The 57,492-nt window shown below is 54.0% G+C and carries 52 protein-coding genes and 1 riboswitch (1 of these 53 only partly in view); of the genes, 23 read left to right on the top strand and 29 right to left on the bottom strand.

Features of this window, described 5'->3' with window-relative positions; all coding sequences use genetic code 11:
* Window positions 1–215, bottom strand: partial view of an octaprenyl diphosphate synthase gene (ispB, locus tag Q4491_RS16815; protein ID WP_192015409.1) — the start only. It extends 757 nt beyond the left edge of the window; the window shows 215 of its 972 coding nt (coding positions 1–215); the start codon lies at window positions 213–215; the stop codon falls past the left edge of the window.
* A 277-nt stretch (window positions 216–492) separates the two neighbouring features.
* Between ispB and rplU the strand changes: the two genes are divergently transcribed.
* The 6 genes from rplU to folA all read left to right on the top strand — a co-directional run bounded on the left by rplU (window position 493) and on the right by folA (window position 4,318).
* Complete coding sequence (gene rplU, locus Q4491_RS16810) at window positions 493–804, top strand: 50S ribosomal protein L21 (RefSeq protein ID WP_027251813.1); 312 nt, start codon at window positions 493–495, stop codon at window positions 802–804.
* An 18-nt stretch (window positions 805–822) separates the two neighbouring features.
* Window positions 823–1,083: a 50S ribosomal protein L27 gene (rpmA, locus tag Q4491_RS16805; protein ID WP_027251812.1), complete on the top strand. Its 261-nt coding sequence runs from the start codon at window positions 823–825 to the stop codon at window positions 1,081–1,083.
* A 190-nt stretch (window positions 1,084–1,273) separates the two neighbouring features.
* Window positions 1,274–2,458, top strand: coding sequence for an Obg family GTPase CgtA (gene cgtA / locus Q4491_RS16800; protein ID WP_192015410.1), 1,185 nt, complete (start codon window positions 1,274–1,276; stop codon window positions 2,456–2,458).
* Between the two features lie 113 nt (window positions 2,459–2,571).
* Window positions 2,572–3,351 carry a threonine/serine exporter family protein gene (locus Q4491_RS16795; RefSeq protein WP_303459151.1) on the top strand — a complete coding sequence of 260 codons (780 nt, stop codon included), beginning with the start codon at window positions 2,572–2,574 and terminating at the stop codon, window positions 3,349–3,351.
* Window positions 3,348–3,821 (top strand): threonine/serine exporter family protein, encoded by a 474-nt coding sequence (locus Q4491_RS16790; protein WP_225445129.1) that lies wholly within the window; start codon window positions 3,348–3,350, stop codon window positions 3,819–3,821. The genes Q4491_RS16795 and Q4491_RS16790 overlap by 4 nt, the downstream gene beginning before the upstream one ends.
* A 14-nt stretch (window positions 3,822–3,835) precedes the next feature.
* On the top strand, window positions 3,836–4,318 hold the full coding sequence (folA, locus tag Q4491_RS16785; protein ID WP_192015412.1) for a type 3 dihydrofolate reductase: 483 nt from the start codon (window positions 3,836–3,838) through the stop codon (window positions 4,316–4,318).
* Between the two features lie 76 nt (window positions 4,319–4,394).
* On the opposite strand, the gene Q4491_RS16780 is transcribed toward folA, so the two are convergent.
* Window positions 4,395–5,012 carry a LysE family transporter gene (locus Q4491_RS16780; protein WP_237793734.1) on the bottom strand — a complete coding sequence of 206 codons (618 nt, stop codon included), beginning with the start codon at window positions 5,010–5,012 and terminating at the stop codon, window positions 4,395–4,397.
* Between the two features lie 123 nt (window positions 5,013–5,135).
* Here Q4491_RS16780 and Q4491_RS16775 point away from each other — a divergent pair, with 123 nt between their 5' ends.
* Window positions 5,136–6,032, top strand: coding sequence for a LysR family transcriptional regulator (locus tag Q4491_RS16775; protein ID WP_303459145.1), 897 nt, complete (start codon window positions 5,136–5,138; stop codon window positions 6,030–6,032).
* 46 nt (window positions 6,033–6,078) lie between these two features.
* Here the strand turns inward: Q4491_RS16775 and Q4491_RS16770 are convergent, their stop codons facing one another.
* From Q4491_RS16770 to lptD, 6 genes are all read right to left on the bottom strand, one after another.
* Complete coding sequence (locus tag Q4491_RS16770; protein ID WP_218383571.1) at window positions 6,079–6,888, bottom strand: symmetrical bis(5'-nucleosyl)-tetraphosphatase; 810 nt, start codon at window positions 6,886–6,888, stop codon at window positions 6,079–6,081.
* Window positions 6,889–6,900: 12 nt separating this feature from the next.
* Entirely contained in the window at window positions 6,901–7,284 is a 384-nt protein-coding gene (gene apaG / locus Q4491_RS16765) for a Co2+/Mg2+ efflux protein ApaG (RefSeq protein ID WP_303459140.1), read from the bottom strand.
* Between the two features lie 74 nt (window positions 7,285–7,358).
* Window positions 7,359–8,171 carry a 16S rRNA (adenine(1518)-N(6)/adenine(1519)-N(6))-dimethyltransferase RsmA gene (gene rsmA / locus Q4491_RS16760; protein WP_218383568.1) on the bottom strand — a complete coding sequence of 271 codons (813 nt, stop codon included), beginning with the start codon at window positions 8,169–8,171 and terminating at the stop codon, window positions 7,359–7,361.
* Window positions 8,168–9,160: a 4-hydroxythreonine-4-phosphate dehydrogenase PdxA gene (gene pdxA, locus Q4491_RS16755; RefSeq protein ID WP_192015417.1), complete on the bottom strand. Its 993-nt coding sequence runs from the start codon at window positions 9,158–9,160 to the stop codon at window positions 8,168–8,170. The genes rsmA and pdxA overlap by 4 nt, the downstream gene beginning before the upstream one ends.
* Window positions 9,147–10,451 (bottom strand): peptidylprolyl isomerase SurA, encoded by a 1,305-nt coding sequence (gene surA / locus Q4491_RS16750; RefSeq protein WP_192015418.1) that lies wholly within the window; start codon window positions 10,449–10,451, stop codon window positions 9,147–9,149. Before surA ends, pdxA begins: the two co-directional genes overlap by 14 nt.
* Window positions 10,452–10,509: 58 nt before the next feature.
* The gene (gene lptD, locus Q4491_RS16745) at window positions 10,510–12,849 is read right to left on the bottom strand and encodes an LPS assembly protein LptD (RefSeq protein ID WP_192015419.1); all 2,340 of its coding nucleotides are present in this window, start codon (window positions 12,847–12,849) and stop codon (window positions 10,510–10,512) included.
* A 295-nt stretch (window positions 12,850–13,144) separates the two neighbouring features.
* Between lptD and djlA the strand changes: the two genes are divergently transcribed.
* The gene (djlA, locus tag Q4491_RS16740) at window positions 13,145–13,999 is read left to right on the top strand and encodes a co-chaperone DjlA (protein ID WP_192015420.1); all 855 of its coding nucleotides are present in this window, start codon (window positions 13,145–13,147) and stop codon (window positions 13,997–13,999) included.
* A 12-nt stretch (window positions 14,000–14,011) separates the two neighbouring features.
* On the opposite strand, the gene Q4491_RS16735 is transcribed toward djlA, so the two are convergent.
* The 3 genes from Q4491_RS16735 to rapA form a co-directional block, all read right to left on the bottom strand.
* Complete coding sequence (locus Q4491_RS16735; RefSeq protein ID WP_303459191.1) at window positions 14,012–14,965, bottom strand: D-2-hydroxyacid dehydrogenase; 954 nt, start codon at window positions 14,963–14,965, stop codon at window positions 14,012–14,014.
* 123 nt (window positions 14,966–15,088) lie between these two features.
* Entirely contained in the window at window positions 15,089–15,781 is a 693-nt protein-coding gene (gene rluA, locus Q4491_RS16730; protein ID WP_192015421.1) for a bifunctional tRNA pseudouridine(32) synthase/23S rRNA pseudouridine(746) synthase RluA, read from the bottom strand.
* 89 nt (window positions 15,782–15,870) lie between these two features.
* Window positions 15,871–18,786: an RNA polymerase-associated protein RapA gene (gene rapA, locus Q4491_RS16725; protein ID WP_218383560.1), complete on the bottom strand. Its 2,916-nt coding sequence runs from the start codon at window positions 18,784–18,786 to the stop codon at window positions 15,871–15,873.
* Between the two features lie 287 nt (window positions 18,787–19,073).
* Between rapA and Q4491_RS16720 the strand changes: the two genes are divergently transcribed.
* On the top strand, window positions 19,074–20,450 hold the full coding sequence (locus tag Q4491_RS16720; RefSeq protein ID WP_192015423.1) for a PhoH family protein: 1,377 nt from the start codon (window positions 19,074–19,076) through the stop codon (window positions 20,448–20,450).
* Window positions 20,451–20,487: 37 nt separating this feature from the next.
* On the opposite strand, the gene thiQ is transcribed toward Q4491_RS16720, so the two are convergent.
* From thiQ to leuA, 8 genes are all read right to left on the bottom strand, one after another.
* Complete coding sequence (gene thiQ / locus Q4491_RS16715) at window positions 20,488–21,213, bottom strand: thiamine ABC transporter ATP-binding protein (RefSeq protein WP_303459129.1); 726 nt, start codon at window positions 21,211–21,213, stop codon at window positions 20,488–20,490.
* Between the two features lie 3 nt (window positions 21,214–21,216).
* On the bottom strand, window positions 21,217–22,809 hold the full coding sequence (thiP, locus tag Q4491_RS16710; RefSeq protein ID WP_303459188.1) for a thiamine/thiamine pyrophosphate ABC transporter permease ThiP: 1,593 nt from the start codon (window positions 22,807–22,809) through the stop codon (window positions 21,217–21,219).
* 48 nt (window positions 22,810–22,857) lie between these two features.
* Window positions 22,858–23,832, bottom strand: coding sequence for a thiamine ABC transporter substrate binding subunit (gene thiB / locus Q4491_RS16705; protein WP_303459185.1), 975 nt, complete (start codon window positions 23,830–23,832; stop codon window positions 22,858–22,860).
* A gap of 128 nt (window positions 23,833–23,960) precedes the next feature.
* A riboswitch (TPP riboswitch) is annotated at window positions 23,961–24,063 on the bottom strand.
* An 89-nt stretch (window positions 24,064–24,152) separates the two neighbouring features.
* The gene (locus Q4491_RS16700; RefSeq protein WP_303459181.1) at window positions 24,153–24,914 is read right to left on the bottom strand and encodes a DUF547 domain-containing protein; all 762 of its coding nucleotides are present in this window, start codon (window positions 24,912–24,914) and stop codon (window positions 24,153–24,155) included.
* A gap of 169 nt (window positions 24,915–25,083) precedes the next feature.
* Window positions 25,084–25,686: a 3-isopropylmalate dehydratase small subunit gene (leuD, locus tag Q4491_RS16695; protein WP_192015426.1), complete on the bottom strand. Its 603-nt coding sequence runs from the start codon at window positions 25,684–25,686 to the stop codon at window positions 25,084–25,086.
* Window positions 25,687–25,703: 17 nt separating this feature from the next.
* The gene (gene leuC / locus Q4491_RS16690) at window positions 25,704–27,143 is read right to left on the bottom strand and encodes a 3-isopropylmalate dehydratase large subunit (protein WP_237793741.1); all 1,440 of its coding nucleotides are present in this window, start codon (window positions 27,141–27,143) and stop codon (window positions 25,704–25,706) included.
* Between the two features lie 26 nt (window positions 27,144–27,169).
* Window positions 27,170–28,261 (bottom strand): 3-isopropylmalate dehydrogenase, encoded by a 1,092-nt coding sequence (gene leuB / locus Q4491_RS16685; protein ID WP_027251791.1) that lies wholly within the window; start codon window positions 28,259–28,261, stop codon window positions 27,170–27,172.
* Between the two features lie 2 nt (window positions 28,262–28,263).
* Window positions 28,264–29,814, bottom strand: coding sequence for a 2-isopropylmalate synthase (gene leuA / locus Q4491_RS16680; RefSeq protein WP_218383556.1), 1,551 nt, complete (start codon window positions 29,812–29,814; stop codon window positions 28,264–28,266).
* Between the two features lie 451 nt (window positions 29,815–30,265).
* Between leuA and Q4491_RS16675 the strand changes: the two genes are divergently transcribed.
* The 4 genes from Q4491_RS16675 (at window position 30,266) to Q4491_RS16660 (ending at window position 35,233) form a co-directional block, all read left to right on the top strand.
* Window positions 30,266–30,781 (top strand): phosphatase PAP2 family protein, encoded by a 516-nt coding sequence (locus Q4491_RS16675; protein ID WP_192015429.1) that lies wholly within the window; start codon window positions 30,266–30,268, stop codon window positions 30,779–30,781.
* Entirely contained in the window at window positions 30,778–31,890 is a 1,113-nt protein-coding gene (locus Q4491_RS16670) for an MJ1255/VC2487 family glycosyltransferase (RefSeq protein ID WP_218383554.1), read from the top strand. The genes Q4491_RS16675 and Q4491_RS16670 overlap by 4 nt, the downstream gene beginning before the upstream one ends.
* Window positions 31,891–32,225: 335 nt before the next feature.
* Window positions 32,226–33,167, top strand: coding sequence for a transcriptional regulator LeuO (gene leuO / locus Q4491_RS16665; protein ID WP_303459117.1), 942 nt, complete (start codon window positions 32,226–32,228; stop codon window positions 33,165–33,167).
* A gap of 245 nt (window positions 33,168–33,412) precedes the next feature.
* A complete protein-coding gene (locus Q4491_RS16660) occupies window positions 33,413–35,233 on the top strand; it encodes a long-chain fatty acid--CoA ligase (RefSeq protein ID WP_303459114.1) in 1,821 nt (606 codons plus the stop codon).
* A 356-nt stretch (window positions 35,234–35,589) separates the two neighbouring features.
* Here Q4491_RS16660 and Q4491_RS16655 read toward each other — a convergent pair whose 3' ends face one another.
* On the bottom strand, window positions 35,590–35,820 hold the full coding sequence (locus Q4491_RS16655; protein WP_218383550.1) for a hypothetical protein: 231 nt from the start codon (window positions 35,818–35,820) through the stop codon (window positions 35,590–35,592).
* A 15-nt stretch (window positions 35,821–35,835) separates the two neighbouring features.
* Here Q4491_RS16655 and Q4491_RS16650 point away from each other — a divergent pair, with 15 nt between their 5' ends.
* Window positions 35,836–37,554 carry an acetolactate synthase 3 large subunit gene (locus Q4491_RS16650; RefSeq protein WP_192015433.1) on the top strand — a complete coding sequence of 573 codons (1,719 nt, stop codon included), beginning with the start codon at window positions 35,836–35,838 and terminating at the stop codon, window positions 37,552–37,554.
* Window positions 37,554–38,048: an acetolactate synthase small subunit gene (gene ilvN, locus Q4491_RS16645; RefSeq protein WP_027251784.1), complete on the top strand. Its 495-nt coding sequence runs from the start codon at window positions 37,554–37,556 to the stop codon at window positions 38,046–38,048. The genes Q4491_RS16650 and ilvN overlap by 1 nt, the downstream gene beginning before the upstream one ends.
* A 435-nt stretch (window positions 38,049–38,483) precedes the next feature.
* Here ilvN and pykF read toward each other — a convergent pair whose 3' ends face one another.
* On the bottom strand, window positions 38,484–39,896 hold the full coding sequence (gene pykF / locus Q4491_RS16640) for a pyruvate kinase PykF (protein ID WP_303459104.1): 1,413 nt from the start codon (window positions 39,894–39,896) through the stop codon (window positions 38,484–38,486).
* A 520-nt stretch (window positions 39,897–40,416) separates the two neighbouring features.
* On the opposite strand from pykF, the gene Q4491_RS16635 reads away from it, so the two are divergent.
* Window positions 40,417–40,698: a hypothetical protein gene (locus Q4491_RS16635; protein WP_303459102.1), complete on the top strand. Its 282-nt coding sequence runs from the start codon at window positions 40,417–40,419 to the stop codon at window positions 40,696–40,698.
* A gap of 65 nt (window positions 40,699–40,763) precedes the next feature.
* On the opposite strand, the gene Q4491_RS16630 is transcribed toward Q4491_RS16635, so the two are convergent.
* Entirely contained in the window at window positions 40,764–43,112 is a 2,349-nt protein-coding gene (locus Q4491_RS16630) for a winged helix-turn-helix domain-containing protein (protein ID WP_303459100.1), read from the bottom strand.
* 221 nt (window positions 43,113–43,333) lie between these two features.
* Here Q4491_RS16630 and Q4491_RS16625 point away from each other — a divergent pair, with 221 nt between their 5' ends.
* The 3 genes from Q4491_RS16625 to Q4491_RS16615 are packed head-to-tail and all read left to right on the top strand — an operon-like array spanning window position 43,334 to window position 45,562.
* Window positions 43,334–44,020 carry a cytochrome c biogenesis protein CcdA gene (locus tag Q4491_RS16625; RefSeq protein ID WP_303459098.1) on the top strand — a complete coding sequence of 229 codons (687 nt, stop codon included), beginning with the start codon at window positions 43,334–43,336 and terminating at the stop codon, window positions 44,018–44,020.
* An 11-nt stretch (window positions 44,021–44,031) separates the two neighbouring features.
* Window positions 44,032–44,535, top strand: coding sequence for a TlpA disulfide reductase family protein (locus Q4491_RS16620; RefSeq protein WP_218383541.1), 504 nt, complete (start codon window positions 44,032–44,034; stop codon window positions 44,533–44,535).
* Window positions 44,536–44,569: 34 nt separating this feature from the next.
* On the top strand, window positions 44,570–45,562 hold the full coding sequence (locus Q4491_RS16615) for a peroxiredoxin (protein WP_303459092.1): 993 nt from the start codon (window positions 44,570–44,572) through the stop codon (window positions 45,560–45,562).
* 18 nt (window positions 45,563–45,580) lie between these two features.
* On the opposite strand, the gene Q4491_RS16610 is transcribed toward Q4491_RS16615, so the two are convergent.
* Entirely contained in the window at window positions 45,581–47,029 is a 1,449-nt protein-coding gene (locus Q4491_RS16610) for a PLP-dependent aminotransferase family protein (protein ID WP_303459089.1), read from the bottom strand.
* A 100-nt stretch (window positions 47,030–47,129) separates the two neighbouring features.
* Between Q4491_RS16610 and Q4491_RS16605 the strand changes: the two genes are divergently transcribed.
* A complete protein-coding gene (locus Q4491_RS16605) occupies window positions 47,130–47,786 on the top strand; it encodes a pyridoxamine 5'-phosphate oxidase family protein (RefSeq protein ID WP_303459086.1) in 657 nt (218 codons plus the stop codon).
* Between the two features lie 35 nt (window positions 47,787–47,821).
* On the opposite strand, the gene Q4491_RS16600 is transcribed toward Q4491_RS16605, so the two are convergent.
* From Q4491_RS16600 to Q4491_RS16590, 3 genes are all read right to left on the bottom strand, one after another.
* Window positions 47,822–49,891, bottom strand: coding sequence for a BCCT family transporter (locus Q4491_RS16600; protein WP_303459084.1), 2,070 nt, complete (start codon window positions 49,889–49,891; stop codon window positions 47,822–47,824).
* A gap of 112 nt (window positions 49,892–50,003) precedes the next feature.
* Entirely contained in the window at window positions 50,004–50,765 is a 762-nt protein-coding gene (locus Q4491_RS16595; RefSeq protein ID WP_303459081.1) for an SDR family oxidoreductase, read from the bottom strand.
* Window positions 50,766–50,918: 153 nt separating this feature from the next.
* On the bottom strand, window positions 50,919–51,545 hold the full coding sequence (locus Q4491_RS16590; protein WP_303459078.1) for a Crp/Fnr family transcriptional regulator: 627 nt from the start codon (window positions 51,543–51,545) through the stop codon (window positions 50,919–50,921).
* Window positions 51,546–51,724: 179 nt separating this feature from the next.
* Here Q4491_RS16590 and Q4491_RS16585 point away from each other — a divergent pair, with 179 nt between their 5' ends.
* The 3 genes from Q4491_RS16585 (at window position 51,725) to Q4491_RS16575 (ending at window position 54,845) form a co-directional block, all read left to right on the top strand.
* A complete protein-coding gene (locus Q4491_RS16585) occupies window positions 51,725–51,979 on the top strand; it encodes a hypothetical protein (RefSeq protein WP_303459075.1) in 255 nt (84 codons plus the stop codon).
* A 471-nt stretch (window positions 51,980–52,450) separates the two neighbouring features.
* The gene (locus Q4491_RS16580; protein WP_303459073.1) at window positions 52,451–53,479 is read left to right on the top strand and encodes a porin; all 1,029 of its coding nucleotides are present in this window, start codon (window positions 52,451–52,453) and stop codon (window positions 53,477–53,479) included.
* A gap of 220 nt (window positions 53,480–53,699) precedes the next feature.
* Window positions 53,700–54,845: an MFS transporter gene (locus tag Q4491_RS16575; protein ID WP_303459070.1), complete on the top strand. Its 1,146-nt coding sequence runs from the start codon at window positions 53,700–53,702 to the stop codon at window positions 54,843–54,845.
* A gap of 34 nt (window positions 54,846–54,879) precedes the next feature.
* Here Q4491_RS16575 and Q4491_RS16570 read toward each other — a convergent pair whose 3' ends face one another.
* From Q4491_RS16570 to Q4491_RS16560, 3 genes are read right to left on the bottom strand one after another with little or no spacing between them, the layout of a single operon-like run.
* Window positions 54,880–55,629 carry a DUF4105 domain-containing protein gene (locus tag Q4491_RS16570; RefSeq protein WP_303459067.1) on the bottom strand — a complete coding sequence of 250 codons (750 nt, stop codon included), beginning with the start codon at window positions 55,627–55,629 and terminating at the stop codon, window positions 54,880–54,882.
* A complete protein-coding gene (locus Q4491_RS16565; protein WP_303459064.1) occupies window positions 55,629–56,921 on the bottom strand; it encodes an MFS transporter in 1,293 nt (430 codons plus the stop codon). The genes Q4491_RS16570 and Q4491_RS16565 overlap by 1 nt, the downstream gene beginning before the upstream one ends.
* 2 nt (window positions 56,922–56,923) lie before the next feature.
* On the bottom strand, window positions 56,924–57,352 hold the full coding sequence (locus Q4491_RS16560) for a hypothetical protein (RefSeq protein WP_303459062.1): 429 nt from the start codon (window positions 57,350–57,352) through the stop codon (window positions 56,924–56,926).
* Between the last annotated feature and the right edge of the window lie 140 nt (window positions 57,353–57,492).

Here is a 57,492-nt window from a genome sequence, read left to right as displayed (position 1 = left end):
AATGCCGCAGCGGTGATGTGTTTTTCACCCTGGTAACCAAGAGCCCGGGCGGCCAGAATTGCCAGAATGGGGCGCAAACGCTTGCCACCGCTGCTGACAATGTAAAATCCCAGTTGGTTGATCAGGGCGACGTCTGAAGTGAGTTGGGCCTGAATCTTTGCGTCAACCGCCGCCATGTCGTCAGCGGTGAGTGCTTGGATAGCTTTGAAATCCATGATACATCCAGCAAAATTGTTAGCCGTATCGGCGCAATCAAAATAAGAATTATGCACGCATACTACACTAAAATCTTCCCGGCTTCCTAACCTACATTGCAGCTATTTAGGCGACTTTTTCTGTTGAGCAGCTTTTCACCAATTTTCTTTAGCCAACGGCTTGCCATGTTCGGCGTTTTCCAGTAATATTCGCGCCCTATTGATGACAAGATTAAGCGCATACCCATTGCCCAATTTTGCCGTGGCAAATGGCCTATGCGGATAAGCGGAGTAAGACATGTACGCTGTTTTCCAAAGTGGTGGTAAGCAACACCGAGTAAGCGAAGGCCAAACCTTACGCTTGGAAAAACTGGACGTTGAAACTGGTGCGAACGTTGAATTTGACAAAGTTCTGCTGGTTGCTAACGGTGAAGAAGTAACAGTTGGTGCACCATTCGTTGCGGGTGGTAAAGTGACTGCTGAAGTTGTTACGCACGGTCGCGGCGATAAAGTAAAAATCGTTAAGTTCCGTCGTCGTAAGCATTCTCGTAAGCAAATGGGCCACCGTCAGTGGTTCACTGAAGTCAAAATTACTGGCATCAGCGCTTAATAATAGGAGAGTTTAGAGATGGCACACAAAAAAGCTGGCGGTTCTACTCGTAACGGCCGTGACTCAGAAAGTAAACGCCTAGGTGTTAAGCGTTTCGGTGGCGAATCTGTACTGGCAGGTAACATCATCGTTCGTCAACGTGGCACTAAGTTCCACGCTGGTAACAACGTAGGTTTGGGTAAAGACCACACTCTGTTCGCTCTGACTGATGGCAAAGTGAAATTCGAAGTGAAAGGTCCTAAAAACCGTAAATTCGTTTCTATCGAATCTGCTGAATAAATTCAGTTTCGTTAAGAACGTGAAAGCCCTGCCTATTGGCGGGGCTTTTTGTTATGGCACAGGACAATATCAGTTTGAGTGCCTGCGGGTGTAAAGCCCTGAGAATTATTCCGATTGGTATTACAATAAAGACAGTCAGGTGGTGACTATCCCTGGCTGGCGAAGTGAACGCCAGAGTGCGGAGAATAAGATGAAATTTGTAGATGAAGCGGTAATCCGGGTGGATGCAGGTGATGGCGGCAACGGTACTGTCAGCTTCCGCCGTGAAAAATATGTCCCCAAAGGTGGGCCTGATGGCGGTGACGGCGGTGACGGCGGTGATGTATACCTGCTGGCCGATGAAAACCTCAACACGCTGATCGATTACCGTTTCGAACGTTTTCATGCAGCTGAGCGCGGCGAAAACGGCCGCGGCGGTAACTGTACCGGTAAGCGAGGCGATGACCAGGTACTGTCTGTCCCTGTGGGTACGCGTGCCGTGGACGAAGAAACCGGTGAAGTGATCGCCGATCTGACCCAGCACGGTATGAAGATCATGGTAGCCAAAGGTGGTTTCCACGGTTTGGGTAACACCCGGTTCAAGTCCTCGGTCAACCGTGCGCCACGTCAGAAGACTATGGGCACCAAAGGTGAGATTCGTCACCTGCGTCTGGAGCTGCTGCTGCTGGCGGATGTCGGCATGCTGGGTTTGCCGAATGCCGGTAAATCGACCTTTATCCGCGCTGTATCGGCCGCTAAGCCAAAAGTGGCGGATTATCCGTTTACTACCTTAGTGCCTAGCTTGGGTGTGGTACGGGTCGATAGCGAGCGCAGTTTCGTGGTCGCTGATATTCCCGGTCTGATCGAAGGTGCTGCCGACGGTGCCGGCCTGGGTATTCGCTTCCTGAAACACCTGGAGCGTTGCCGTGTGCTGCTGCACATGATCGATCTGCTGCCGGCAGACGGCTCGGATCCGGTGGAAAACGCCTTCACTATCCTTAATGAGCTGGAGCAGTACAGCGAGAAGCTGGTGAACAAGCCGCGTTGGATCATCTTTAACAAAGTTGATCTGCTGCAGGAAGAGGAAGCTCAGGCGAAGATCCAGGAAGTGCTGGAAGCACTGGCATGGGATGAGAAGTACTTCTGTATTTCTGCGCTGAACCGTACCGGTATCAAGCCATTGACCTATGAGCTGATGGATTTGATTGACTCCATTCCTCAGGCTCTGATTGAAGAAGACGAAACTGAAGAAACCAAAGTCGATTTCAAGTGGGACGATTACCACGAGCAGCAGCTGAAGAAAAGTGCTGCGAAAAGTGATGACGATGACGACGATGACGACTGGGATGATTGGAACGAAGACGATTACGACGTCGAAATCATTTACAAGCCGTAACTGGCCGTTTGATGTGAAAAACCGCTCTTTGGAGCGGTTTTTTTGTGCCTCATCAAATTGGTCTTTCTCATAGCGGAGATAATGATCAACAGAAAAGCTCTGAGGGAGTCAAGATGCAGCCGGTTACAGTTAAAACGGAACGGGAGATTGCCCGGATAGTCGCTCAGGTTGGTCAGCGGCTGTTACAGCATGGCGCGGAATCTGCGGTGGTGGTGGATGTCAGCCAGCGTGTCGGCCTGGCACTGGGGGTGGATGAGGTCAACATTGCATTGACCGCCAATGCCATTGTGGTCACTGTGCATGTGGAAGATCATTGTCTGACGACCACGCGCCGCTGCCGGGATCATGGGATCAATATGGCGATTGTTACCCGGATCCATCATCTGTGCATCATGGCGGAAAAGGGGCTGCTGGATCCTGCGGCTATGACGAAGCGTCTGTTAGCCCTTCAGCCCCAGCGCTATCCGCCGCTGCTGATGATCCTGATGATCGGCCTGTCGTGTGCCGCATTCTGTCTTCTGGCCGGCGGCGATCTGACGGTGGCCCTGATTACCTTGTTCGCCGCATCTGCCGCCATGGCGCTGCGTCTGATGATGGCGCATCATCATTTCAATCCGCTGCTGACTTTTGCTGCTGCCGCGTTTGTCGCGACGGCTGTCTCTGCGTCTGCCCCTTTGTTCGAGCTGGGTAATCAGCCCTTTCTGGCGATGGCATCATCGGTATTATTGCTGGTGCCGGGGTTTCCGCTGATTAATGCTGTCGCCGATATGGTGTCAGGTTTCGTGAATCTGGGTATTTCCCGCTGGGTGATGGCCAGTCTGCTGACCTTGTCGACCAGCCTGGGCATAGTGGCGGCGATGAACCTGTTTAATGTCTGGGGGTGGCTGACATGACGTTCTGGCAATGGCTGTACACACTGTCTGCAGATATGATGCTGGCCGCGATTCCGGCTGTCGGGTTTGCTATGGTATTTAATGTGCCGGTCAGGGCGTTGAAGTACTGCGCCATGGCGGGGGCGCTCGGTCACGGTTGCCGTTTTGTACTCATGTATCAGGGCATGCCGATTGAATGGGCGAGCTTCTTTGCCGCTTTGCTGGTCGGGATGACAGGAATCATCGGGTCGCGCCGGCTGCTGGCGCCACCTCATGTGTTCACCGTGGCGGCCGTGATCCCCATGGTGCCCGGTGTTTATGCTTTTAAGACCATGATTGCGCTGGTGGATCTCAATCAGCATGGTTTTTCTCCTGAGATCTGGCAGCGTATGGCCGAAAACGGGATCACCGCAGCCTTTACCGTGGCAGCGCTGGCCATAGGACTGGCAATGCCCGGCTTAATGTTTTATCGTCGCCGACCAGTGATTTAAAAGGGAGTCGACGTGTGAAGATCAGTATGGTTGCCGCCATGGCAAAAGATCGTGTGATTGGCAAAGACAACGCCATGCCCTGGCACTTGCCAGCCGATTTTGCCTGGTTTAAAAAAGTCACCATGGGCAAACCTGTTGTCATGGGACGCAAAACGTTTGAATCCATTGGCCGGCCTTTGCCGGGACGCCACAATATTGTGATCAGCCGTAACCCGGACTTTGCCGCCGACGGCGTGACGGTGGTGGCCGATCTCCCTGCTGCTCAGGTGGCTGCAGGGCAGGTCGATGAATTGATGATCATAGGTGGCGGCAGCGTGTACGCAGAATGTCTGCCGGTCGCAGACTGTCTCTATCTGACCTTTATCGATCTCAGTGTCGAGGGAGATACTTGCTTCCCGGACTGGGGAGACGGCTGGCGGCAGACGCACAGCGAGCACTACGCGGCCGATGAGAAAAATGCCCACCACATGGAATTTGTGATACTGGAGCGCCAGTAAACCTGCCTGCCGCTGTTTTTTTGCTTCCGGTTTTAGCCGTTACCATGCCAACAGTTGGCATGGTAACGTGTGCCAGCTAGCCGGCCATCGGCGATAAGGCCAGCGATCCCCCTAATAACATCAGTATGCTGCCAATGGTTCGGTTAATCGGCCCTTGTTTGCTCAACATTTTATGTCTCAGTGCTTGCTGGGAGAAGAACAAGGCAACCAGGCTGAACCAGATCCAGTGCGCCAGAGACATGAATAAGCCATAGCCGCTTTGCAGCAAGAGTGAGGTGTCCGGACTGACAATCTGGGTGAAAGTGCTCAGCACAAAAAGCGTGGTTTTGGGGTTCAGGGCATTGGTCAGTAATCCTTGTCTGAACGAAGCAAAGCCGGATAAAACCGCGATATTGTCAGTGGCCAGCGTGAGTTCAGTCTTGCTGCGCAGAGTACAGAAACCGATGTAAACCAGATACAAAGCCCCGACATATTTGATGACGGTGAACAGGGCTGGGGAGGTGGCGATAAGAACCCCTACCCCCAGCATGGTGTAGCCCACATGGATGAGCACCCCCAGCGCAATGCCCAGCGCGGCATACAGACCCGCACGGCGACCGTGCAGATAGCTGTTTCGTGTCACCATTGCAAAATCAGCGCCCGGGCTGATCACCGCGAGAATTGTAATTAACGCGACAGCAAAAAGTTCGGCCATGTGTATATTTCCCTGAATAATGATGAGTAACGGATGGATGAATTGGTTACTATTGTTGATGAAATACAACCCATTGAATATTGATAAGTTGTCATCGAAATCCATGCGAAAAAGTCATCGATTATGAATCTGCCATCGTTAAATACGTTGCGGGTGTTTGAAGCTGCAGCCCGTCATCAGAGCCTGGTAAGAGCCGCGGATGAATTGTGTGTGACCCAGTCAGCGGTGAGCCGTCAGATCAAGCAATTGGAGAGTGCCCTTGGCGTCATTTTGTTTGAGCGACGTAACCGCGGGATCTTTTTGACCTCAGAGGGACAGAAGCTCAAAACAGCTTGCCATGAAATGCTGTCGATTCTGAAAAACACCCTCAGAGAGTTGAAAGCGGAGGAAAGCCAGTCGCCTCTGGTGATTTCCTGTGAACCGACCATCATGATGAAATGGCTGATCCCCCGACTGGCTGATTTCAAGGCCGCCCATCCTGATATTCAGCTGCACCTTAACGCATCGGGTGGTCCGATCGACTTTGTGAAAAGCCAAACGGATGTCGCCATTCGTCGCAATGACTTCAGTTGGAAGCAGGGTTATCATGCCGAGCCGATAGGCCCTGAGTATGTCGGGCCCGTGGTGCTGGCTGAGCAGCATGCGCAAGGAGAGGCGTTGACTTCGCCGACCACTCTGCTGCATACCAAAAGCCGGCCTGCGGCCTGGGCTGACTGGCAGCATCAGGCTAACCAGGCGGTGAATGTGGCAGAAGATGTCTGGTTCGAGCATTTCTATATCATGCTGGAAGCGGTTCAGGCAGGCGGTGGCTACGGGTTAAGTTCGGTGTATATGGTGGGTAACGACATCAGACATCGCCGTCTGGTCGCCCCTGCCGGCTTTATTGCGGACGGCTCATCTTACTATCTGTTATCACCTATCGCGATCGAGGCCGATAACAGGGTGGTAGCACTGCTCAACTGGTTACGTCAGGAAATGACGGCAACCCGTCAGGCGGTCTTCGCGGCTCTCAAGGGTTAAGCGGCGAGCTGAGCACTGAGTGTGTGGAGAAAAAACCTTGGCCCTGTCAGAGCCTGTCTTGCTTAAACCATTGTTGGTCTTCCCAGCGCAGCATAGTGAGCTGATGGCCCCAGACACACCCGGTGTCCAGTCCGATAGCATTTTCATCCTGATAACCCATCAGAGAGGCCCAGTGGCCGAAAATAATGGTTTTTCCCAGCGGCTGCGAGCGCGCAAACTGGAACCAGGGCTGCAGATGCTCGGTGCCCGGTTCGCCCGGTGGCTGCTTGCAATGCATCTCCAGCCGGCCATCGGGATACAGATAGCGCATCCGGGTCAGCGCGTTGATGGTGTAGCGTAACCGATCCAGTCCCGCCAATGCAGGATCCCACTGTTCAGGCTCATTACCGTACATATTGCTCAGCAGCCATTGCTGCTGCTCGCTTTGTAACATGGCCTCGACGTCACGTGCACAGCGGCGGGCATCGTCGAGTTGCCATTGTGGCGGGATACCGGCATGGACCATGACAACAGGGTGTGTGGGGTGTTCGGCCAGCAGAGGCTGGCGGCTGAGCCAATCGAGTAATGCTTCACCGTCGCTGGCCTGCAAAATCTGATCAATCCGATCTTTCTGCTTGGCCTTGCCTATGCCCCGGGCCACGGCCAGTAAGTGCAAATCGTGGTTACCCAGCACGCAGGTGGCACTGTTACCCAGTGATTTCACCAGACGCAGGGTGGCCAGAGAATCCGGCCCGCGGGCAACCAGATCGCCGGCCAGCCAGAGTTCATCGTGCTGTTCACTGAAGCCTGCACGCTCGAGAAGCGTGCAGAGTTCACGGTAACAGCCCTGAATATCACCGACCAGATAGGTTGCCATGATCGACCCTGTTTAGTGAAGAATATTGGGGATAGCCAAACGGAAAGGCACGATTTCGGCATTGAACTCGTTACCATTGTCGTCAATCATGACGTAATGGCCTTCCATCACACCCAGTGGCGTTTCTATGATGGTGCCGCTGGTATAGGTGTATTCATCATTGGGGGCTATGGTAGGTTGTTCACCGACGACACCTTCACCTTCAACTACCAGCTTCTTGCCATTGGCATCTGTGATCAGCCAGCGGCGGCGAAGCAGTTGTGCGTTGCCCTGGCCCAGGTTGCAAATGGTAATGGTGTACGAAAAGACGTAGCGGTTCTGCTCAGGCTCAGACTGATCATCAATGTAATGGGTGATGACCCGGCATTTGATGGTAGGGATAACTTTGTTGTTCACCTTGCTGCTTCCTTTCTGATACGACAATGCCTTTGTGCAAGGCAGTTGCCGGGCGCCATGGCCCGGCATATTACTTAGTGGCTGTGGTTGGCATCCAGCCAGTTAGCCATAGACACAAACTGTTCAAGTGTCAGGTTTTCCGGACGCGAGCCAGGGTTAATGCCCAGGCTTTCCAGCGTGTCCACATCCATGATGGCTTTAAAGCAGTTACGCACCGTTTTACGGCGCTGGTTAAAGCCATCCCGGCAAACACGGTCCAGCCATTTCAGGTTAGTACAAGGATGCGGTAATGTTTCATACGGCGCCAGTCGAACCACAGCAGAATCTACTTTAGGTGCGGGTTTGAAGGCGCTGGGCGGCACTTCAAGCACTGGCATCACTTTGCAGTAATATTGTGCCATCACGGTCAGGCGGCCATAGGCTTTGGTGCCCGGGCCGGCAGCCAGACGATTGACCACTTCTTTTTGCAGCATGAAATGCATATCTTCAATATGCTGATGGAAACTGAACAGGTGGAACATCAGCGGCGTTGAAATGTTGTAAGGCAGGTTGCCAAAAATCCGCAGTTTGTTGTTTTCCCTGATCAGCTGAGTGAAGTCGAAACGCATGGCATCGCCTTCATGGATAGTCAGCTTACCGGACAGATCCGGGTGATTGCGTAATCGCTCAGCCAGATCGCGGTCAAGTTCAATCACCGTAAATTTATCGACTTGTTTACCGACTGGCTCGGTCAGAGCGCCCAAACCAGGACCGATTTCAACCAGATTCTGGCCCGGTCTCGGGTTAATTGAGGCGACAATGTTGTCGATGATGTATTCGTCGTGCAAGAAGTTCTGGCCAAAGCGCTTACGGGCGCGGTGGCCTAAATGGACCTGATCACTGCTCATTGTTTTTTATCTACCATTTCGATGGCGTGGGTAAGCGCTGTCCAGAGGCTCCCTGTGTCCGCCTGTCCGGTACCGGCGAGTTCCAATGCGGTACCATGATCAACTGATGTTCGGATAAAAGGTAATCCCAGAGTGATATTGACGGCATTACCGAATCCTTTGAATTTCAGCACTGGCAGACCCTGATCGTGGTACATTGCCAGTACGGCATCGGCTTCGGCCAGGTACTTATCCTGGAAAATCGTATCGGCTGGCAGCGGGCCAACCAGATCCATACCGTCCTGCTCTCTCAGAACATTCAAGGCCGGAGTGATCACTTCGATCTCTTCACGGCCCAAGTGGCCATCTTCACCGGCATGCGGGTTGAGGCCACAAACATAAATTTTCGGTTGTTTGATGCCAAACTTGCTGATCAGATCGGCATGCAGCACCCGAATCACCTGATGAATACGATCTTCAGTCACCGCTTTGGCCACATAAGCCAGCGGAATGTGGGTGGTTACCAGCGCCACACGCAACCCTTCGGTTGCCAGCATCATCACCACTTGGTTGGATTGTGCCTGCTGGGCGAAAAATTCTGTGTGTCCGCTGAATGATACGCCCGCACGGTTAATGATGCCCTTATGCACCGGCCCGGTGACCAGTGCGGCAAATTCGCCGTCCATATTGCCTTCGGCAGCACGGCGGAGGGTGTCCAGCACATAATGTCCGTTGTGCTCGTCAAGCTGGCCTGGGGTCACACTGGCTTTCAGTTGGTGGCTGTCCACCACCAGAGTGCCTGCACGATGTGGCTGAGCCGGACGGCTTGGATCATAGCTGATGATTTCCAGCGGTAAGCCCAGCAGGGCCGCACGTTCTGCCATAAGTTCGGCGTTGGCACAAACTACCAGCTCGTGCGGCCACGGCTGTTGTGCCAGCGCCACGACGAGATCCGGGCCAATACCCGCCGGTTCTCCCGGCGTGATGGCAATACGTTTAACCTTGTTCATCATCAAATCCTGGTTGTTCTATATAGGCGCCGGCCCGCAGTTCCTGCAGCCACGCCTGGGCTTCCTCGTTAAATTTACGGCTGAAGAGAATCCGGTAAGCACGGTTCTTCGCGGCCGCATCGGTGCGGTCAACCTGACGGCGATCCAGCACTTCCACAATATGCCAGCCGTGTACCGTCTGGAACGGTTCACTGATGGTGCCTGCAGGCAGGGTTTCAACCTGCTGTTTGAATTCAGGGACGTAAATATCTGGCGTCTGCCAGCCCAGTTCACCGCCATTGGCCGCAGAGCCCGGATCGGCACTCAGTGCCTGGGCTGCATCAGCAAAGCTGCGCTGACCGGCGATAATGTCCTGGCGAACCTGCTCGAGCTGTTTCTTCGCTCCTTCATCGCTAAGGATGACAGAAGTTTTCAGCAGGATGTGGCGGGCATTGATTTCAGTGACTGAGACAGTCTCCTGGCCTTTCACATCATTGATTTTGAGAATGTGGTAACCCACACCGCTGCGGAATGGCCCTATGATAGCACCTTTCCCCTGACCTTGGATCTGATCGGCAAAGATAGTCGGCATTTCTTCCGGGCTCATCCAGCCCCAGGCACCCCCCTGCAGAGCTTTGGGACCATTTGACGCACTGTAGGCCAGGTTGGTGAAATCAGCCCCCTGATTCAATTGCGCCAGCAGTTCGTTGGCTTTGCGCTCGGCCGTCTGGCGCTCAGACTGACTGGCACCTTCGCCCAGGCGGATCAGGATATGGCTGACATTGTATTGCACGCTTTCCTGCTGCTGCTGGCCCAGTTGGGTCACCAGGCTGTCCACTTCCTGCGGCAGAATGTTGATCCGGCGGCGCACCATAATGGTACGGGCTTCGCTGGCAGTCAGGTCACGGCGGATTTGTTCGCGGAAAATCGGGTAGCTGATGCCACCGGCTGCCAGCTCCTGCTGCAGATGGGCCACGGACATGTTTTGCTCGGCTGCAATCTGGCTGATCGCCTGATCCAGGCGGTTGTCATCAATACGGATACCAAATTGTTCTGCCTGTTGCAGCTGCAGGGTTTCCATGATGAGCTTTTCCATCACCTGATTGACCAAAATGCTGTCATCCGGCAGAGGCTGGCCCTGACGCGCCGCATTGAGGTGGACGGTTTTCAGCATCGCATCGACGTCGCTTTGCAGGATAACGCTGTCGTTAACAATAGTGACCACTTTGTCCAGTGGCTGCAGGGCGGCCAGTGAACCGGTTGTCAGGCCCAGAAGAGTCAGGCCGAGAATAAAAGACTTCCACATTTTCATATCCGTATCCAGGGCGCTTCAATGCGCGGTTGGTTAGGGCGGGCCTTGGCCCGGCCTGTTAATTGTTCAGGTAGAAAGGTCGTCCGTATGCAATGGCATTGCCACTGGCTGACGACGCGCCGACGGCGGAAACCCCTGCCAGGCCAAGTAGTGAGAACGAGATACTGAAGTTCTGTTCGTACTCAACCGGCTGGGTGTTGACGTTGCTGCGCGCCACCATGTACTGGTTGTAGCCCAGCGTGATCATCCAGCAGTCGGAGCGGTAATTGAGTGAGACCTGGCCTTCCACCATCTGGTTTTCCGTTACATCGTGGTAGTAATCCCCCCGTACACTCAGTCCGGCGTGAATCGGGAATCCGGTTGAGAAGCCAATCTGAGAAATACCTTCTTGGGTGTAATTATCTATCTGGTTGTTATCCGGCAGGCTCTGCTGGATGTATTCTTTTGACACGTAGCGGTAGTTCAGCTGGCTGAACAGGCCGCCTTCGCGGTATTCCAGTGCGGCGTTGGCAAACTGCATGTCTCTTTCACTGGCATCATATTGCAGGCCGCCGTGAAAGAAGAGCCAGTCATTAAAGTTGAAATCAGACTCAAACGCCGAGGCCGAATAATTCGGCTGTGATTCGCCTTCTTCCTGCAAATTCCGGCCGGAATCGTTGAGGTAGAAAATCTGGCCAAAGGCGAGGTTGAAGCGCTCTTTCAGATTATTGTCGAAAAAGCGGGTGGTGGCACCGACAGTAAACTGGTTGGCGGCGGCAATGCGGTCGACGCTGGAGTAACGGCGATCACGGAACAAACCGTAATAATCGGTTTGCAGGATAGTGGTGTCGTATGAGCCGTAAATGTCGCTCTGCTCCACATCCTTGATGTACAGGTACTGGAGTTGCGGTTCCAGACTCTGGACATAAGCATCACCGAACAGGTCAGTATCCCGCTCGAAATACAAGCCTGTCAGCATTCGCAGACTGGGCACAGTCCGGGACGCTGTTTCTTCCAGATCTTCCAGACCGGCGATTGTGGGATCGAACTCCTGATTGTAGTAGGTGTACATCAGCTTGGCTTCCGTGGTCATTGACCACCAGGGAGTCGCGAACGGCAGCGTCAGAGACGGCTCTAAATGGACACGATCGGCAGATGGTTTCGTCGAATCGTCATTTTCAAACCGGCTGATATGGCTCAGGAAGCCAAAGTCCAGATCATAACCCAGTTCAGGCTCGTAGTAGTTGAAGGTCAGCTGCGGCATCAAACGGTAGTTGGATGACACACCCGGCGTCAGCGGCTGGAAGTTCCTGACCCGCAAGGTTGAGTTCCACTTTTCTTCCTGATAGGTCACTTCGCCGGTTTGCAGCAGGTTGTTGTCTTCCCGGCGGCCGATCTCTGAATCGACATCCGAGAAATAGGTCACGTCGCTGACCTTGCTGTAATCAATGTTGAACAGCCAGTTATCCTGATACCGGCCGCTGTGGGACCAGTTGTAGGCCCAGCGTGCATCGTCAGTATCGGAGGCTTCATCGCTGCCGAGATATTCCCCTTTCAGGCTGCCTTGTCCCAGATCAGTGAGATAACGGAACTGGCTGTTGAGCTGCAGGCCGCGGTTACTCATGTATTTCGGAGTAAAGGTCAGATCGTAGTTGGGGGCAATATTCCAGTAAAACGGGGTTTCCAGCTCAAAACCGTCACGAGAGCCGTAACTCACGGTTGGATAGAGAAAACCGGTCAGCCGTTCGTCACCAACAGGTACACGCAGGTAAGGCATGTAGAACACCGGCACTTCAAGTATTTCGAACCGGGCGTTATACAGGTCAGCAAACGGTGAATCAGCTTCACGTTCAATGCTGGTGGCAGTAAATTGCCAGCTTTTATCACCGGGCGGGCAGGTAGTGTAAGTGCCGTTGCGCAGGCGATAGTAGGTCATGCCCTGCTTTTCAATTTTAGTGGCTTCACCCCGGCCGGCTTCACAGGTCAGGCTATAGACGGCGTTGTTGATTTCTGCATCGTCGGTATCCAGGTTGTTGTGCATGTTGTCAGCATAAACTTCAATGCTGCCATCGTGGAAATACACGTTGCCTTTGGCACTGACAGTATTATTTTGCTGGTTCATGGTGGCGACATCGGCTGCCACTGTCCGGTTGGATTGCCGAACCACCACATCGCCGGAGTAGGTCACACTGGCGTCGCTGTCCGCCTCTGCCTTATCGGCGGTGATTCTGATCGGGGCATTATTGGGATCACCGTCACTGGGATCCGGGGCCAGGCACATGCCTTTGACCAGAGCAAGCTCTTCCTCTGCCGTCGGGCTGGCTTCATTCTCAATGAGGGCATCATTGGCGAAAGCTGACGGGCCATATAAAGCTATGCTGATCATGGTCGCCAATAAGCTGCGAGAAGTGAATGACATTGAGATTTAATTTCCTGTGTTCATGATATAGCGCAAAGGTGTCCAGACCGGCCCTGCCGTCCCCGCAATAAAGGCTGCTATGATAAAGCAATTTCTGCTTATCGGCATCTCTATGGGGCTCTGTAATCATCGGACCGGATAAATTCATTATTGTTTTTTCTGCTATTATGCCGCGAGGTCTTTATCGGACGGCGCTGTGCTTTATGACAGCAAGTCACGCTGACAGACCTATCTCTTTTCGTAAGACTAGACGGCATTCGTGGGCACAATTTAGCAAATTACCAGAGAGTATAACATGCAGGTGTTGGGCAAGATTTTAGGGGCATTTTTTGGTTTCCTTCTTGGTGGACCTATCGGGTTGTTATTAGGCATCTTTTTGGGTCATAAGTTCGATCGGGCGCGTGCCGGTGTTTATCAGGGCGGCAGTTTTGGTCGTTTTAGCCAGGGTCAGGCAGATCAGCATGAACGTCAGGCGGCGTTTTTTCATGCGGCGTTTGCTGTGATGGGTCATATGGCCAAGGCGAAAGGCCGGGTGACCCAGGATGAAATCCGCGTCGCCAGCGCGATTATGGACCGAATGCAGCTGCATGGTGATGCCCGCCGGCTGGCTCAGGAAGCTTTTCGTGACGGCAAATCAGAAGATTTCCCCCTTCAGGAAGTGCTGGCCAGGGTGCGTCAGCAAGGGACGGGGCGGCTTGATTTGTTGCAGTTTTTTCTCGAATTGCAGATCCAGGCCGCGTTTGCCGACGGCAGCCTGCATCCGAAAGAGCGCCAGTTACTGTTCGTGATTGGCCGTGCCCTGGGTTTTTCCGATCAGCAGCTGGAAAGGCGTCTGCATATGCAAGAAGCGGCGTTTCGCTTTCAGCAGGGCGGGGGCTTTTATCGCCAGCAGTCACAGCAACAGCAGGGCGGTTTTCGACAGGCACCAACCCGGGATCAGCTCAGTGATGCGTATGAACTGCTGGGCGTCGAACAACAGGCCAGTCCGAAAGATCTGAAACGGGCTTACCGCAAACTGATGAACGAGCATCATCCTGACAAACTGGCGGCCAAAGGTTTACCGCCAGAGATGATGGAGCTGGCAAAGCAGAAAGCACAGGAACTGACGGCAGCTTACGAGCTGATAAAAAAAGAAAAAGGCTTTAAGTAAGTGGCCAGCCCCTCAGACACAGTGCTGAGGGTGGCCGGCGACAAAGCCTTCCAGATTGTCGATCAGCTGATTGGCCAGCGCCTGAATGGCCGAGTCCGCTCCCCAGGCCACATGGGGCGTCAGCAGCAGGTTTGGCAACGCTGCGTTTGCCAGCAGCGGGTTAGATTCGTCGGCGGGCTCCTGGGTAAACACATCGCACCCGGCACCGCCCAGGTGGCCGGATCGCAGTGCTTCAACCAGATCCTCTTCGTTAACCAGTCCGCCGCGGCCGGTATTGATAAGCAGGCTGCCGGGCTTCATTTGTGCCAGTTCCGGTGCCGCAATCAAATTGGTTGTTTCCTCACTGAGCGGACAGTGCAGCGTAATTGCATCGGCGGATTGCAGCACCTGCTCAAAAGGCAGGTAACCGTCGCGGCATGATGCTGCGCCTTTGCGTTCAGCAAATACCACCTTCATACCAAGGGCTGAGGCCAGTTTAGCGACCGCCTGTCCCAGACTGCCGCTGCCGATCACCCCCAGCGTGCTGCCGGCCACATCGCCAATCGGGTGGCTGAAAAAGCAAAATTGTTTCTTCTCCTGCCAGACGCCGGCCTGAATATCTCTGTGGTACGCGAACAGGTTGCGTTTGAGCGCAAACAGCATGGCAATGACGTGCTCTGGCACCGAGCCGGTGGCATAACCGCGAATGTTACTGACCACTATGCCGTGTCCGCGGCAGTAGTCCAGATCGACATTATTGGTGCCTGTGGCGGCAATGGCGATCATTTTCAGCTGCGGCAACTGACGCAGAGTGTCAGCATTGAGCACGACTTTATTGGTGATGGCTATGGTGGCCTGTTGCAGCCGTTCAGCAACCTGCGCCGAAGAGGTGATCGGGTATTCCTGCCAGTGGTGCGCAAAGGCCGGGCGGGGCAGGGTGATCTGATGGGGGATGGTATCGCGGTCGAGAAAAACTATCTGGTGCATCACTCTGGCTCCCTGCTGATGCGTGTGGTTGATGGCACACAGTAAACACCAGCGGGTGGCAGGCTGCAAGTTGGGCAAACAAGTCTGCCGACTCAGAGGTCGGCAGCTAAGGCCGGTTGTACTTTACAGCGTCCGCTCGGGCGCGTCGGAATAGAATTCGCACGGTGCGAACACATGACGTGCTTCGTTGCTGTAGGGGTGGAAAAAGCTCAGTTCCGCCGCGTGCAGTTGCAGGCGGGGGGCCAGTGCTTTGGCCTGATCGTGGGCATAGAAACCATCGCCCAGGATCGGGTGGCCCAGCGCCAGCATGTGAACGCGAAGCTGATGAGATCGTCCTGTGACCGGGCGCAGTCTGACTAAGCTGCTCTGGCCGTCACTGGCAATCACCTCATAATGGGTCACCGAGGGTTTGCCGTCGTTAAAGCAGACTTTCTGTATCGGGCGGTTGGGCCAGTCGCAAATCAGCGGCAGATCTATGGTGCCGCTTGGCTGCTCTGGCGTGCCCCAGACCCGGGCGTAATAGACTTTTTCGGTCTGACGATCACGGAACTGGGCTTTGAGGTGCCGTTCGGCATCCTTGTTGAGCGACAGTATGATCAGGCCGGAAGTGGCCATGTCCAGACGATGCACAATCTGCGCTTTGGGATGCTCGGCCAGCACGCGGTTAAACACGCTGTCGGCATGAGCCGGATCGCGGCCGGGATTTGACAGCAAACCGGAAGGCTTGTTGACGGCTATGATATCGCGGTCGACATACAGAACATCCAGCCAGGGATCGGTAGGCGGGTTATAGTCCAGCGGTGGTAAGGGGTTCATGTTCGGGCTATCTCAGGTTGTACGCACAGGCAGCGGCGAAATGGTAACACAGGGCGGCAGGGAGTACCTACCGCCCGGATATTGCCGTATCAGTTATGGCTGACGGCGATGACACGCAGCGAATCGAGCTGAATCTGGGCTTTGCTGATGTAAGCGGTCAGATCCTGAATCTGGCTTTGCAGCAACTCCAGCTCATCGTCCCGGATGTTAGGGTTAACGGACTTCAGGGCCTGCAGACGGGCCAGCTCTGCCCCTAAGGTGTTTTCCATATCCTGTTGCGCGGCCTGGCGCACTTTGGCCAGCTCAGGTTCGATCAGCTGATCGCCAGCGGCAATCAGGGCATGGATGTCTCTCTGGACCGAATTCACCAGTTTGCTGCCCAGATGACGGTTGACCGGACTCAGCTGGCGGTTGAAGCCTTCGAACTCGACTTTATCCGACAGATTATTGCCTTTGGCATCCAGCAGGATACGGATAGGCGTGTGCGGCAGGAAGCGGCCGATGCCGGATTGTTTCGGTGCCTGGGCATCGACCACGTACACCAGCTCCAGCAACAGTGTGCCGGCGGGCAGTGCCTTGTTCTTGAGCAAAGACACCGCAGTGGTGCCGACACCTTCCGACAGCAGCAGATCAATCCCGCCCTGAATCATAGGGTGTTCCCAGCTGATAAAGTGCATGTCTTCACGCGACAGCGCGGTATCACGGTCAAAGGTAATGGTGCAGCCATCCTGCGGCAAACCCGGGAAACTCGATACCAGCATGTGCTCAGACGGGGTGATAACCAGGGCATTTTCGCCTCTGTCATCCTGATTGAGGCCCACAGTGTCAAACAGCCCCAGCGCGAAGGTCACCAGATTGGTATCGCCGTCTTTGGCGGCAATCTGCTCGACCAGCTCACGGGCGGCATCGCCACCGTTGGAATGGATCTCCAGCAGACGGTCGCGGCCCTGTTCCATTTTGCTCTTCAGCTCAGTGTGCATGCGGGCGCTGTCGGCAATCAGCGAGTCCAGCGCCTCAGCGCTATGGTTTTCACTGGCCAGCAGAGTGATCAACTGCGGCTGAATGGCTTCATACACAGCACGGCCTGTCGGGCAGGTTTCTTCAAAGGCATTGAGGCCCTCGTTATACCAGTGCGCCAGCAGCGCTTGCGAGGTGCCCTGCAGGTGCGGCACATGGATCTCGATATCCCTTTGCTGGCCGATGCGGTCCAGACGGCCGATACGCTGTTCCAGCAGATCCGGGTTGTTCGGCAGGTCGAACATTACCAGCTGGTTGGCAAACTGGAAATTGCGGCCTTCAGAGCCGATTTCCGAGCACAGCAGCACCTGCGCGCCGTCTTCTGTCTGAGCGAAGTAAGCGGCCGCTTTGTCGCGGTCGAGAATTGACATGCCTTCGTGGAACACAGTGGCCCGGATGCCTTCTTTTTCGCGCAGTGCCTGCTCCAGATTGAGCGCGGTTTGCGCGCGGGAGCAGATCACCAGCACTTTTTCATTGCGGTTGGCTTTGAGGAAATCCAGCAGCCAGCTCACCCGCGGGTCGAAGTTCCACCAGGTGGCCGATTCGCCTTCAAATTCCTGATAAATATCTTCCGGGTACAGCAGCTTGAGCACTTTTTCTTCTTCGCTGATTTTCCCCATCATCATGCCGGCGACACGCATGGCCGTGCTGTACTGAGACGGCATCGCCAGCGGGTACAGATTGAGGTGACGCTGAGGAAAGCCCTGCACCGCTGCACGGGTGTTACGGAACAGCACGCGACCGGTACCGTGGCGGTCCATCAGGTTGTCGACCAGCTCCTGTCGCGCGGCATGCTGGGCGTGTTCGTCGCCCTGCGTGGTCAGTGTGTCCAGCAGCGGGGCAATGTCCTGCTCTGGCAGCAGATTGATCAGTGTCGCGCGGCTGTCGTCGTCCAGTTTTTTGCCGGCCAGCAGGTCTGACACGGCATCGGCGACCGGGGCGTACTGGCGCTCTTCATCGAGAAAGGCATCGTAGTCGTAGAAGCGATCCGGGTCGAGCAGGCGCAGGCGGGCGAAGTGGCTCTGATGGCCCAGCTGATCCGGCGTGGCCGTCAGCAGCAGGCAGCCCGGGGTTTTCTCGGCCAGGGCTTCCACCACCTGGTACTCACGGCTTGGCGCCTCTTCACTCCACACCAGGTGGTGGGCTTCATCGACTACCAGCAGATCCCAGTCGGCGTCCAGCGCCTGTTCGAAACGGCGGCGGCTCTTGCGCAGAAAATCCAGTGAGCACAGCACGTATTGCGCGGTATCAAACGGATTGGCCGCATCGGCAATGGCCTCGACACAGCGCTCTTCATCGAAGATAGAAAAATACAGGTTGAAGCGGCGCATCATCTCAACCAGCCACTGATGCTGCAGGGTTTCCGGCACCAGGATCAGAATACGCTCAGCGCGTCCCGCCAGCACCTGCTGGTGGATGATCATCCCGGCTTCAATGGTTTTACCCAGGCCCACTTCGTCGGCCAGCAGGACACGGGGGGCAAAACGGCGGCCCACTTCATGGGCGATGAACAGCTGGTGCGGGATCAGGCCGGCACGCATCCCGCACAAGCCGCGCAGCGGACTCTTGTGCTGCTGGTGCTGGTTTTTCAGGGCACGGTAGCGCAGGGCGAAACGGTCCATGCGGTCAATCTGACCGGCGAACAGCTTGTCCTGCGGCTTGTTAAAACGAATCTGGTTGCTGAGGAAGATTTCGCGCAACGATACATTTTCTTCCCCGGTATCGGTACGGGTGCCGACATAGGTCAGCACCCCTTGTTGTTCTTCCACTTGCTCGACCCTGAGCGACCAGCCTTCCTGACTCTCAGTCACATCACCGGCGTTGAACATCACGCGGGTGACAGGGGCATCATGGCGGGCATACACGCGATTCTCTTCGCTGGCGGCAAACATAAGGGTGACAGTACGCGCATCCATGGCGACCACAGTTCCTAACCCTAAATCACTTTCCGTGTCACTGATCCAGCGTTGACCCAAAGCAAATGGCATAGTGGAAAAAACCTTCTAAATATTTGAAATCAAGGAGAATTGGATCCCGGCGACGATGAATAAATCAACTACACTGAAATTAAGTGTAAGCCACAAATGGCGCCGGCAAAAAAGGGGGCTAATGGTACTGCATGATGGGAGCCAGGTCACGGGCTAAGTGATGGACCCATCAAGTGAGAAAATTGTCACAATATTTTCATTTTTTGCGGTCATTAATGAAAAGCGGGTTTAGGCTTATTAATGATAGCCTTTGCCAATGGCTATTTCAGGTGAACAAGGAGACGTCTATGGACGATGCTGATAGGAAAGTCTTTGTACTTGATACCAACATCCTGTTACATGAACCCCTCGCCATCTACTCTTTCAAAGAGCACGACGTAGTGATTCCCATGACGGTCCTGGAAGAACTCGACCGGATCAAAGACAGCAAACGCGACGTTGCCCGCGATGCACGTGTTGCTATCCGCGCCCTCGAAGATATCTTCCACGATGCCACGCCGGAACAAATCTCAGCCGGGATCCCCCTGACTGAGCAAGGTGATCACAAAGGCCGTATCGCGATTTTCGCCGATTACGAAATCCACGAAACTGTGCATGCCTTTGCCGACAAGGCCGGTGACAACCGTATTCTCAATGGGGTGCTCTACCTCCAGAATCATTATGCGCCGCGCAAGGTGGTGCTGATCACTAAAGACATCAATATGCGCCTGCGTGCCAAAGGCGCCGGGGTGTTTTACGTCGACGATTACCGGTCAGATCAGCTGATTGATGATGTCAGCCTGCTGACCAAAGGGTTCCACCGCTATCCGGCCAGTTTCTGGGAGCGTGTGGGTGAGTGCCATTCTGAAAAACGCGGCCGTTCGACCTTGCATACGCTGCCGCAAGAGCTGTTTGATTCGCCTTTCGTCAACCAGTACCTGATTGATGAAGATACCGATTTCGCTGCCCGGATCCAGAGTCTGGACGGGGAAATGGTCACCCTGAAAGATCTGGGGCATGAGCGCCTGATGCACCGCCAGGCATGGGGTATTCATCCGAAGAACATTTATCAGGGAATGGCGATGGACGCGCTGCTCGATCCTGATATCGATCTGGTGATCCTGACCGGCCCGGCCGGGTGTGGTAAAACGATCCTCGCGATGGCCGCCGCACTGGAGCTGGTGATAGAAAAAGGCATGTACGACAAGATCATTGTTACCCGCAATACCCCGGACATTGCTGAATCTATCGGTTTCCTGCCGGGCACGGAAGAAGAGAAAATGATGCCCTGGCTGGCGGCAGTGACAGACACCATGGAGGCCTTGCATAAGCACGATGTCTGCACTGACGGTTCGATGAAATATATTTTCGAAAAAGCCAATATCCAGTTCAAATCGATTAACTTTATGCGCGGCCGCTCTATCCAGAACGCTTTCGTGTTGCTGGATGAGTGTCAGAACCTGACCGCGTCGCAAATCAAGACCATCATCACCCGCTGTGGTGAGGGCACTAAGCTGGTCTGTTCCGGTAATCTGGCGCAGATCGATTCCACTTACCTGTCGCCTGTGACATCAGGCTTAACCTATATCGTTGAACGATTTAAGAATTTCGAGGGCAGCGCCAACATTTACCTCAATGGTGTGGTGCGCAGCCGTCTGGCGGAATTTGCTGAAGAAAATCTGTAATTCACTGGGCGGGATCCGCTGAGCGGATCTTAAGCATTCATCGCCCGAGGTACTTCCTTAATCTTTCATCTTCCGGCTCCCCCAGCACTTGCTGGGTGGGGCCGCATACCCGGATTTCACCCTGCTCGACAAAGGCACAGTGATCGGCAATCTTTAGCGCATCGTCCGGACTGTGGGTGATCATCAGCACAGTGATCCCGGCTTCCTTGGCCAGACTGGCGATCAGATCCAGCATTTCCTGCCGCAGCGCCGGATCCAGTGCGGAAAACGGCTCATCGAGTAACAGCAGAGGGCGGTGTCTGACCAGGCAGCGTGCCACGGCCACCCGCTGTTTCTGGCCGCCGGACAGCTGCTCAGGCAGGCGATCCAGATAATGAGCGATGCCGACCCGCGCTGCCGCATCTTTGACCTGAGCCTGATCAGCGGTGCTGAGGCGCAGCCCGGGATGGATACCCAGAGCAATATTGTCAAACACGCTCAGATGCGGAAACAGGTTGTGATCCTGAAACAGGATCGACAGCGGCCGCTCGGCCGGATTCTGCCTGTCGATCACTTCACCGTTGATCCTCAGTTCGCCGCTGTCCGGCTTGAGAAAACCGGCGATCATCGCCAGCAGGGTACTTTTGCCCGCCCCGCTGGGGCCGATCACCGCCAGAATATCTCCCTGCGCGACCGACAAATCAAAGCTGAGCTGCATAGACTCCTGATTATGGTGACGGTAGCAATGGCTCAGTTGAGATAAAGCGAGCATAGGTGAGATCATAAGTTATCCGTTAGCAGTGCGGTCAGACGAGGGATGTCGGGACAATAACAGGCTTTCCACCACAGTGAAAATACCCAGGCTGAGCAAGAGCAGCAGCAGGGCGGCAACGGCGGCAGCATCCATCTGATAGCTGTCCATCAGCTGGAACAGGTACAGGGGCAGGGTCTGAAAATCCTGGCTGCCGAACAGCGCAATGGCACCCAGATCGCCCAGTGACAACACGAAGCTGATCGCCATCGCCTGGGCCATAGGTTTGCGCAGTGCCCGCCATTCCACCAGATACAGGCGCGACAGGCCGCGCATGCCCAAACTCTGGCACAGCGGGTTGTATTGCTGCGCGAGATGCAACATCGGCTGGCTCAGGGTTTTGATGACATAAGGCAGTGCCATCAGGGCATTGACGGCCACTACCACCCAGAAGGCCGAGGCAAAGACGTCGGTGAATTCGCGCAGCAGCAGAAACAGACCTGTGCTGATCACCAGCCCGGGTGTGACCAGAATAATGGTACCGATCAGCTCCAGCCCGTCGGCAGAGAGGCGGTAGCGCTGCAGCCGCCAGTAACGGCTGGCACAGAGTATGGCGATACCGCTGATCAGTGCCAGCAGGCAGGCCAGCAGCGCGATTTGCAATGAATGGCTGATCGCCTGCCACAGGGCGGGGGTGCTCAGCAGCTGTGGCAGCTGGTCATTGAGCCCGGCGCTCAGTACTGCCAGCATAGGCGGCAGTACCAGCAGCAGTACTAAGCCAATCCAGCATCCGTCCCATACCCTTGCTGTGCGACTGTCGAGATAATTCGGATGCCCCTGGCGAACCCGGCCGCTGAGCGTGGACAGCGGTCTGGCAAAGCGCTGGCCGAGCAGCACCAGCGAGCAACACAGCAGCATCTGCCATAACGCCAGCATGGCACCAGCGGCTAAATCAAAGTCGTATCTCAGCGCCTGATAGATCGCCAGCTCTATCGTGGTGGCTTTCGGGCCGCCGCCCAGCGACATAATCACCGCAAAGCTGGTAAAGCACAGCATGAACACCAGCCCGGCGATCTGAGGCAGTTGCTGATGCAGCCGCGGCCAGGCAACCAGCCGGAACAGTGGCCAGCCTTTCATGCCCAGGTGGGCCGCAAGCTGATGCTGTTCGGCCGGAATACTTTCCAGGCTTTGCAACAGCAACCGGCTCGCCAGCGGCAGGTTGAGAAAGACATGAGCGAGCAGAATGCCGTTCAGACCGTAGATGCTGAACGGCAGGGTCATGTCCAGCCTTGCCAGTGCTTGTGCCAGCAAACCGCTGTTGCCATAGATAGCCAGCAAACCAAACACCGCCACCAGTACCGGCAGTACCACCGTCATGGCAAACAACCTGAGTAATACAGTCCGGCCCGGAAAACGGCGCCGCGACAGAGCGTAAGCGACAGGGATCGCCGGAATCACACTGAGCAGGGTCGATAACAGGGCCTGTTGAAAGCTGAAGGCCGTGACATGACGCAGGTAAGGATCCTGCCACAAGCTGAGCGGTTGCAGTTCGGTGGCCTGACTCAGCAGCGCGCTGAGCGCCCCGCCGACCACAAGCAGTATCAGCCCGGCGCTTAACAGGCCGGGCAGGCTGGAACGGGAGAGTAACAAGAGCTGTCCTATTGCACTACAGTTGAATTACTGGGTCAGGGCCGTCTGCCACTCGCGAATCCAGCTTTTACGCTCTTTCGCGACTTCATCGGCGGAAAATTCCAGCGATTTGGCAGGCAAGGTCAGGCTGCTGAACCCTTCAGGCAGCTCCTGGCCGGTGACCGGATACATCCAGTTGCCCGTTGGAATGTGTGACTGGAAGCCCGGCGTCAGGATGAAGTTAAGAAACTGCTCGGCCAGCTCACTGTTGCGGCTGTTTTTGAGCTTAGCGGCAACTTCCACCTGCATATAGTGGCCTTCGCTGAAGTTGGCGGCTTTGTACTTGTCTTCTTGTTCGGCAATCAGGTGGTAGGCCGGTGATGTGGTGTAAGAGAGCACCAGATCGGCTTCGCCGTTAAGGAACATGCTGTAAGCCTCTGACCAGCCTTTGGTCACAGTCACGGTTTTTTTCGCCAGTTGCTGCCAGGCAGTGGCGGCTTGGTCACCATAGACAGATTTCACCCACAGCATCAGACCCTGTCCCGGCGTTGAGGTGCGGGGATCCTGGTAAATCATCGTCAGATCGTCGCGCTCAACCAGCGCTTTCAGGCTGTCTGGCGGGTTATTCAGTTTCTTGCTGTCATAAATGAAAGCGAAGTAACCGTAATCGAAAGGGACAAAGGTGTCATCTTGCCAGCCGCCCGGAATAGTGACCGCCGCGGTATCCACCTGGTGAGTGGTCAGCAGCCCGGTTTTTTTGGCTTCCGTCATCAGGTTGTTATCCAGCCCTAACAGCAGGTCGGCTTTGCTGCTTTTGCCTTCCAGACGGACACGGTTGAGGATGGATACACCATCGTCCAGGGCGACAAACTGCAGATCGCAGCCGCACTCTTTCTCAAACTCGGTTTCGATGGCCGGACCCGGTCCCCAATCTGCGGTAAAAGAGCTGTAGGTGTAAACCGTCAAGGTCGGTTGAGCGGCGGCGGCAGACGTGGCGGCAGCCAGCAGGGGTAAGGTTAACAGTAGGTGTTTCACAAAGCGCTCCTGAGTTCCTGTAAGACAGGGAATTCCGATTTCTTCAAGGCGCGGGGTTGAGTGAGAGGGAAGGTTTCCGGAAAGGCACGAACCGGGGATAAAGGTGTGCTTTCTTGTCTCTCAGTTTTTCTCAATTCCTCCGCCAGCATGATCTGGTTCAGGTTCAATGGGTCCCGTACGCAGTACGATCTCAGCCCTAAGGCTCCCCATGAGAACGGCTCTCATTGTAAACGCGGCCGACACAGGTTGCCAGCCACAATTGCGGCTGGCTGTGATTCCTGAGCTGCAAGTTAAATTGTCAGGCGAGGCTATTTGATCTCATTGAGCCGCCAGTCGTAATCGTAACTGGGCGATACCAGCGTCACTGGCTGACTGAGGTAAGTGTTCAGATGCTTTTGCAGCTCAGCCAGAGTACCGAAATCACTCTGATACCAGTCATAAATCGACGACAGACGGACACTCTGGCCGCGCACATCAACCCCTTTTTCGCTGTTGATAAAGCGCTTGGCAGCTTCATCCAGCTGCTCGTTCAGCTTATCGGCCTGCATGACCTCAGGGAGCAGATCCGGGCAGCCCAAGCTGGCACAGTTCACCACATAGTGAATACGCTCGTCCTGCCAGATAGGGCGCAGGATCCTGTGTTCAATATCATTGAGCGACAATTTTTGTCCGCGGATAGTGATCAGTTTTTCATCCCAGGGACCGAAGTTGAATATGCCGCCGAGTTTGGTGATCGAGCTGACCGGATAGTTGTCCAGAATCACTCTGACGGTCAGAGCGTTATACAGGTTTACCCAGTAGGCAAATTGTTCATTGCGGTTGTAGCGGCGCGGATCCAGCGCGGCGAGTTCACTCAGATAGCGTGCCAGAGCCGCTTTATCCTGCTGGCTGACCGCGGCATAACGAAAGCGGGTCTGTTTGGGGGCGACCAGCAGGTAGTCGTTGAGCAGGCCCTGCCAGAGAGTGTGGTCAATTTTTGCGGTATTGCTGGGGTTGCTGGCTTGCCACAAAGGCCAGAGATCGGCTTTGGGGGCGGCCAGTGCCGCTGAAGACAGGCTGAGCAATGTCATCAGGATCAAGACGGTCAGGGTTTGGCGTAGCGGATACATGTGAACACCTCTGTAAAAAGATTGATATTCAACAGACCGAAGCAAGAGGGTGTTTCTTTCCGGTGCAGGCGCTTAACAAAACACCCTGCCGGAGCAGGGTGTCTGAGCCAGTCAGCAATGACAGTATAGATCAGGCCAGAAAGGCCGGGATCTTACTTTCATATTCAGCGATTTTATCTTCGTGCTGCAGGGTCAGGCCGATGTTGTCCAGACCGTTCAGCAGGCAGTGGCGGCGGAACTCGTCAATCTCGAAGCTGTAGGACTTGCCGTTGGCGCTGACCGTCATGCTTACCAGATCTACTGTCACTTCGGCGCCCTGGTTGGCGTCGACAAACTGGAAGATCTCATCAACTTCGGCATCTGTCAGGCGCACAGGTACCATCTGGTTGTTGATCGCGTTGCCATAGAAAATATCGGCAAAGCTCGGCGCAATGATGATGTTGATACCGTAGTCAGCCAGCGCCCAGGGCGCGTGCTCGCGTGATGAACCACAGCCGAAGTTTTCACGGGCCAGCAGGATACTGGCACCCTGATAGCGCGGGTGGTTCAGAACGAACTCAGGATTAGGCTGTTCGCCGGCGTCATCAAGAAAGCGCCAGTCGTGAAACAGGTGCTTACCGAAACCGGTACGGTTTACTTTCTGCAAAAACTGCTTTGGAATGATGGCGTCAGTGTCGACGTTCGCGGCATCCAGCGGCACCACCAGTCCTGTGTGTTGTTTGATTCCTGCCATGGTTGTTCCCTCTTAAATTAGGCGGTGGCGACGGTGGCTTTGTCCAGCTCGCGGATGTCGACGAAGTGGCCGGCACAGGCAGCGGCGGCGGCCATCGCCGGGCTGACCAGATGGGTGCGGCCATCGCGGCCCTGACGGCCTTCAAAGTTACGGTTACTGGTCGAAGCGCAGCGCTCACCCGGACCTAAGCGGTCGTTGTTCATCGCCAGACACATAGAGCAGCCAGGCAGTCGCCATTCAAAACCGGCTTCGATGAAGATCTTGTCCAGCCCTTCCTGCTCGGCCTGCGCTTTGACCTGCTCAGAACCGGGAACCACCAGCGCCTGAACATTGGGGGCCACTTTGCGGCCTTTGGCGACAGCGGCGGCCGCTCGCATATCTTCAATACGTGAGTTGGTGCAAGAACCGATGAAGACTTTATCAATCGGGAAATCCGCCAGTTTTTTACCCGCTTCCAGACCCATGTAAGCCAGTGCTTTGGCGGCAGAAGATCGCTCAACCGCATCGCTGAAGCTGTCCGGTGCAGGGATCGGCTCATCAATGGCAATCACCTGACCCGGGTTGGTGCCCCAGGTGACCTGGGGTTTGATGTCTTTGGCATCCAGGGTCACCACATGGTCGAACTGTGCATCGGGATCGGATTTCATTGTCTGCCAGTATGCAACGGCAGCTTCAAAGTCGGCGCCGGTCGGGGCAAAGTTACGGCCCTGGATGTAATCAAAGGTGGTCTGATCCGGTGCGATCAGGCCCGCTTTGGCACCCAGCTCAATCGCCATGTTACAGACCGTCATCCGGCCTTCCATGCTCAGATCCGTGATAGCTTCGCCACAGAATTCCACTACATAGCCGGTACCGCCGGCGGCTGTGGTTTTGCCGATGATCGCCAGAATGATGTCTTTGGCTGTGATGCCAGGGGCCACTTTGCCTCTGACTTCAATTTTCATGGTTTTGGCGCGGGCTTGTTTCAGGGTCTGGGTGGCCAGAACGTGCTCAACCTCAGACGTACCGATACCGAAGGCCAGCGCGCCGAACGCCCCATGGGTGGCGGTGTGGGAATCGCCACACACGATAGTCATGCCCGGCAGGGTAATACCCAGCTCAGGCCCCATGACATGGACTATGCCCTGATATTTATGGTTCAGATCATACAGGGTGACGCCAAAATCTTTACAGTTCTTAGCCAGGGTTTCCATCTGGATACGGGCCATCTCACCCGATGCATTGATGTCTTTGGTCTGCGTCGAGACGTTGTGGTCCATAGTGGCGAAGGTCTTGCCGGTCTGGCGAACCTGACGGCCTTTTTCACGCAAACCGTCAAAGGCCTGCGGCGAAGTGACTTCGTGCACCAGATGGCGGTCGATATACAGGATCGGGTTTTCACCTTCGGCGGCTACCACGACGTGGGCATCATAGACTTTTTCGTACAGCGTTTTGGCTGTGTGTGTTGTGTTTGACATTGCTCGTTTGCTCCTCGTCGTTCGGCTTACGCCTGGCGGATGTAGGCGGCGATTTTATCGCCCATGGCGTCGGTAGACAGGGCTGGGCGGCTGCCGGCCAGATCGGCGGTCAGCTCACCGGCTTCCAGTGCCTGGGAGACGGCTTGCTCAATGGCGCGTGCCGCTTCTTCTTGTTCCAGACTGTAGCGCAGCATCAGGGCCGCCGACAGGATTTGTGCCACCGGGTTGGCGATGTTTTTACCGGCGATATCCGGCGCTGAACCGCCTGCCGGCTCATACATGCCGAACTTGTCCTGGTTCAGGCTGGCCGAAGGCAGCATGCCCATAGAGCCGGTGATCATGGCGCATTCGTCGGAAATAATGTCACCGAAGATGTTGGAACACAGCATGACGTCAAACTGCGACGGATCTTTGATCAGCTGCATGGTGGCGTTGTCTATATACATGTGGCTAAGTTCGACATCCGGGTAATCTTTGGCGATACCTTCCACCACTTCGCGCCACAGGATAGAGCTTTGCAGCACGTTGGCTTTGTCGATGGAGCAGACTTTCTTGCGGCGCAGACGGGCAGATTCAAAGGCGATACGGGCGATACGCTCGATTTCATAGCGATGATAGATCTCGGTATCATAGGCCTTTTCCATCGCGCCTTCCCCTTCGCGGCCTTTTGGCTGACCGAAGTAGATGCCGCCGGTCAGCTCACGCACCACTACTATGTCAAAACCACGCTCGGAGATGTCGGCACGCAATGGAGAAAAGGCTTCCAGACCATTGTGGATCTGCGCTGGTCGCAGGTTACAGAACAGCTGAAAGTGTTTACGCAGCGGCAACAGCGCACCGCGTTCCGGTTGTTCATTGGCAGGCAGGTGTTCCCATTTCGGGCCGCCCACCGAGCCGAACAGCACTGCATCGGCAGCTTCACAGCCTTTCAGAGTGTGGTCCGGTAACGGCGAGCCGTGATTGTCGATGGCAATACCACCCACATCATATTCTTCACGGTCCAGGGTGAAGCCAAAACGGGCTTCAATGGCGTCCAGCACTTTGTGTGCCTGACGCATGACTTCCGGACCAATCCCGTCGCCGGATAACACGGCAATTTTATAGCGTTGACCTGCCATGGTTATACTGTCTCCATTTTTGTTTTCTGTTTAATTTCTGCAATTTGCTCGGCGCGGTGAATGCTGTTGATCACATGCAGCAGAGCCTGTCCGGATGCTTCAACAATGTCGGTTGCCAGACCGGTACCGTGGTATTTACGGCCTTTGTAATTGGCAATGATATCCGCCTGACCCAGGCCGTCTTCCCCTTCGCCTTTGGCGGTCAGGTCAAACTTATCCAGGGCGATCTCATAGCCGGTTAAGCGGTAGATACACTGGTACAGCGCATCCACCGGACCATTACCGACTGCCGCTTCACATTTCTCTTCGTCACCGCACTGCAGCTTAATGCTGGTGGTGGCCATGACGCTGCCCGATTGCACGCTCAGGTAGTTCAGCTTGAAGTAATCGTCTTCCTCGCGCATGTTGGCGAAGTACATCAGGGCTTCCAGATCGTAATCGAACACCTGGCCTTTGCGGTCGGCCAGCTTCAGGAAGTCGGCGTACAGGGTGTCCAGGTTGTACTCGTTATCGTTGTAACCCATGCTGTCCATGTGGCTCTTGACGGCCGCGCGGCCGGAGCGGCTGGTCAGGTTCAGCGCCTGGTTCTTCAGGCCGATTGATTCCGGCGTCATGATCTCGTACGTGTTCTTGTTCTTCAGTACGCCGTCCTGGTGGATACCTGACGAGTGGCTGAAGGCATTGGCACCGACAATGGCTTTATTGGACTGAATCGGCATGTTGCACAGCTGGCTGACCATCTTGCTGGTGCGGGAAATTTCTTCGTGTTTGATATTGGTGCTGACACCCAGCAGCTCGGCGCGGGTTTTGATGATCATGGCGATCTCTTCCAGCGCACAGTTGCCGGCACGTTCGCCAATCCCGTTAATCGTTCCCTCCACCTGGCGGGCACCGGCCTGAATGGCGGCCATGGAGTTGGCGACCGACATGCCCAAATCATCGTGGCAGTGCACCGAAATGACTGCTTTGTCTATGTTTGGCACCCGGTTAAACAGCTGACTGATAATGCCGCCAAATTCGCTGGGCAGGGTGTAGCCTACGGTATCGGGGATGTTAACTGTGGTCGCACCGGCCTTGATGGCGGCTTCGACCATGCGGCACAGATTATCTATCGGGGTACGGCCGGCATCTTCGCAGGAAAACTCCACATCGTCCGTATACTTGCGGGCACGGGTAACGGCAGCCACCGCCATGTCGATAACATCATCGTAGCTGCGGCGCAGTTTGTCCTGAACATGGATGGTGGAGGTGGAGATGAAAGTGTGGATTCGGAAGGCTTCGGCAACTTTTAACGATTCGGCAGCGACATCAATGTCGTTCGCCACGGCACGGGACAAGGCACAGACGCGGCTGTTCTTGATGTGCCTGGCGATGGTCTGCACCGACTCAAAATCGCCCGGCGAGGACACCGGGAAGCCAGCTTCAATGATATCTACACCCAGACGCTCCAGTGCGTAGGCAATCTGCAGCTTCTCTTTCACCGTTAAGCTCGCGGACAGGGCCTGTTCGCCGTCGCGCAAGGTGGTGTCGAATATAATGACCTGATCGTTCATGATTGCTTCCTTTTTAGTTGGCCTGCCTGTCTATGATGGCTGGGTCGCGTCCTGTACGCCGGGCCTTTATACGAAAAACCCGCGCTTGGGCGCGGGTTAATCTGAATTTTTAGCGGTGAATTTCACCCATCAGCTACCCACGCGACTGGTCACGAGAAGGAGTAGGCTGAGGAGAAGGGTGAATTGTGTTTGCATTGTTTTTTTGATCCGCTGTGTTGTTGACCAAAGGAATATCAAATTGTACAGACTAGCGTCAAGCGATAATTGTATCTTTATGCATTTTCGATAGGAGAGCGGAGGCGTCTGACTCCTTTTGGCGATAGCGCAACAGTGGCCGGCACCATCCGGTAGCGCAAAGACGGCGATTGTCATTATCCCTCCTCGAAATCGTCACCCGCATGTCATATCTGCTTCTTAATCTGGCTGCACAGGTTAAGAGGAGAATAGTGCTATGGCAGTGACTGTATTGGTACCTATCCAGCGCTTTGATTACGCCTTTTCCAGTTTATGTCTGTGTCACCGTTTTAATCAGCCGGTGGCGACACTGAGCCGGATGGTCTCCCGTTCCGGGGACGGGCCTTTATACTTACTGTTCGGCTTGCTGGCCTGGGTATTTGACCGGCAACAGGGCGGGCAGGTATTAGGCTTGGGATTACTGGCATTTCTGTTGGAATTGCCTGTCTACCTGCTGTTGAAAAACACCTTCAAACGAGATCGTCCGGCGCAGCTACCCAGTTTTATTCAACCTTCTGACAAATACAGTCTGCCATCCGGACACACCGCCGCTGCTTTTCTGATGGCGTCGTTAATTTCTACCTTTTACCCGGCAGCAGCCTGGCTGGTCTGGCCCTGGGCGATACTGATCGGATTCTCCCGTGTGCTGCTGGGTGTGCATTTCATTACCGACATTGTGGCGGGCGCTTTGCTGGGCATGATGTGCTTTGATGTCGTCAAGGGGGCGATATGAAGATACTTTACGGCGTACAAGGAACCGGTAACGGCCATATTTCCCGGGCCAGGGAAATGGCCAGAGCCTTTTCCCAGCTTGGCGTGACCGTCGATTTCCATTTCTCCGGCCGCCAGGCTGAACACTATTTTGATATGGAGTGCTTCGGCGATTATCACACCTCCCGCGGGCTGACTTTTATCACAGAGCGCGGCAAGGTGAACCAATGGCAAACCTTCAGGCAGAATTCGTTGCTGGATTTCTGGCGGGAGGTTAAGGCCATGGATCTGTCCGGTTATGATCTGGTGCTCAATGATTTTGAGCCAGTGTCTGCCTGGGCCGCTCGCCGGCAAGGGATCCCCAGTCTGGGGCTCAGTCACCAGAGCGCGTTTTTGTATGATGTGCCGAAAGAGGGAGAAAGCTGGCTGGACAGAAAGCTGATCCGTTATTTTGCACCGACGGATCAACAACTGGGCCTGCACTGGTACCATTTCGGCGCTCCGATCCTGCCACCGATTGTGCCTCAGCAAACTGATTCCCCGGCGCAATCTGACGGGTCAGTGCTGGTATACCTGCCGTTTGAAGGGCTGGATAAGGTGCTGGAGATGCTGTCCCGTTTTTCAGCGGTGACCTTCTATTGTTATCACCCCGCTGTGCGCCAGAGCTATCAGCAAGACAATGTCCATGTCTGCGCGCTGAGCAGGACTGGCTTTCATCAGCGGTTAGCCGTGTGTGACGGCGTCATTGCTAATGGAGGTTTTGAGCTGCCGTCAGAAGCTATCGCATTGGGCAAGAAATTGTTGCTCAAACCGCTGCAAGGCCAGTATGAGCAACTGAGCAATGTGGCAACGCTGGAGCTGATGGGGCTGGCGGTTGGTATGCATTCGCTGGATGCGGCCGCGATACGCAACTGGCTCGACAGCCATTCGCCGGGACAGGTTATCTGGCCGGATGTGGCGCTGGCCGTTGCCCGCTGGCTACAGGAAGAAAACCGTCCATCAGTGGAGGCGCTGTGTCAGTCACTCTGGGAACCTGTCAGCTTTCCGGAGCCTGTTCTTGAAACCGTGGCGGATTTCGGCTCAGAGGCCGGGATCTCCAGTAAGCGATCATTAATCACCGGGACTTATTGATCACCTCCTCTTCCTGACGTGGCTGGCACGTCAGGAGTCTGACTTCCTTCTAAGTGCTTGAAATTCATTTCTAGTCATATTGTTTTATATCTTTTTAGATATTTTTATAACGAATTTATCTGCTTGTTTTTGTTTGGACTATCGTTCAATATTGACCCATATCATACTGTTAGAACCAGGTTGGGAGCTCTCAGGGTATTGGTGTCATCATTCTTTTGAATAATACTGATTACCCCCAATTTTCTAATGGGTATGTGAGGGTGTTGTGCCCTGGTTAGCGGGAGCAAGACTCTCCGGATTATTCGCAGAAGAGGTCAGAAATGGCGCGTAGAGGTATGTCTTTCCAAGCAGCAGAAAATCTCTCCATGGGCTTGAGCCTGCGGAATGTAGATCTGAATTTGCTGACAGTATTCGATGCGGTGATGCAGGAGCAGAACATCACCCGAGCAGCACATAACCTGGGTATGTCTCAGCCAGCGGTGAGTAATGCCGTCGCGCGACTGAAAACGACCTTTGACGATGAGCTGTTCATTCGCCATGGAAGGGGAATCCAGCCTACCACCAGAGCCAAGCAATTATTTGGTCCGGTGCGTCAGGCGCTACAGCTTATTAAAAATGAACTGCCGTCTTCGACTTTCCTGCCGGAAACATCGAACCGCTTGTTCCGCCTGGCGGTGTGTAATCCGCTGGATATCCGTTTCGCCCCCCATATTCTGCGTCAGCTGGGCGATCTGGCCCCCAAGGCACAGGTGGCGCTGGAAGCGGGTATTGAAAGTGACATGGTGCAAAAACTGCGCTATCAGGAACTGGATTTCGTTATCGATTATCTTCGTTTCGATGATCAGGGCTTCACGTCTACTGAATTGTTTAAAGACGAGCTGGTGGTGGTCGCCGCCGGTAACCACCCGCGCATTCAGGGGACGCTGAGTGCCGGCGAGTTCGTGGCTGAAAAGCATGCTGTGCTTCAGCCAGTGCAGGGAGCGCGAGGGTTTGCAGAGGCCGTGTACCATCAGGCGCCGAGCTGTCACGCCGCCTATCAGGGCGGTAGCCTGAGCAATATGATGTACGTGGTCGGCCAGTCCGATCTGATTGCCGTGATGCCAAAATGGCTGGCGCAATCCATGGCGGATACCTTGTCGCTCCAGCTGATGACACTGCCGTTTGAAGGTAAAACCATCAGCGGTTATCTGAGCTGGCATGACTCATCGCAAAAAGATAAGGGCCACCAGTGGCTGCGCGATCAGCTACTGGCTATCTGTGATCAAGTCACCTGCTAAATCTCGCAGCGTCTACTGTGTTGAATACGGCTATTTCTCTTCGGGGAAACAGCCGTTTCTTTTTTTCGGGCTCAGGAATTGAGTGCGGATTGTCGCCGAATTGTTTTATGCCATCTTAAGGAGTGAGAGCCATGCAGCATTCTGCCTGTCACTCTGATGATCTCTGTTGCCTTTTGATGTCCGATCAGTAGACTCTCCGCTCCTTCAGCGAACAGCTGTAAGCTAATTTCATGACAGAGCCGTTTATGTCACAACTTGACTACCACATAGTTCACCGTATTCAGCACCAGATCGCCCGTTTGGGGAGCCGTATCGCGCTTCGCTATCATCATGATGGCCAGTGGCGGGACATCAGCTGGCAGACGCTGGGTGAGCAGATTCACCAGCTCTCACTGGCGTTGCTGGCTCAGGGCATCGGCGTTCAGGATAAAGTCGGGATTTTTTCGCCCAACATGGCCCGCTGGACGGTCGCCGATCTGTCGACCTTGTACCTGCGCGGGGTGACGGTGCCGATTTATCCGACCAGTACCGCTCAGCAAGCGGCTTATATCATCAATAACGCCGACATCAAGGTACTGTTCGTGGGCGAAGCCGCCCAACTGGATGCGGTATTGCAGATAGCGGCAGAGTGCCCGCAGCTGGAACGTATCGTGCTGATGGATGGGCACAGTGACCATACCGATCATGCTTTGGTGTGTGATTACCAGCAGTTTGTCGCCCAGGGTAGAAGCGGGGATGAAGAGGTGCTGCAGGCCCGTCTGGCAGATTGCCGGATGGATGATTTGCTGACGCTGATCTACACCTCAGGCACCACAGGTACGCCCAAAGGGGTGATGCTGGATTACGCCAATATTGCTGCGCAGCTGCAAGGCCATGATCAGAGACTGGCCCTGAGTGAAGGGGATGTTTCTTTGTGTTTCCTGCCATTGTCCCATGTGTTCGAACGCGCCTGGAGCTTCTATGTGTTGCACCGCGGTGGTATCAACTGTTATCTGACCGATACCAATGCCGTGCGTGAGGCGCTGGTGGAAGTGCGTCCGAATGTGATGTCAGCGGTGCCGCGTGTTTACGAGAAAATTTACGGTGCGGTGCAGGCCAAAGTGGCCAAAGCGCCTGTTCACCGCCGGGCGCTGTTTCACGCCGCGCTGGCCATTGGTCACCGTATGGCGGCATGCCGGCAGCAGAACCGGCGGCCGGCGGCCTGGTTAAACATCGCCCATAAAGCGGCTGATAAGCTGGTGCTGTCAAAGCTGCGTGATGTGCTGGGCGGACGCATTAAGTTCATGCCTTGCGGCGGTGCCAAGCTGGATGCCGGTATCGGACGTTTCTTTCATGCCATAGGCATCAACGTCAAGCTGGGCTACGGGATGACGGAAACCACGGCCACCGTCTCCTGCTGGGACGATATGGGTTTTAACGCCGATTCGATTGGCACCCTGATGCCCGGTGCGGAAGTGAAAATCGGTGAGAACAGTGAAATTCTGGTGCGCGGGCCCATGGTGATGCGCGGGTACTACAAGCTGGCGGAAGAAACCGCCGCGAACTTTACCCCGGATGGTTTCCTGAAAACCGGTGATGCCGGCGAATTCGATGCACAGGGGAATCTTTTCATCACCGACCGGATTAAGGAGCTGATGAAAACCTCAGGCGGTAAGTATATTGCGCCTCAGGTGATTGAAGGCGCGATCGGCAAGGATACGATGATCGAGCAAATCGCGGTGATTGCCGATGCCCGCAAGTTTGTTTCTGCCCTGGTGGTGCCTTGCTTCGACACCCTGGAAAATCACGCCCGCGAGTTGAATATCAAGTATCACAACCGTCTGGAGCTGCTCAGGCACAGCCAGATTATGGCCATGGTCGAGAAACGCATTGCCGAGTTGCAAAAAGATCTCGCCAAGTTTGAGCAGGTGAAAAAGTTTACGTTACTGCCCAAGGCATTCTCTATGAATGATGGAGAGCTGACACCGACGCAGAAGCTGCGCCGCAAGGTGATCCTTCAGCGCTATCATCAGCAGATTGAAGCCATGTATCACGAGAACCCGCGCCAGGAGCCACCGAAGCGTTAAGCGGCTTCAGTCCGAAATCTTTTCCGCAACCAGCGGCCTGCCGGCAGGCCGTTGTCTTACCTGTCATACTCGCGCCTGCCTTTTTCATGATTTTCTGTCAGCATTGCTGCTTTGTAACGGATAGTGATGGGTGTATATGCTAATTTTTTAATGTGATTTTGGTTCATTATCCCGCTCTGTGTTTATTCTCTGGCCGTTAATAAGGTTATTTATAGTCAGTACAGAAAATAACCACGAAATAGCTATGGGGAATGGACGCCAGCGGTTAAAAAACGTTAAGGTGGCGACTGGGTTACTGCTGGTGGGAATGTCCATTGGCAGTCACATAGTACGAAAACACACTGGATTTCTTTAGGCTAAAGATAAGCCCTAACTATGTTATACCCGTCTGTACCACTGACACTGTTGGTCTGCTCCCTACCGCTGTCTTGCTGACGGCGACGAATGTTAAGCAAACCCGTTCGGTATGCTGGCGTAACCCGGTATGACTGCCCTTCTGCTGCTCCGGCACAGAAAGACAGCCCCAGCTCGCCATCATACCCGGCACACAAGGTCAGATGCTCCGGTACAGACGCAGGTATACGCAACCTGGAGACAAGAATATGGAAATGTTGTCCGGCGCTGATATGATCGTCCGTTCGATGATCGACCAAGGCGTGAAGCATATCTTCGGTTACCCTGGCGGTTCTGTTCTGGATATTTATGATGCGCTGCATGAAAAGAGCGACATCGAGCACGTATTAGTGCGCCATGAGCAAGCAGCTGTTCACATGGCTGACGGCTATGCCCGCGCTACAGGTGACGTCGGCGTTGTACTGGTGACATCCGGTCCGGGTGCAACCAACGCCATCACAGGTATTGCCACCGCATATATGGATTCAATCCCTATGGTGGTACTGTCCGGCCAGGTTATGAGCCACCTGATTGGTAACGATGCTTTCCAGGAATGCGACATGGTCGGTATTTCCCGTCCGGTTGTTAAACACAGTTTTCTGGTGCAGCGAACAGAAGATATTCCGGCCATCATCAAAAAAGCCTTTTACATCGCAGCCAGCGGCCGTCCCGGACCTGTGGTTGTTGATATCCCTAAAGACATGCTGGATCCGTCAAAAGCCTATCCGTACCAGTACCCGGAAGCGATCAGCATGCGCTCGTACAATCCCACCCTGCAGGGCCACAAAGGTCAGATCAAGCGTGGCGTGAAAGCCTTGCTGGCCGCTAAGAAGCCGGTGCTGTACGTGGGTGGCGGTGTCATCATGTCGAACAGTGAGCAGCAAGTGCTGGCACTGGCAGAAAGCCTGAATATTCCTGTGGTCAGTACCCTGATGGGGCTGGGCGCTTTCCCCGGCACGCACCATAACAGCGTGGGTATGCTGGGTATGCATGGTACCTATGAAGCGAATATGACCATGCACAATGCTGATCTGATTTTTGGTATCGGCGTCCGGTTTGATGACCGTACCACCAATAATCTGGAAAAATACTGTCCGAACGCCACCATCATGCATATTGATATCGACCCGTCGTCGATTTCGAAGACAGTTAAAGCCGACATTCCGATCGTCGGCTCGGCAGATGCGGTGCTCAACAGCATGCTGAAACTGCTGGAAGAGCAGCAGGACAGCAACGATAAAGCCGCGATGGATGAATGGTGGAGCGAAATAGAATCCTGGCGGGCACGCAAGTGTCTGAGCTACCAAACTGACAGTGATCGCATCAAGCCTCAGCAAGTCATTGAAACGGTTTATAAATTAACCAATGGCGATGCTTACGTGGCATCGGATGTGGGTCAGCACCAGATGTTTGCGGCCCTGTATTATCCGTTCGACAAGCCGCGGCGCTGGTTAAACTCCGGTGGTCTGGGCACCATGGGCTTTGGCCTGCCGGCGGCGATGGGCGTGAAGTTCGCCTTTCCTGATGCGGAAGTTCTCTGCGTGACCGGTGACGGCAGTATTCAGATGAATATCCAGGAATTGTCGACCGCCCTCCAGTACGACATTCCGGTGAAAATTATTAACCTGAATAACCGTTTTCTGGGCATGGTAAAACAATGGCAGGACATGATTTATCAGGGCCGCCACTCGCACTCCTACATGGATTCAGTGCCTGATTTTGCCGCTATTGCAGAAGCTTATGGCCATGTCGGTATCCGAATTTCGGATCCGGCGAAGCTGGAAAGTGAGCTGGAACGCGCTTTAGCAATGAAAGATAAGTTAGTCTTTGTCGATATCAGCGTGGATGAAACAGAGCACGTTTACCCAATGCTGATCCGAGGCGGATCCATGAGTGAAATGTGGCTGAGTAAAACGGAGAGAACCTAATGCGCAGGATTGTATCAGTATTATTAGAAAACGAACCAGGTGCACTTTCACGCGTGGTGGGGCTGTTCTCCCAGCGTGGTTACAACATTGAATCTTTGACTGTGGCACCGACGGATGACCCGACGTTGTCGCGGCTGAACATCACCACCAGTGTGGAAGATGCGGCGCTGGAGCAGATCGAGAAGCACTTGCACAAGCTGATCGATATTCTGAAAGTCAGCAATGTGACCGACTCTGAACATGTTGAGCGTGAACTGATGCTGGTGAAAGTTAAAGCCAGCGGTTATGCCCGTGCCGAAGTGAAGCGGACATCGGATATTTTCCGTGGTCAGATTGTGGATGTTACCAGCCAGATTTATACCGTTCAGCTGGCCGGCACCAGTGACAAACTGGATGCGTTTTTGGACGCGGTCAGCGAAGCGACTGAAATCATTGAAGTTGCCCGCAGCGGCGTGGTCGGCATTGCCCGTGGTGAGCGTTCACTGAAAGCCTGATCCTTCCAGCAAAATACCTTCCTTTTCAAGCCCGCCAGGCAATACCTGGCGGGCTTTTTCGTAGTGGCCTTTTTTGTCGACATTAGACTAAAGTCTAATAAGGAGTGCGGAGACATTTTCGGTTGACCGTGTGGCTGTGCCATTGGATTTCAGATGTTTTCTATCTGGCAGACAGCATGCGTGGAGGGCAGGTCGATGTTCAATACCGTTTTAGTTCGTTGTATGGCATTGTTGCTGTGTTGGCTCGGCTTTCACGTCAGTGCCTTGTATTTCCTGCTGGCTGTCTTGTTACTGAATACGCATCACAAGGAAATCTTTGGCTGGTGAACCTTTTGCCGGGTAACGCGAAACAGTCGGGCAGATAAAAAAACGGGAGCCGAAGCTCCCGTTTTCTATGCGCCTTGCTATATGCAGCAATTGCCGTGACGGCTGAAATTACAGTACGTGTACCGAGGCAGTGTTAGTCGTGCCTGAAGGTACCAGCGCACCAGAGACCATGACCACGATATCGCCTTTTGCACCCAGACCAGACTCCAGCGCCAGCGCTTTACCGCGTGCGTAGAAGGCATCAGTGCTTTCGATGGCATCGACAACCACTGGCGTGACGCCTTTAGTCAGGCACAGCTGAGCGGCGGTTTTGGTGTTAGTGGTGATAGCCAGAATGTTGGCCGTCGGGAAGTACTTACGCACAGAGCGGGCAGACTTACCGGCTTCGGTCGCTACAACAATCAGTGGCGCATTCAGTTTCTCGGATGTGTCTACCGCACCTTTACAGACGGCTTCAGTAATACGCAGGCGAGGGCTGTCCAGGCGCGCACTCAGTGACGCACGCATTGCTGAGTCGGTACGGGCACAGATTTGCGCCATGATGGTCACGGCTTCAATCGGGTATTTACCTTTCGCGGACTCTCCAGACAACATCACGGCATCCGTACCGTCCATGATGGCGTTGGCAACGTCACCGGCTTCGGCACGGGTCGGACGCGGGTTCTTGATCATAGAATCCAGCATCTGAGTGGCAGTGATGACCACTTTACGGGCGCGGTTACATTTCTCGATCATCATCTTCTGTGCGAAGATCACTTCTTCAACCGGGATTTCGACACCCAGGTCGCCACGGGCAACCATGATGCCGTCAGAAGCTTCCAGAATCGCGTCGAAGTTATCAACACCTTCCTGGTTTTCGATTTTAGAGATGATCTGGATCTTCTCGCCGCCGTTGGCGTTCAGCAGTTCGCGGATTTCATTAACGTCTTCTGCTTTACGGATGAAAGAAGCGGCAACGAAGTCAACGCCTTGCTCACAACCGAATTTCAGGTCGGCTTTGTCTTTCTCAGCCAGTGCCGGCAGTTTGACAGACACACCAGGCAGGTTCACACCTTTGTTTTCGCCCAGATCGCCGTTGTTCAGTACACGGCATTTCACTTCTGTGTCGGTCGTCGCCAGCACTTCCATTTCGATCAGGCCATCGTCAACCAGGATAGTGTCGCCTGCGCTCAGATCGTTGGCAAAACCAGGGTAAGTCACGGCCACGCGGTCTTGGTTACCGACAACTGTGATATCAGTGGTGAAAGTAAAGTCCTGACCTGCTGTCAGTGCAACGTCTGCGCCGCCTTCCAGTTTGATGGTGCGGATTTCAGGCCCTTTGGTATCCAGCAAAATGGCTACAGGTTGACCGGTTTGCGCCATGACTTCACGAACGTTCTGGATACGCTGACCGTGCTCGGCGAAATCGCCGTGCGAGAAGTTCAGACGCATAACGTTCATACCGGCGTTAACCAGTTTGGTCAGCATTTCAACAGATTCTGTCTTAGGACCAATCGTGCAGACGATTTTGGTTTTTTTCATTGAGAATATTCTCCGAGAACTTGAAGGAAACTTCTGGCGCTTTTATACCTCAAAGGGGTGATCTGTTGATGTTGAATCATAGCTACAAAATGAGATCATGATCGTGTTTTTATCAACAAAGTCCTGAAAGGTATCACTGAGCCATACAAATTGTTTGGCAACATTACTTGCTTTATAAAAGCAGTTGCATTGCTTTGATAAAGCTGACGAAAAGGCTTACAGACTGACTGAATCGTCGACACAAGGGCTGTGGAGATCCGCTGCCAGTGCCACAAAGTGGCTGAATTAACAAGGTCGTAAGTATAGCAGAGTTTCTTTTCCTTACCAGCATGTGAGTTGTGTCAACTTTTTGACCCGACCAGATATCTATGCGTCTGATTCCTCGATAAAAGCCACAGACGATAAGGCATTGACCCACTCCTCAGCAGGATTGGGGGCTCACCCGGCCGAAAAAAGATTTTTATCAAATAACCAATTCTGTTGAAGCAAGATGGCTGTTTGATGACAGGCGCTGAATTTTATGTGCTTTTGGCCTGTTTACCATGCTGTGGAGCAAATATCTGCTGAAAAAGCGCCGCCAGAGCAACCCGTTAAACCACAGCCTGACAAAACCGTGAAAGCCGCTGAACCGACCGCGGCAGCACAACAGGCGGCGGCAACAGCGGCCAGTGCGCCAACAGGCGTGAAAGCCCAAGAGAAAGCCGAGGCGATCACAGCGCCTATGCATGGTCAGCTCAGGCGCTGGTTAAACGGGCCGAGCCTCTGCCCAGGCCGCCGTCCGGTATGGCGGGTGAGCGCTTGACCGTTTACCGTCCCGATCAGCTTTCGGCGCTCAGGGTTAGACGGAGGGGCGCTCGTTCGTGAAATTTACAACCAGCCGCTCTCGCAATAGACGAGATGGGCTTTGGGCTCAGCTGACAGTACGATAGAACGGCCTTGTAAAGCCTGTTGATAGTGTTGCTGCCGCTGTTCGTCTTCAGGTTGCCATTGCTCGGGAAAATCTGACTGAAACTGTGCCAGAGTGGCAATTGCCCGGGCAGGCTGCCCCAGTTCGTAATGGGCCCGGGCGGTGTAAATTGCTTCAAGTCGGGTGATAGGCGTGACACTGCTCAATGCAATCACGGCAGCATAGTTGCCCTGTTCTAAATGAATCCGCATTTTGCTGTAGCGGATATAGCTCTGGGTCAGCGGGAGGTTCAGCGATTGTGCCAGGTGCCCGGCACGATCAAGATGTTCCATTGCCAACGATATCTGGTGTTGATCGGTTGCGATCCAGCCTTGAAATAAAGCGATATTGGCTTGCAGAAGAGGAGATACCCCTTTTGTCAGCAGTTGTGAAAAAGCTCTCTCAGCGCGTGCCAGTTGTTGGGGTTGTTGCCCGTGTTTGCCCAGCCACTGCAGATCCAACCCTTGATCCATGGTGGCAAAGGCCTGGTAGAACTCACTGTCAAGGAGCAAGCGTCGCGCACCGAGCTGTTCAGCCAAAGCCCTGGCTTCAGTGAAAAAAGTGTCCGCAGCTCGGCCCTGATGGGACTGCATTAAATAAAATCCCTGATAAATCAATGCCAGCGCCAGCTCATAAGGCTGGCCGAGATCACGGTACATTGCGATGGCTTCGCTCAAGGAAGATTCGCGGATCGGTGGCTCAATCTGATCATTTTGTGCGATGGCCAGTAATGTTGCAGCCTGACGTGGTTGATCAGCAAGCTGACGATAAAAATTCAGTGCCTTAAACAGGCGCTCTTTATTGGCCGCAAGGTCATTGTCTGGGTTTCTTTCCAGCCCGACACTGGCGGGACGGCCGAGGTAAAACTGTTGATCGGCATCCTGACGCAGTGCCTGTCCTTTTCCTAACAGTGCAGTGATGTGTTGCGTGAGCTGGTTATGGGTTTTCCAGTCCATCTCATTCCACGCCAGCTGCGCCTGTAGCTGGTAAGCCATGATGCGCATCTGTGGATCATTCGACTGATCTGCGGCACGAACAGCCTCATCAGTCAAAGTGGCAGCATCCGAATCGCCCTGTCGGTAACTCAGTTCAGCCAGCCAGTAGCGCTGCGCCGCATACAAAGCCGGTTCCTTACGCACCAGTGCTTCCGGTAGAGCCTGAAGCCGAAGCGCTGCTTGCGGCCACTGCCCCAGCAGTACTTCCGTACCGGCCAGCTGGATCTGAGTCCACAGACTCTCGGGTTCCAGAATATGCGCCGCTTCGAAGTATTTCCTGGCCGCCTGAGCGCCTTGTGTTTGCAGCAATGATCGCCCTTGTGCCAGCGTCTGTACGGCAATCGCCGGAGCCTGTTGAGGTTCGGGCCGTATGTCGCCGGGGCTGAGCAGTCGGTTTAGCTGGTGACTGACTGAATGCATGGCTGATGCCAGTTGCGGATAGCTCATACTGCCTTGCTGAGTCCGGCCGTCCGCATAAATCACCTGAAATGTCAGCACCTGCTGCTTATTGTGCAGGCGGACGCTGGCAAACAATGCTGCCTCGTAGCCCCGCTGTTTGAGCAGTGTGCGTATCTGAGCCGGAAGTGCAGGCCAGCTGAGCTCCGCATCCAGAAGCCAGGCTTTAGCAAGGGCCGGCGGAATCACGCTCAGTGGTCCGTTTTGATTCAATTGCACTGACAGCATATCGGCCAGCCCGAGCTGAACCCAGTCGTACTCGGCTTTGCCTGTGTCATTGATCATGGGAAACACGACCAGCCCGGTGCTGCGATGGGCATTGAGTGGCGGCGGGTTCTGAGCCGTCAGAAATACCGGGCGTTGCATCAGCCACAATCCGGAAATGAGAACCAGTAAAGTGAACAGGCCTGAGAGCAGAACGGGTCTGGATATCTGGCGGGTTCGTTTTTCAGACCGCGCTTCCTGTCGTGTGGGTGATGGTACGTCCTGACGCCTCGGTTCGCTGATTGGACAGATCCACTGATATCCCCGCTGAGGATAGGTCCGGATGAACTGCGGGTTCTGGGCACTGTCACCCAACGCTTTTCTCAGCTCACGAATACTTTGTGTGAGTGAGTTTTCCCGGTATTCGCTGTGCTCCCAGAGAGCGTCCAACAGGGTGTCTTTGCTGATGAGCTGATCCGGATGGGTCAGTAAATAGGTCAGTAACTGTGACACTTTATGGCGCAGGTGGATGTCGGTTTGACCTGCGGACGTCTGCTGGCACAACTGTCCTGTTTCGGGATCAAACGTAAAGGCAGCAAACTGAAAGCAGGCCATAAATTGTCCGGTTGAGTGTTGATTTCTGATGCTTCATTTTACGGACAAACAACGTGAAATCAATCTGATAGTGGAAAATGCTCAAGCTTTAAGTTATTGATTATTTTTGTTTTATATTGATTTCATTTAGATTTTACCGCCATTTTAGGCCGATTTGAGAACTCAAACTGAGTTGTTCGATATAACCGTGGCATCTTTATTAACAAAGGATGCGACCTTTTATGGAAACCGCTATTCAGACCGCGCTTTTCAATCAGCAATTCGGGTTGTGGATTGTTGGCGCAGTATTTCTTACCGGGCTGCTGACCAGCCTGACTCCTTGCGTATATCCCATGCTGCCTATCACTGTCTCTGTGGTTGGCAGCCATGCCAAAGGACGTTGGCAGTCCTTCGGCCTTTCCGTGAGTTATGTGATTGGCCTTGCTGTGATTTACGCCTTGCTGGGGGTACTGGCGGCGACGACCGGGCAACTGTTTGGTGTTGTGGCCAGCCACCCGATCACCCTGATGCTGGTGGGGGTGTTTTGTTTCGCCATGGCCGCCTGGATGCTCGGCTGGCTTCAGTTACCGGCCCTCTCGCTGGGTCTGCCTCTGCCTCAGTTTGTCCGTCAGCCCGTGATTGCCACATTTTTGGCCGGTGCCTGTTCAGGGCTGGTAATGGCGCCCTGTACTTCTCCGGTGTTGGGCATGCTGCTGATGTACGTCGCCTCCTCCGGTAATGCGTATTGGGCCGCTTTGCTGATGTTTGTGTTTGCGCTCGGAATGAGCGCGCTGCTGGTGCTGGCTGGCACTTTCGGTGGCCTGCTGACGTCGCTGCCGCGTTCTGGTCAGTGGATGAACCGGGTGAAATGGCTGATGGCCGCTCTGATGGCCGGCGCCGGCACCTTCTTTTTCTTTCAGGTAATGTAAACGGAGATGATATGAAAGCTTCTGTGTTAATCAACAAAGGGTGGCAAGTCATGGTACTGGCAGTTGCCGTGTCAATGTCTGCAGTCCAGGCCGCGGAGACGGATCAGACCGCACCGCTGTTTGAGGCTAAAACTCTGTCTGGCCAAGCATTCGATTTATCGGATTACCTTGGCAAACAACCTGTCTATCTCAAATTCTGGGCGACCTGGTGCAGCTTCTGCAAAGCTGAGATGCCGCATCTGAATGCCATTGAGCAGCAATTTGGTGATGAGATTAAAGTGATGTCGATCAATGTTGGTTTCAATGATTCGGTGGCAAATATTCAGCAGTTTTTCAGTCAGGAAGGGTATGACATTCCGACCATCTTTGATGCCAACGGGGAGATCACCCAGAAGTATCAGGTGGTGGGCACCCCGCACCATATTCTGATCGACAAAGACGGAAAAGTGGCCTACCGCACTTTTCTGGCCACTGACCAGCTGGATCAGATCATCGAGCAATGGGCTCAGGACTGAAGTGTTCTACGAACGAAAATGAGAGGATGAACGCATGAAACGATCGGGTTTTATATACACATTTTCTGTGCTGGCCTGCCTGCTGACACCGGCGGTGACTCAGGCTGAATCAGGCGTGGCATTACTGGAGCGGCAACAAACCCTGTCCGGCCAGCTGATAGATTTGTCTGATGAGACACGAACCCATCTGGTGTTTCTGGATATCTGGACCAGCTATGCCGGTGGGGGGACGGAGGCTTTTGTTGAACAGCTGCCAGCATCATTCCGGCAATCGACACATCAAATCTGGATACAGCCGGAATTTAATGTGACGCGTGCGCAATTGCAGGAATTTCAGAGCTATTATCCGCAAGTTGCACCACTGGTGCTCGACCATCAGCAGGCGCTGCTCAAGCAGTTCGGTTTCTGGCAAACCCCGGCACATGTGCTGATTGAGCACGGAAAAGTCGTGTTTTCGGGCGGGAATGACGCCCTGCTGGCTTACCTGAATCCAGCGGCCAAGGCTGAAGCGCCCCCGGCGCGGGATGCAGAAACCTACGCCTGGAAAGCGGTCCAGCCGCCAGCTGAATCAGAAAGTATGACGCGTCAGCCGCTGAAACAGCCTGCGCCTTATGTGGTGCCGCAGATCGGTGCTGAAGCGCCCCGGTTTGAGCGCCAGACTTTATCCGATCAGACGGTGTCGCTGGCGGGATTGCTGACGCAAAACAAAGGCAAGCAACCTGTGTCTCTGGTCTTTGTTGATGCCCTGTGCCCGATGCCGCACTTCCCGGATTGTGAGGACAAGCTGGCACAGTGGCAGCAGCAGGTCGAGTTGGATCAATCACGCCAGTGGGTTGGCGTGATCAGCGGGTATTACATTGATGCCGGCATCGCAGCAGGCTTTGCGGAAAAATTTGGACTGACGGCCCCGCTGATCTTTGATACGGACAATGCACTGTACAAAGCGTATGGCGTACATGCCACGCCCTATCAAGTCGATGTCGGGCCGCAAGGGCGCATTCAGTACCGCGGCGACCAGATACGTTGATACCGGAGAGGTTGTCCGTCATGGCTGGCTGTGGAACAGTGCAGCCAGGCGGGCAACCCGCGGTTCGATGTCTGCGGGAGCCACATTGCCAAAGCCGAGCACTGCTCCGTGCCAGTCTCTGGCCTGGTGCTGCGGGTGTTCGTAATAACTCAGCGGTCGCAGCACTATGCTGGCGGCCGCTGCTTGCTCCGCCCAGTCATGCTCATTGATCCCGCCCTGCCACCTGAGCGTAATGTGCAGTCCGGCAGGCTGGCTGATCACTTCAACCTGATCCCCGAAAAATCGGCTGATGGCATCCAACATCAAGCGATGCTTTTCTTTGTACAGCCGACGCATTTTTCGGATATGGCGCAGCAGATCTCCTTCCTGAATGAAATCGGCCAGTGCAGCCTGAGTGTGCGCCTGGGTGTCGCCGGTCAGGGCATCTTTGATCATCAGACAAGGTGATACCAGCGAGGGCGGCACCACCAGATAACCCAGCCGCAGGCTGTTGAACATCACCTTACTGAATGAGCCGGCATAGAGTATCTGATCATCACAGCCCATCTGGCCGGCCAGCCCCTGCAGACTGGTATAAGGGCGGTGGGCAAACTGAAATTCACTGTCGTAGTCATCTTCGATGATCCAGCGCTTGCCCTGTACAGCCCACTCAATCAGCTTCAGTCTTTGTTCTGTGTTCAGAGTCGTGCCCATCGGGTACTGATTACTGGGGGTTAAGTAGAGTGCCTCTGACTCACAGGCCAGCACGGATTCTACATCCAGCCCCTGATATGCCCGCACAGGAAGCGGTTGTAAGTGATAACCCTGCCAGTCGATGATCTTGCGCATCTGGGTGTAGCCCGGCTGCTCCATCAGTATCCGATCACCCCGGTTGAGTGTCGCCAGCAAGGCAAGAGACAGCGCCTGCTGTGCTCCGCTGGTAATGATGATTCGATCGGGATCACAATGAACCGAGCGACTGGAAGCCAGATAGTCAGACAGCGCCTGTCGCAGTACGGGTAACCCTTGCAAATCCTGGTTACCCATCAGTGATTGCCGACCAGCGTGGCGCTGCAATAAGGTTTGCCATTTGGCCGCCGGAAATGCATCCAGATCCGGCACACCGGGCGCAAAAGGCGCATTCAGATGAAAGGTCTGCGCGGTGGCTGGCGGCTTGCTTTCGACTCGTGGTGATTGCGCCGTCAGATAGTGTTCCGGCAGCTCAACAGAGACATAAAATCCCGAGCCCAACCGGCTTTCGATATAGCCTTCCGCGACCAGTTGCTCATAAGCCGCCGTGACGGTATTGCGGCTCAGGGATAATTCATCAGCCAGTTTGCGCGTTGACGGTAATTTCCCGCCCATTGGCCACAAATTACCGACAATCTTTTCACGGATCGCGTGAAAAAGCCGATCCTGGCGCGTACCCGAACCACCAGTGATCGAAAGATCGCCGGTTTCTATGAGTGTGGGAGTAATGTGAGGCATAACTGGTACTGTCATTTGGTTAAAACTGGCTCTGAAAATCATACCGGTTTGCCGGTATCTTTTCATGATTATTTGAGTTGCAGTGGAATCAGGGACAGTTATGTTATCGACCAGCAAGAGAACCGACATTAAGAAAGGAGCCCACAAGGCGGTGTTTGAACAGGAAGCCTTGTATCAGATCATCGATGAAAGCCTGGTGGCGCATGTGGCGATTCAGGAAGCACAGGGGCCAGTGGTGATCCCTATGCTGGCGTGGCGGGTGGGGGATTTTGTCTATATTCATGGCGCCAACAACAGCCGTTTGCTGCGCAAGCTCAGGCAGGAGGTGCAAACCTGTTTAACCTTCACCCTGTTTGATGGCTGGGTGCTGGCGCGGTCGGCGTTTAATCACAGCGCCCATTACCGCTCGGCTGTGGTGTTCGGCCAGTTTGAGGTGATTGAGGATAACGCTGAAAAAGACAGGGTGCTGAACCATTTTGTTGAGCAGATCGCCCCCGGACGGACGCAGGACATCCGGCTGAGTAATAGCAAGGAACTGGCAGCGACGACTGTGCTGCGGATGCCGCTTAACGAGGCCTCGGTGAAAATCAGCAATAAAGAAGTGGGCGACGATCCGGCGGATCTGGATTTGCCGGTCTGGGCGGGTTTTATCCCGTATCGTACTGTGGTTGGCCCGCTCAAAGCGACGGCGGGTTTGCACGAAGCGATCCCGACGCCGGATTACCGCGCGGCCTACGGGAAGCGCTGGGAAAATTAAGCTAAGCCGCCCTCGCAGCGAGAGGGCGGCTTTGATTACTCTTTCGCCTGTTGCTGATCGTCGTTTTCCTCTTCTTCCATGTTCCACGGCAGGATGCCGGGCGACACATGCAAGAAGTGCAGGTAGTTTTCGAACTGATCCAGAATGTCGGAAATAATGTCCTGCTGCTCATAGCCGTAAACATCGTAGGCCCGGCCACCGCGGCGCAGGAAGACTTCCGCCCGGTAATAATGCTCCGGATCTTCCGGGTTATGATCAGTTTCAGGGAAGGCAAAATCAGGCATAAGGTAGCCCCGCAGTCTGACTTCGTACAGAAATTCCAGTTTGCCTTCCTGATAGACCTCGAATTTGGCTCTGCCTTGCTCTTCATCGTAAATCACTTCGGCCACCCAGCCCTGCTGCTCAAGCTCCTGCTCTACTTTCTCCATGCTTGGGTAGACTGTCTTCTGAATAAAGCCTGAGACTTCTTGGCGTCCGGGGAAATCGACAATATTGGCCAGACGTTTTTTCCAGTATCCCGGTCCGGTTTTCCCGCCACTCTGTCGCGATCGGGATTGCACGTGCTGCTCCAGACTCTGGCTGTGGTGGCTTTCAATCACCAGCGCCCGCCACATGCCAACTGCCGCGATCAGCATAATGATTGCAAAGGGCAGCGCACTGACAATCGATGCCGTTTGCAGAGCACCAAGGCCGCCGGCCAGCAGCAGTACAGCGGCGACCAGCCCTTCCATCGAAGCCCAGAATACCCGTTGCCAGGCCGGTGTATGGGCAACGCCGCCAGAGGCCAGCGAGTCGATAACCAGCGAGCCGGAGTCTGACGAGGTGACGAAGAAAGTGATGATCAGCAGGACAGTAATAAAGGACACAATCGAAGTCAGTGGTAGCTGTTCCAGCAATTTAAACAGCGCAATGGCCTGATCAGCCTGCACGTCTTCAATTAGCTGGGTGTAGCCATCGACCATGATCATATGAAGCGCGGTATCGCCGAATACCGAGAACCATAGAAAAGTGAAAATGGTCGGGACAACCATCACCCCGACCACGAACTGGCGAATGGTGCGGCCGCGGCTGATTTTCGCCACGAACAGGCCGACGAAAGGCGCCCAGGCAATAGTCCAGCCGAAGATAAATAATGTCCAGTTACCAATCCAGTCGCTGGCGGTATAAGCCTGTAAATTAAATGTACGCTCGACAATATTACTCAGGTAACTGCCGGTGTTTTGCATGAAAGTATTGAGGATGAAGATGGTAGGTCCGACGGCAAACACAAACAACATTAACGATATTGCCAGTACCATATTCAGGATCGACAGGCGCTTAACCCCTTTGTCCATGCCGGCGACCACAGAGAAAATCGCCAGTGCGGTGATCACCACAATCGCAATGATTTGAACTGTGGTATTCACAGGTATCGATGGCCAGAGATAATTCAGCCCGGCATTGATCTGTGCCACCGACAAGCCCAGTGTGGTCGCAATCCCGAACAGGGTGCCGAGGATGGCAAAGATATCCACGGTATGGCCAATCGGGCCGTGGATTTTTTCGCCGATGAGCGGATACAGCGTCGAACGCATCGATAGCGGCAGGCCATGACGAAAGGCGAAATAGGCCAGTGTCAGCCCGACCAGGCCGTAAATGGCCCAGATGTGAAACCCCCAGTGGAAAAAGGCAATTTGCATTGCCTGCCTGGCGGCATCCACTGTCATGGCCGGACCATCAGGCGGCGAGGCATAGTGCAGCACAGGCTCGGCGACGCCAAAGAACAGCAGGGCAATCCCGTAACCGGCCGAGAACAGCATGGCAAACCAGGCCGGAAAACTGTATTCCGGCTCGGCGTGGTCCGGACCGAGCTTGATCTCTCCCCATTTGGTCAGTGCGACGGCGACGACAAAAAACAGAAAGATGGCGACGGACAGCATATAGAACCAGCCAAAGCTCTGGGTAACGTAACTGAGGGTTTCCGAGAAAACTTTTCCGGCCAGAGTCGGATTACTGATGGTGCCTATCACCATGAGTAAAATGACCGCCACGGCGGGGATAAAGACGGGGATCAGGATTGTTGAACTGCGCTGCGTTTTTTCTTCTGACGGCTTATCTGCTGACATAGTCTCGCTCCAGGATTCAAACCTTGCTCAAGTATGGCATACGCATCGGATAGCTTCTGCGTGATTTAGGTGGCGCAAGTACCCAACAAATCACAGGCACTTGCTGTCATCGCTATTTTCGGTTTACAAGATGAAAGCCCAGACTTGGTTGAATCCGGCCAAGTATATAAGCCAGTTTGGACAGGCCAATCCGGATTTCATGGCGGTTTTGCTGCACTCCTTTGATGATTGCATGTACCACGCTTCTCGGCGTCACGGCCCGGATAGTGGCAGGCAAACCTTGTTGATGAAAGGGAGTGTCAACCAGTGGAGGCAGAACTTCTACCACCTGAAGATCATGCTCTTTCATTTGCTCGCGCAGACTCTGAGTGAAACTGTGCAGCCCTGCCTTGGCGGCACAGTAGTAGGGACTGGCTGCTTTGGGGTTATAAACCAGTCCGGTTGTGACATTGATGATGAAGGCATCGGGTCGCGTCAGCAGCCGAGGCAGGGCATGCAGGGTCATGCCGATATGCGCTTCCAGGTTATGACGCAGCTCCAGTTCGTAGTCTTCACAGTCTTCATCGTCTGACTGGACAGGCAGTCGTGCAGCCAGCTTGTGCGGACGGCTCCATCCTGCATTGTTAATCAACACATCAAAATGAGGATAGTGATCGTCCAGCCAGCGAAACAGTGCATTCCTTTCACTTTTCTCAGCAATATCCAGGCTGAAAGTCACGACTCCCCGGGCTTCCAAGCGGGCCAGTTTTTCTTTATCCCGGCCTAACACTATCACAGTATTGTCCGGTTGCAGCCGCTTGACCAGTTCTAGCCCTATGCCTGAGCTGCCCCCTGAAATGACGATTGTTTTTCCGGCGAGTTTCTGCGGTTTCATATGTCCTCCTGATGCCGTGAAATGGCGGTGATGTGAGTTCTGGAACACCTTAAAGCCAGCAGGCAGCAAACACTTTAACAAAGGTTAAAATGGCACAGATTGATAGGGGACTGTTTCAGCATTGATAACGATTGAGATTGATCCTGAGCAAAATCAATGACGGTGTGATTTTTGGCGCTGATACGTATTCTGAACACCCAACCGGGCACGAATGCGTGAAAGAGAGACTTCAGAGATGCCCAGATAAGATGCGATATGGTAATTGGGCAGGGTCTGATTCAGGACTGGGTATTGTTCGCAAAACTGCAGATAAAGCTCCGTCGGCGACATCAGTAGTAAATCGGCTTCGCGCGTTTCTTTTTTCAGCGCCAGCCGGGTCAGCAGCGCCTGACTGACCGATTGCCAAACAGGCAGAGCAGCGCAGAGTTGCTGGAAATCAGCATAGGGTAGGGATAAACACAGTGTTGCTTGCAAAGCTTCGCAACCAAAGCGGGCCGGTTGTCCGCTATGCATGGAGGACAGGCTGGAGGCGACTTCTGCAATCTGAAGGAAGGACTTATTGCGCCGTGTACCGTCTGGTTTGATGTAATAATGGCAAGCTAATCCCTCACAGATAAACCGTATTTCACTGGTGCTCTCTCCCGGCATAAAGATAGATTCACCCGCCCGATAATGAGTCAAACGTCCGTGATTCACAAATTGTTGCCAGTTCTCCCTGTCGATCTGGACCAGCAGACTGAGCTTTTCGTGTAAGAGGGCTGTTTGATCGCAGTGGGTCATGGTTTACCTGCCTTTATGCTGTTGAATCAATGATAGCGATATTCAGTTTTTGTGTCGTAGCTGAGATTCACTGTTCTCGTTATCAGGGGGCTAAGTCCCCGATTTAACTTGCCTCCGAAATTATCCGCCTTATATGAATAGGGTGTTTTACCTATTTTGGCTCATGAAGAGTGTACCGGATGCAAGAAAACAATATCGCGAACAATGATTTTTTATGGTCTAAGATCAAAAGCTTACTGGGAATGACTATTGCAACTATAGGTTGCTTTTTCTTTTGCCTGCAGGCATACCAGAACTTTTTAGCCTCCTTTCAATATACGTCAACCAGCACCAGCTACACCTATATTGCTATCTCCATCGGCTCGGGCCTGATCGCTATTCCCTTCTTTCTGGGCGCAGTGAAATCTTTGCTCAATTTTCTGGGTAAGCGATAACAAAGGTTTGTGAATCACCGCTAAACGCTGTTCCCAGTTCGTTCAGATCATGGCGGACTGGGATTTTTGAACTCTTGTCTTTTATCTGTCATCCAGTGTGTAACGACAGCGGCTTTTTCGTCTAACCCTCAAATAAACAACACACTTCTCACTCGCCAAGCACAAAAACGTCATCATGATGTGTAATACATCCGCTCACCCAGCCGGGCAGGCTTAAAGCCCGTATTGACCCCAAATCGCGTTCAACCTCTTGCTATGGCACATGTTCAATAATGTGTTCAAAGTATGCTCACACCACATACCTTTCACAAATGGGACATAACACAAGTTTTGAATAAATTTGTTGTCGTTATTTTATGTGTTTATGTCATTCCTTATCTACGCTTTCAATGCTCGTTTCAAATGTTCACATTTTTGTCATAACGCTGTGTAACGGCGCATAAGAACACAACAAAAGATGGAAAGATGATTATGGATAAAAAGCACTTGGCAATTGCAGTGGCAGCTGCATTTTATGGATCTCAGGCAGTCGCGGTTGAGTTATACAACGAAGGTGATACTACGCTCTCCATAGGTGGTCATGTTTCTGTGGGTCTTGGCGGCTCTGAAGAGGGCGAAACGGAAGTGAAGCAAGTGTCGCCGCGTATCAACATTAATGCGGCACAAGATATCGGGAACGGTTTTACCGCCGATGCAAAAGGCGAATGGGCGCTGAACTATCTGGAAGGCGGCGAAGAGACGTTCTCCACCCGTCTGGGTTACATTGGTGTCTCACACAATGCTTATGGCCGCGGCGTGGTGGGCACGCAATGGTCACCTTACTATGATGGTGCAGGGATCGCCGATTTGCCTATCGCGTTTGCGAACGACTTCCTGTATGACGATCAAGGCCCGCTGGGTACGGCACGTGCCGAGCGTATGATCTCCTACCGCAATAGCCTCAGCTTAAATGATGCCGGCGATCTGTTGTTTGGTCTGGGCTGGCAGGGGGCAACAACGGGTGAGGAATTGGCAGGTACGGCAGCAGACTATGATGACCGCTTCCAGATTGCACTGAACTACTCGATCATGGGCTTCGGCCTGAACTATGCCTTCAACACCGGTGATGTTCAGATACCAAATACAACATTTGATGAAACCGCGCTTTCACACATGTTCAGTGCCAATTACGGCACCTATGGTGACGGCCTGTACGTGGCGGTTGTGTATGCGATGAACGAATACATGAACCAGTCCATGGGCCAAATACTGGAAGAGTCAGTGGCGATTGAAGGCCTGCTGGCCTACGCCCTGCCAAGCAGCCTGAACCTGAGCGTGAACTACGAATCTGTTGAAGATGACAAGAACAGCAACACCATCTTCAGCCAGATGGCGCTGCAGGCGGAATATAACTTCACACCAACTTTTGTCGGCTTCGGTGGTTACCAGTTTGATCTGGGTAACGATATCGATAAGCCGGAAGATGACATGTGGATTATCGGTATGCGTTACTACCTGTAATCAATACCGAAATACCATTCAATATGGCGCTGCGGGGGTAACCTGCAGCGCTTTTTTCCTCATGTAGTTTGCTGCCTGAATGTCCGCTTCTCGCTGAATGGGGCATTGTCTAATTTTTGCTGAACGACCAGAAAGATAAACCCTCTACACTTGTTCAGATGAACCAGCCATTGGTGCGATGCTGTGTCTGCGTTCGTTTGATCTGAAAGGGGACGTCCCTATGAATAGCGCAAGAAAGAGTATTCTGGCGGTTATTTTTTCTGTGTCTGTTTTCAGCCTCACCTATGGACTCAGTGCGCCGTTGATCACGCTGCAACTGGCCGATATGGCATACGGTGAGTCGACGATTGGCCTGAACGCTGCGATGCATGCTCTGGGCGTGTTTGCCATTGCGCCATTTCTGCCAAAGTTGTTTCGGCAATTCACACCGCTGACGCTGATGTGTACATCCTTGGTGGCGATTGCTGTGTTATTTCTGTTGTTTCCTTATACCCCTGTCCCCGTGTGGTTTGTACTGCGGTTTGGCTTAGGTGTGTTTACGGAAATCATTATGGTGCTGACTGAAACCTGGCTCAATGATTCGACGGTGGAACAGGCGCGCGGGAAAACCATGGCGCTGTATACCGCCGGTATGTCGTTGGGATTTGCATCCGGGCCACTGATCCTCGCGCTGATGGGGAGCGATAATGCATTCCCATTCATCGCTGGGGCCGCGATTTCCCTGTTGGCGGTGGCATTGATAGTGAAAGCCGGTATGGTCCGTCAGCCCGGCGAGCATGTGACGCCAACCGGATACCGGCAAAGTCTCCAACTGGCATTTCTGGCCATTGTTGCGACGGCACTCAATGCTGCGATTGAAGTGGCCGGCATGAACTTTCTGTCTTTATATGCCATGAACCTGGGATGGGTTGAATCACAGGCCACCTTGTTGATCTCGGTGCTGATGTTTGGCGCGATTGTTTTGCAACTGCCGCTGGGCTGGCTGGCAGATAAAATGGATCGGCGTCTTCTGATGACAATACTGGCGACGATCTCCGCGCTCGGCGCTTTGATCTGGCCGTTTCTACTGCCAATCCCCTGGCTTGCCTATTGCCTGCTGTTTGTCTGGGGAGGTGTTTTTGTCGGAATTTACACGGTGGCGATTACCTGGGTTGGCTCGCAATTTCGCGGGGCACAACTGGCGGGGATATATGCGGCGATGTCGGTTGCCTGGGGAACCGGGGCGCTGTTTGGCCCATTGCTGGGCGGGCTTGCGATGGATCTGACCACGCATGGTCTGCCTTATCTGACAGCAATTCTTTGTGCTTTGTTTGCCATCCTTTCTTTGAGAAAAACCGCTGCTGCGCTGATACGCGAGCAGGATTAAGATGCGAAAAACGATCAGATATTGTCTGATGACGTCAGTATTGCTGTTGCCTGATTCTGGCAGAGAAGTCAGAAGTGATACGGTCTGATGTGTTACGAAGCAGCAGACTTTGCTGTTTCAGTTCCGGAAATGGCAGACGGGTGTCGAGCAATCCCAACCGGTAACAGTATTGATCAGCGTAGCCACTGAGCAGGATCCGCCAGTTATATTGCACTCGGGGCGAAACCGCCTGACCATGACGCAGAATATTGGTGGTGCAGTTATTCAGTAAGGTGTTATACCACTCCGGATGCGCATTCACTTTTTCAATCCGCATCAGATAATCCCGCAATAGTTTCTGGCATTGGTCCTGCGTCAGGATCAGCGGATAGAGCCAGACGCGCTCTTTGCGGATATCGGTCCGCACGCCGATCAGATCCCGTTCATCGGCAACTACATAGATCACCGGGTAGTTGCGCAGAAATCCGCCAAAGGCTGTCCAGGTTTGATTTTCCCGTCGGCGAGTTTCGATGGAGACGGCCAGCCAGTCGTTGCTGCAAAAACCGAAACTCAGAAAGACATGGGCAATGGCTGGGCTGCTCCAGCAGGAAAGGACCAGATTCACACCGTTTACATCGCTGATGCGAAACGTTTGATCGTACCAATCCGGCAAAGGATCCTCTTCACTGCGATAGCGGAAATTGCGAATGTTATTGATCCGGACATGATCCTTGTCCAGCCATTCAATCCCTGCCAACCGGGAATATTCCGGTAGCCATGGCTGGGGTTGACTCAGGTTAGGCATCAGGAGGCCTCATCATGACGCCTGCGGCGTAGCCAGGACAGCTGCACAGGATGCACAATCGCATGCAGCGCGCGGGCATAATCCAGCGCTAATCCGGGGGTCCAGGCCATGGTCATGGCGCGTTTGCGGAGCTGAGATGCGATCCAGAGTTCGGGGATCAAGAACAGACGAAGAAAACTCAGCCATCCGCCACGGTGTGCAAATACGCCATCCAGAGCGGCCTCAAGCGCGTAAGCAACACTGCTGGAGCAGTTTCGCCAGGTCAGATTGTATATTTCAACCTGACGATAACTGGCCCAGTAACGTCTGAGCGCTGCCGGATTAAAGTCGTGAAAAACCACTTTTCGGTCAGACTCACACCAGGCTGCGGCTTCGCTGACATAGTTTTTCTGAAAATCTCCGGCGACATTGTTGTCCTGAATGGCTTTTAAAGTATTGAAAAACTCTGAAGGAGAGCGGTCAATATCCTCTGCTGGGTAGAGGCTGATGTAGAGATCCGGGTGCATCTCCAATGCCGCATGGCCGGTTGAGATCACCCCATTGGTATCAACGGCTGCAATATAGCGGTTAAACACGGGGCGGGGGATTGGCGTGTTGTCGGCAGAACCTTCCGGTGTCCAGACATGCACAATCAGTGGTGATGAATCCTGGGGTGGTTCTGGTATTTGCTCTGTGCGCGTCTGATCGGCTGGTGGGAGTAACCCGCCGGGAGCGAGCAGATGAAAAATTGAGTCTCCCTCACGGATCCTGCGGGCACGTAATGCCAGCCTCAGACAATGAATGCCGCTGAGGATCATGATCATTCCAATGAACTGCGAGACAATGCCCTGATGATGTGTCGGATACGGAATGATCAGATAAATGCCGAACAGAAATCGGCAAAAGCCGCCCAAACAGGCTGTCGGCCAGTGCTGGTAACGCACGACCCAGGCCGCAGCCATGACAAACAGGCCGGTGATCAGAAAGGCGAATCCGAACACCACGGCAAGAAGCAGATTACTGCTTTCCCGCCCGGACAGAATCAGCAGAGCGACGAAGCAGAAGATGCCCCCTTTAAAATAGAGAACGGCTTTTTGTGCGCCTACGCCACTGGGGGCGAGCATCAGGGTGATCAGACTTTCAGCCAGCAGCAGACTGCCGAAGATGTGCAGCGGAAAATAGCGTTCTCCCTGCAAGCCGTCGATAAACATCGAGATACCTATGCCGCCCCAAAATACGCCAATGAAACCCAGCCAGGGCGCATTTCGTCTGACAAATCCGGTGCCCGTTAATAACAGTGCCAACTGCAACATTGTCAGCCTCCCCGCGAATGGTGAAAGGAAAGAACGCTGTGCGGATTTTCTTCCAGATAACCGACCACAGCGATCCCACCCGGCCCGCTGAGTCCGATGAGTTTGCTTTCCTGCAATTGGAGGTGATGATGCGTTTGTCCGTTCAGCTGGAACTGAAATGTCTCCTTAACCACCTCCCCGCGTTGCACGGCCTGCCAGCGTGCCTGCATGTCTGAACGAATGTCAGGTGCAAGCAGCGCCAGAAACTGATCGACTGAGTGAATGTGGGCCAGCATCTGGCTGAGGGAGGTATTAAGGTGGTGGTCCCAGGTCAGGCGGCCTGTGCCGGGTTCTAGGTAGTAGGTCGCTTTACCCTTGCCTGGCTCCAGGCGGCGTTGCCACTGCCCGGCTGAGGCTTTTTGCCTGAGTACATAAATGAAGCTGAGTAACAAAGCTGTGCCCGAAAGGTAGCACTGTGCCAACAGCAACGGCTCGCCCGGGTGTAATCCTGGGATAAAAAAAGGTTCATCTCGGATCTCCGGGGAAGACTGATCGTATTTTCAGAAAGAAATAACCAGTATCTCGATAGCCA

Origin of the sequence: Photobacterium sp. 2_MG-2023 (genome assembly GCF_030547675.1) — a bacterium.
Taxonomy (GTDB): Bacteria; Pseudomonadota; Gammaproteobacteria; order Enterobacterales; family Vibrionaceae; genus Photobacterium; species Photobacterium arenosum.
This window is presented reverse-complemented; position numbering and strand designations above follow the sequence as displayed.

Coding starts and splice junctions, on each gene's coding strand:
- Q4491_RS16735 (WP_303459191.1), bottom strand. CDS start 14,965: ATGCACCAGATAGTTTTTCTCGACCGCGATACCATCCCCCATCAGATC.
- Q4491_RS16580 (WP_303459073.1), top strand. CDS start 52,451: ATGGATAAAAAGCACTTGGCAATTGCAGTGGCAGCTGCATTTTATGGA.
- surA (WP_192015418.1), bottom strand. CDS start 10,451: ATGAAAATGTGGAAGTCTTTTATTCTCGGCCTGACTCTTCTGGGCCTG.
- leuC (WP_237793741.1), bottom strand. CDS start 27,143: ATGTCAAACACAACACACACAGCCAAAACGCTGTACGAAAAAGTCTAT.
- pykF (WP_303459104.1), bottom strand. CDS start 39,896: ATGAAAAAAACCAAAATCGTCTGCACGATTGGTCCTAAGACAGAATCT.
- leuO (WP_303459117.1), top strand. CDS start 32,226: ATGTCTTTCCAAGCAGCAGAAAATCTCTCCATGGGCTTGAGCCTGCGG.
- Q4491_RS16600 (WP_303459084.1), bottom strand. CDS start 49,891: ATGTCAGCAGATAAGCCGTCAGAAGAAAAAACGCAGCGCAGTTCAACA.
- cgtA (WP_192015410.1), top strand. CDS start 1,274: ATGAAATTTGTAGATGAAGCGGTAATCCGGGTGGATGCAGGTGATGGC.
- rluA (WP_192015421.1), bottom strand. CDS start 15,781: ATGAACCCCTTACCACCGCTGGACTATAACCCGCCTACCGATCCCTGG.
- Q4491_RS16575 (WP_303459070.1), top strand. CDS start 53,700: ATGAATAGCGCAAGAAAGAGTATTCTGGCGGTTATTTTTTCTGTGTCT.
- Q4491_RS16775 (WP_303459145.1), top strand. CDS start 5,136: ATGAATCTGCCATCGTTAAATACGTTGCGGGTGTTTGAAGCTGCAGCC.
- Q4491_RS16675 (WP_192015429.1), top strand. CDS start 30,266: ATGGCAGTGACTGTATTGGTACCTATCCAGCGCTTTGATTACGCCTTT.
- Q4491_RS16570 (WP_303459067.1), bottom strand. CDS start 55,629: ATGCCTAACCTGAGTCAACCCCAGCCATGGCTACCGGAATATTCCCGG.
- Q4491_RS16605 (WP_303459086.1), top strand. CDS start 47,130: ATGTTATCGACCAGCAAGAGAACCGACATTAAGAAAGGAGCCCACAAG.
- Q4491_RS16670 (WP_218383554.1), top strand. CDS start 30,778: ATGAAGATACTTTACGGCGTACAAGGAACCGGTAACGGCCATATTTCC.
- leuA (WP_218383556.1), bottom strand. CDS start 29,814: ATGAACGATCAGGTCATTATATTCGACACCACCTTGCGCGACGGCGAA.
- Q4491_RS16635 (WP_303459102.1), top strand. CDS start 40,417: ATGTGCTTTTGGCCTGTTTACCATGCTGTGGAGCAAATATCTGCTGAA.
- Q4491_RS16565 (WP_303459064.1), bottom strand. CDS start 56,921: ATGTTGCAGTTGGCACTGTTATTAACGGGCACCGGATTTGTCAGACGA.
- Q4491_RS16700 (WP_303459181.1), bottom strand. CDS start 24,914: ATGACATTGCTCAGCCTGTCTTCAGCGGCACTGGCCGCCCCCAAAGCC.
- lptD (WP_192015419.1), bottom strand. CDS start 12,849: ATGTCATTCACTTCTCGCAGCTTATTGGCGACCATGATCAGCATAGCT.
- rpmA (WP_027251812.1), top strand. CDS start 823: ATGGCACACAAAAAAGCTGGCGGTTCTACTCGTAACGGCCGTGACTCA.
- rapA (WP_218383560.1), bottom strand. CDS start 18,786: ATGCCATTTGCTTTGGGTCAACGCTGGATCAGTGACACGGAAAGTGAT.
- Q4491_RS16630 (WP_303459100.1), bottom strand. CDS start 43,112: ATGGCCTGCTTTCAGTTTGCTGCCTTTACGTTTGATCCCGAAACAGGA.
- leuB (WP_027251791.1), bottom strand. CDS start 28,261: ATGGCAGGTCAACGCTATAAAATTGCCGTGTTATCCGGCGACGGGATT.
- Q4491_RS16720 (WP_192015423.1), top strand. CDS start 19,074: ATGGACGATGCTGATAGGAAAGTCTTTGTACTTGATACCAACATCCTG.
- Q4491_RS16595 (WP_303459081.1), bottom strand. CDS start 50,765: ATGAAACCGCAGAAACTCGCCGGAAAAACAATCGTCATTTCAGGGGGC.
- Q4491_RS16770 (WP_218383571.1), bottom strand. CDS start 6,888: ATGGCAACCTATCTGGTCGGTGATATTCAGGGCTGTTACCGTGAACTC.
- Q4491_RS16615 (WP_303459092.1), top strand. CDS start 44,570: ATGAAACGATCGGGTTTTATATACACATTTTCTGTGCTGGCCTGCCTG.
- pdxA (WP_192015417.1), bottom strand. CDS start 9,160: ATGAACAAGGTTAAACGTATTGCCATCACGCCGGGAGAACCGGCGGGT.
- Q4491_RS16795 (WP_303459151.1), top strand. CDS start 2,572: ATGCAGCCGGTTACAGTTAAAACGGAACGGGAGATTGCCCGGATAGTC.
- rplU (WP_027251813.1), top strand. CDS start 493: ATGTACGCTGTTTTCCAAAGTGGTGGTAAGCAACACCGAGTAAGCGAA.
- thiQ (WP_303459129.1), bottom strand. CDS start 21,213: ATGATCTCACCTATGCTCGCTTTATCTCAACTGAGCCATTGCTACCGT.
- Q4491_RS16790 (WP_225445129.1), top strand. CDS start 3,348: ATGACGTTCTGGCAATGGCTGTACACACTGTCTGCAGATATGATGCTG.
- Q4491_RS16780 (WP_237793734.1), bottom strand. CDS start 5,012: ATGGCCGAACTTTTTGCTGTCGCGTTAATTACAATTCTCGCGGTGATC.
- Q4491_RS16620 (WP_218383541.1), top strand. CDS start 44,032: ATGAAAGCTTCTGTGTTAATCAACAAAGGGTGGCAAGTCATGGTACTG.
- Q4491_RS16650 (WP_192015433.1), top strand. CDS start 35,836: ATGGAAATGTTGTCCGGCGCTGATATGATCGTCCGTTCGATGATCGAC.
- rsmA (WP_218383568.1), bottom strand. CDS start 8,171: ATGAGCAGTGATCAGGTCCATTTAGGCCACCGCGCCCGTAAGCGCTTT.
- Q4491_RS16585 (WP_303459075.1), top strand. CDS start 51,725: ATGCAAGAAAACAATATCGCGAACAATGATTTTTTATGGTCTAAGATC.
- leuD (WP_192015426.1), bottom strand. CDS start 25,686: ATGGCAGGAATCAAACAACACACAGGACTGGTGGTGCCGCTGGATGCC.
- ilvN (WP_027251784.1), top strand. CDS start 37,554: ATGCGCAGGATTGTATCAGTATTATTAGAAAACGAACCAGGTGCACTT.
- Q4491_RS16660 (WP_303459114.1), top strand. CDS start 33,413: ATGTCACAACTTGACTACCACATAGTTCACCGTATTCAGCACCAGATC.
- Q4491_RS16610 (WP_303459089.1), bottom strand. CDS start 47,029: ATGCCTCACATTACTCCCACACTCATAGAAACCGGCGATCTTTCGATC.
- Q4491_RS16590 (WP_303459078.1), bottom strand. CDS start 51,545: ATGACCCACTGCGATCAAACAGCCCTCTTACACGAAAAGCTCAGTCTG.
- djlA (WP_192015420.1), top strand. CDS start 13,145: ATGCAGGTGTTGGGCAAGATTTTAGGGGCATTTTTTGGTTTCCTTCTT.
- Q4491_RS16625 (WP_303459098.1), top strand. CDS start 43,334: ATGGAAACCGCTATTCAGACCGCGCTTTTCAATCAGCAATTCGGGTTG.